The sequence below is a fragment of the Streptomyces sp. P9-2 genome, assembly GCF_051903975.1.
Taxonomy (GTDB): Bacteria; Actinomycetota; Actinomycetes; order Streptomycetales; family Streptomycetaceae; genus Streptomyces; species Streptomyces cellulosae.
In genome coordinates this window covers 3,570,496-3,627,307 of sequence record NZ_CP192633.1, presented here as the reverse complement: position 1 = coordinate 3,627,307, position 56,812 = coordinate 3,570,496, and the positions used below count along the sequence as shown (strand labels likewise).

At 71.1% G+C, this 56,812-nt stretch carries 48 protein-coding genes, 3 rRNA genes and 1 pseudogene (2 of these 52 running past the window's edge); 26 read left to right on the top strand and 26 right to left on the bottom strand.

Going from position 1 to position 56,812, the window contains the following annotated elements; translation table 11 throughout:
- The 4 genes in view from ACQY0Z_RS16585 to ACQY0Z_RS16570 are tightly spaced (at most 55 nt apart) and all read right to left on the bottom strand, a layout consistent with a single transcriptional unit that may run on beyond the window.
- On the bottom strand, positions 1-318 hold the beginning of the coding sequence (locus ACQY0Z_RS16585; RefSeq protein ID WP_189902424.1) for an ATP-binding cassette domain-containing protein. Its footprint begins 534 nt before the window's first position; only the first 318 of its 852 coding nucleotides appear in the window; its start codon is at positions 316-318; its stop codon lies beyond the left edge, outside the window.
- A complete protein-coding gene (locus tag ACQY0Z_RS16580; RefSeq protein ID WP_254586484.1) occupies positions 315-1,352 on the bottom strand; it encodes a FecCD family ABC transporter permease in 1,038 nt (345 codons plus the stop codon). The genes ACQY0Z_RS16585 and ACQY0Z_RS16580 overlap by 4 nt, the downstream gene beginning before the upstream one ends.
- On the bottom strand, positions 1,349-2,392 hold the full coding sequence (locus ACQY0Z_RS16575) for a FecCD family ABC transporter permease (protein ID WP_439812464.1): 1,044 nt from the start codon (positions 2,390-2,392) through the stop codon (positions 1,349-1,351). Before ACQY0Z_RS16575 ends, ACQY0Z_RS16580 begins: the two co-directional genes overlap by 4 nt.
- A gap of 55 nt (positions 2,393-2,447) precedes the next feature.
- Positions 2,448-3,476: an HAD hydrolase-like protein gene (locus ACQY0Z_RS16570; protein WP_189902418.1), complete on the bottom strand. Its 1,029-nt coding sequence runs from the start codon at positions 3,474-3,476 to the stop codon at positions 2,448-2,450.
- Positions 3,477-3,548: 72 nt separating this feature from the next.
- Here ACQY0Z_RS16570 and ACQY0Z_RS16565 point away from each other — a divergent pair, with 72 nt between their 5' ends.
- Positions 3,549-4,841, top strand: a complete 1,293-nt coding sequence (locus tag ACQY0Z_RS16565) for a DUF1015 domain-containing protein (RefSeq protein ID WP_189902416.1) — start codon at positions 3,549-3,551, stop codon at positions 4,839-4,841.
- A gap of 88 nt (positions 4,842-4,929) precedes the next feature.
- Here the strand turns inward: ACQY0Z_RS16565 and ACQY0Z_RS16560 are convergent, their stop codons facing one another.
- The 5 genes from ACQY0Z_RS16560 to ACQY0Z_RS16540 form a co-directional block, all read right to left on the bottom strand.
- Positions 4,930-6,753 (bottom strand): tetratricopeptide repeat protein, encoded by a 1,824-nt coding sequence (locus ACQY0Z_RS16560; RefSeq protein WP_439812463.1) that lies wholly within the window; start codon positions 6,751-6,753, stop codon positions 4,930-4,932.
- Between the two features lie 93 nt (positions 6,754-6,846).
- Positions 6,847-6,963 (bottom strand): 5S ribosomal RNA (gene rrf / locus ACQY0Z_RS16555).
- A 104-nt stretch (positions 6,964-7,067) separates the two neighbouring features.
- Positions 7,068-10,191, bottom strand: a 23S ribosomal RNA gene (locus ACQY0Z_RS16550).
- 308 nt (positions 10,192-10,499) lie between these two features.
- Positions 10,500-12,027, bottom strand: a 16S ribosomal RNA gene (locus ACQY0Z_RS16545).
- The 16S, 23S and 5S rRNA genes sit together here, the layout of an rRNA operon.
- A 519-nt stretch (positions 12,028-12,546) precedes the next feature.
- Complete coding sequence (locus tag ACQY0Z_RS16540) at positions 12,547-13,188, bottom strand: DNA-3-methyladenine glycosylase (protein ID WP_189899719.1); 642 nt, start codon at positions 13,186-13,188, stop codon at positions 12,547-12,549.
- A 187-nt stretch (positions 13,189-13,375) separates the two neighbouring features.
- Between ACQY0Z_RS16540 and ACQY0Z_RS16535 the strand changes: the two genes are divergently transcribed.
- The 3 genes from ACQY0Z_RS16535 to ACQY0Z_RS16525 all read left to right on the top strand — a co-directional run bounded on the left by ACQY0Z_RS16535 (position 13,376) and on the right by ACQY0Z_RS16525 (position 15,453).
- Positions 13,376-14,158 carry a sporulation protein gene (locus tag ACQY0Z_RS16535; protein ID WP_189899717.1) on the top strand — a complete coding sequence of 261 codons (783 nt, stop codon included), beginning with the start codon at positions 13,376-13,378 and terminating at the stop codon, positions 14,156-14,158.
- Positions 14,159-14,199: 41 nt separating this feature from the next.
- Positions 14,200-14,739: a YbhB/YbcL family Raf kinase inhibitor-like protein gene (locus ACQY0Z_RS16530; protein WP_189899715.1), complete on the top strand. Its 540-nt coding sequence runs from the start codon at positions 14,200-14,202 to the stop codon at positions 14,737-14,739.
- A gap of 207 nt (positions 14,740-14,946) precedes the next feature.
- The gene (locus ACQY0Z_RS16525; RefSeq protein ID WP_189899713.1) at positions 14,947-15,453 is read left to right on the top strand and encodes an HNH endonuclease; all 507 of its coding nucleotides are present in this window, start codon (positions 14,947-14,949) and stop codon (positions 15,451-15,453) included.
- A gap of 139 nt (positions 15,454-15,592) precedes the next feature.
- On the opposite strand, the gene ACQY0Z_RS16520 is transcribed toward ACQY0Z_RS16525, so the two are convergent.
- The 3 genes and pseudogenes from ACQY0Z_RS16520 to ACQY0Z_RS16510 all read right to left on the bottom strand — a co-directional run.
- Positions 15,593-16,546 carry an SPFH domain-containing protein gene (locus tag ACQY0Z_RS16520; protein WP_189899712.1) on the bottom strand — a complete coding sequence of 318 codons (954 nt, stop codon included), beginning with the start codon at positions 16,544-16,546 and terminating at the stop codon, positions 15,593-15,595.
- Positions 16,547-16,705: 159 nt separating this feature from the next.
- On the bottom strand, positions 16,706-17,137 hold the full coding sequence (locus ACQY0Z_RS16515; RefSeq protein ID WP_439812462.1) for an NfeD family protein: 432 nt from the start codon (positions 17,135-17,137) through the stop codon (positions 16,706-16,708).
- 374 nt (positions 17,138-17,511) lie between these two features.
- Positions 17,512-18,042, bottom strand: a pseudogene (locus tag ACQY0Z_RS16510) (ABC transporter ATP-binding protein); the annotation flags it as partial.
- A 164-nt stretch (positions 18,043-18,206) separates the two neighbouring features.
- Here ACQY0Z_RS16510 and ACQY0Z_RS16505 point away from each other — a divergent pair.
- On the top strand, positions 18,207-18,995 hold the full coding sequence (locus ACQY0Z_RS16505; RefSeq protein ID WP_189899708.1) for a hypothetical protein: 789 nt from the start codon (positions 18,207-18,209) through the stop codon (positions 18,993-18,995).
- Between the two features lie 87 nt (positions 18,996-19,082).
- On the opposite strand, the gene ACQY0Z_RS16500 is transcribed toward ACQY0Z_RS16505, so the two are convergent.
- From ACQY0Z_RS16500 to ACQY0Z_RS16490, 3 genes are all read right to left on the bottom strand, one after another.
- Positions 19,083-19,328: a chaplin gene (locus tag ACQY0Z_RS16500; protein ID WP_019522087.1), complete on the bottom strand. Its 246-nt coding sequence runs from the start codon at positions 19,326-19,328 to the stop codon at positions 19,083-19,085.
- 155 nt (positions 19,329-19,483) lie between these two features.
- On the bottom strand, positions 19,484-20,125 hold the full coding sequence (locus ACQY0Z_RS16495) for a response regulator (protein ID WP_189899706.1): 642 nt from the start codon (positions 20,123-20,125) through the stop codon (positions 19,484-19,486).
- The gene (locus ACQY0Z_RS16490) at positions 20,118-21,263 is read right to left on the bottom strand and encodes a GAF domain-containing sensor histidine kinase (RefSeq protein ID WP_254588285.1); all 1,146 of its coding nucleotides are present in this window, start codon (positions 21,261-21,263) and stop codon (positions 20,118-20,120) included. Before ACQY0Z_RS16490 ends, ACQY0Z_RS16495 begins: the two co-directional genes overlap by 8 nt.
- Positions 21,264-21,515: 252 nt before the next feature.
- On the opposite strand from ACQY0Z_RS16490, the gene ACQY0Z_RS16485 reads away from it, so the two are divergent.
- The 3 genes from ACQY0Z_RS16485 to ACQY0Z_RS16475 all read left to right on the top strand — a co-directional run bounded on the left by ACQY0Z_RS16485 (position 21,516) and on the right by ACQY0Z_RS16475 (position 24,330).
- Positions 21,516-22,214, top strand: coding sequence for an SDR family NAD(P)-dependent oxidoreductase (locus tag ACQY0Z_RS16485; RefSeq protein WP_254588286.1), 699 nt, complete (start codon positions 21,516-21,518; stop codon positions 22,212-22,214).
- Complete coding sequence (locus ACQY0Z_RS16480; RefSeq protein WP_439812461.1) at positions 22,211-23,254, top strand: S-adenosylmethionine:tRNA ribosyltransferase-isomerase; 1,044 nt, start codon at positions 22,211-22,213, stop codon at positions 23,252-23,254. The genes ACQY0Z_RS16485 and ACQY0Z_RS16480 overlap by 4 nt, the downstream gene beginning before the upstream one ends.
- A 353-nt stretch (positions 23,255-23,607) precedes the next feature.
- The gene (locus ACQY0Z_RS16475; protein WP_189899698.1) at positions 23,608-24,330 is read left to right on the top strand and encodes a transglycosylase SLT domain-containing protein; all 723 of its coding nucleotides are present in this window, start codon (positions 23,608-23,610) and stop codon (positions 24,328-24,330) included.
- A 91-nt stretch (positions 24,331-24,421) separates the two neighbouring features.
- On the opposite strand, the gene ACQY0Z_RS16470 is transcribed toward ACQY0Z_RS16475, so the two are convergent.
- Positions 24,422-26,941: an FHA domain-containing protein gene (locus ACQY0Z_RS16470; protein ID WP_439812460.1), complete on the bottom strand. Its 2,520-nt coding sequence runs from the start codon at positions 26,939-26,941 to the stop codon at positions 24,422-24,424.
- Between the two features lie 244 nt (positions 26,942-27,185).
- On the opposite strand from ACQY0Z_RS16470, the gene ACQY0Z_RS16465 reads away from it, so the two are divergent.
- On the top strand, positions 27,186-29,159 hold the full coding sequence (locus ACQY0Z_RS16465; RefSeq protein ID WP_439812459.1) for a streptophobe family protein: 1,974 nt from the start codon (positions 27,186-27,188) through the stop codon (positions 29,157-29,159).
- Positions 29,160-29,238: 79 nt separating this feature from the next.
- Positions 29,239-30,447 (top strand): phosphoserine phosphatase SerB, encoded by a 1,209-nt coding sequence (serB, locus tag ACQY0Z_RS16460; protein ID WP_225627415.1) that lies wholly within the window; start codon positions 29,239-29,241, stop codon positions 30,445-30,447.
- Between the two features lie 90 nt (positions 30,448-30,537).
- Here the strand turns inward: serB and ACQY0Z_RS16455 are convergent, their stop codons facing one another.
- The 4 genes from ACQY0Z_RS16455 to ACQY0Z_RS16440 all read right to left on the bottom strand — a co-directional run bounded on the left by ACQY0Z_RS16455 (position 30,538) and on the right by ACQY0Z_RS16440 (position 33,025).
- The gene (locus ACQY0Z_RS16455; RefSeq protein WP_254587333.1) at positions 30,538-31,056 is read right to left on the bottom strand and encodes a SixA phosphatase family protein; all 519 of its coding nucleotides are present in this window, start codon (positions 31,054-31,056) and stop codon (positions 30,538-30,540) included.
- Positions 31,057-31,119: 63 nt separating this feature from the next.
- Positions 31,120-31,326, bottom strand: a complete 207-nt coding sequence (locus tag ACQY0Z_RS16450) for a hypothetical protein (RefSeq protein WP_254587334.1) — start codon at positions 31,324-31,326, stop codon at positions 31,120-31,122.
- Between the two features lie 194 nt (positions 31,327-31,520).
- Complete coding sequence (locus ACQY0Z_RS16445; RefSeq protein ID WP_019522097.1) at positions 31,521-31,637, bottom strand: SGM_5486 family transporter-associated protein; 117 nt, start codon at positions 31,635-31,637, stop codon at positions 31,521-31,523.
- A gap of 35 nt (positions 31,638-31,672) precedes the next feature.
- A complete protein-coding gene (locus ACQY0Z_RS16440) occupies positions 31,673-33,025 on the bottom strand; it encodes a CynX/NimT family MFS transporter (protein ID WP_347225514.1) in 1,353 nt (450 codons plus the stop codon).
- 82 nt (positions 33,026-33,107) lie between these two features.
- Between ACQY0Z_RS16440 and ACQY0Z_RS16435 the strand changes: the two genes are divergently transcribed.
- Positions 33,108-33,800 (top strand): FadR/GntR family transcriptional regulator, encoded by a 693-nt coding sequence (locus ACQY0Z_RS16435; protein WP_189899691.1) that lies wholly within the window; start codon positions 33,108-33,110, stop codon positions 33,798-33,800.
- 72 nt (positions 33,801-33,872) lie between these two features.
- Here ACQY0Z_RS16435 and fabI read toward each other — a convergent pair whose 3' ends face one another.
- The gene (gene fabI / locus ACQY0Z_RS16430; RefSeq protein WP_189899689.1) at positions 33,873-34,640 is read right to left on the bottom strand and encodes an enoyl-ACP reductase FabI; all 768 of its coding nucleotides are present in this window, start codon (positions 34,638-34,640) and stop codon (positions 33,873-33,875) included.
- Between the two features lie 5 nt (positions 34,641-34,645).
- Positions 34,646-35,350 carry a 3-oxoacyl-[acyl-carrier-protein] reductase gene (fabG, locus tag ACQY0Z_RS16425; protein WP_019522101.1) on the bottom strand — a complete coding sequence of 235 codons (705 nt, stop codon included), beginning with the start codon at positions 35,348-35,350 and terminating at the stop codon, positions 34,646-34,648.
- Between the two features lie 313 nt (positions 35,351-35,663).
- Between fabG and ACQY0Z_RS16420 the strand changes: the two genes are divergently transcribed.
- The 3 genes from ACQY0Z_RS16420 to tyrS all read left to right on the top strand — a co-directional run bounded on the left by ACQY0Z_RS16420 (position 35,664) and on the right by tyrS (position 39,913).
- On the top strand, positions 35,664-37,187 hold the full coding sequence (locus ACQY0Z_RS16420) for a TldD/PmbA family protein (RefSeq protein WP_254587336.1): 1,524 nt from the start codon (positions 35,664-35,666) through the stop codon (positions 37,185-37,187).
- Complete coding sequence (locus tag ACQY0Z_RS16415) at positions 37,184-38,578, top strand: metallopeptidase TldD-related protein (protein ID WP_439812458.1); 1,395 nt, start codon at positions 37,184-37,186, stop codon at positions 38,576-38,578. Before ACQY0Z_RS16420 ends, ACQY0Z_RS16415 begins: the two co-directional genes overlap by 4 nt.
- A gap of 66 nt (positions 38,579-38,644) precedes the next feature.
- Positions 38,645-39,913: a tyrosine--tRNA ligase gene (gene tyrS, locus ACQY0Z_RS16410; RefSeq protein WP_189899683.1), complete on the top strand. Its 1,269-nt coding sequence runs from the start codon at positions 38,645-38,647 to the stop codon at positions 39,911-39,913.
- Between the two features lie 67 nt (positions 39,914-39,980).
- On the opposite strand, the gene ACQY0Z_RS16405 is transcribed toward tyrS, so the two are convergent.
- The gene (locus tag ACQY0Z_RS16405) at positions 39,981-40,265 is read right to left on the bottom strand and encodes a GlsB/YeaQ/YmgE family stress response membrane protein (RefSeq protein WP_102640648.1); all 285 of its coding nucleotides are present in this window, start codon (positions 40,263-40,265) and stop codon (positions 39,981-39,983) included.
- Between the two features lie 202 nt (positions 40,266-40,467).
- Between ACQY0Z_RS16405 and ACQY0Z_RS16400 the strand changes: the two genes are divergently transcribed.
- The gene (locus ACQY0Z_RS16400; protein WP_189899682.1) at positions 40,468-40,863 is read left to right on the top strand and encodes a DUF3099 domain-containing protein; all 396 of its coding nucleotides are present in this window, start codon (positions 40,468-40,470) and stop codon (positions 40,861-40,863) included.
- Between the two features lie 242 nt (positions 40,864-41,105).
- The gene (locus ACQY0Z_RS16395) at positions 41,106-41,333 is read left to right on the top strand and encodes a hypothetical protein (RefSeq protein ID WP_189899680.1); all 228 of its coding nucleotides are present in this window, start codon (positions 41,106-41,108) and stop codon (positions 41,331-41,333) included.
- Between the two features lie 17 nt (positions 41,334-41,350).
- Here ACQY0Z_RS16395 and moaA read toward each other — a convergent pair whose 3' ends face one another.
- From moaA to ACQY0Z_RS16380, 3 genes are all read right to left on the bottom strand, one after another.
- The gene (gene moaA / locus ACQY0Z_RS16390; protein WP_347225518.1) at positions 41,351-42,340 is read right to left on the bottom strand and encodes a GTP 3',8-cyclase MoaA; all 990 of its coding nucleotides are present in this window, start codon (positions 42,338-42,340) and stop codon (positions 41,351-41,353) included.
- Between the two features lie 159 nt (positions 42,341-42,499).
- Positions 42,500-44,128: a solute symporter family protein gene (locus ACQY0Z_RS16385; protein WP_347225519.1), complete on the bottom strand. Its 1,629-nt coding sequence runs from the start codon at positions 44,126-44,128 to the stop codon at positions 42,500-42,502.
- Complete coding sequence (locus ACQY0Z_RS16380; protein WP_189899676.1) at positions 44,125-44,481, bottom strand: DUF485 domain-containing protein; 357 nt, start codon at positions 44,479-44,481, stop codon at positions 44,125-44,127. The genes ACQY0Z_RS16385 and ACQY0Z_RS16380 overlap by 4 nt, the downstream gene beginning before the upstream one ends.
- A gap of 266 nt (positions 44,482-44,747) precedes the next feature.
- Here ACQY0Z_RS16380 and ACQY0Z_RS16375 point away from each other — a divergent pair, with 266 nt between their 5' ends.
- The 10 genes from ACQY0Z_RS16375 to ACQY0Z_RS16330 all read left to right on the top strand — a co-directional run.
- Positions 44,748-46,277: a S8 family peptidase gene (locus ACQY0Z_RS16375; protein WP_189899675.1), complete on the top strand. Its 1,530-nt coding sequence runs from the start codon at positions 44,748-44,750 to the stop codon at positions 46,275-46,277.
- 61 nt (positions 46,278-46,338) lie between these two features.
- A complete protein-coding gene (locus ACQY0Z_RS16370) occupies positions 46,339-47,865 on the top strand; it encodes a S8 family peptidase (RefSeq protein ID WP_347225520.1) in 1,527 nt (508 codons plus the stop codon).
- Between the two features lie 79 nt (positions 47,866-47,944).
- Entirely contained in the window at positions 47,945-49,309 is a 1,365-nt protein-coding gene (locus ACQY0Z_RS16365) for a CoA transferase (protein ID WP_347225521.1), read from the top strand.
- Positions 49,310-49,461: 152 nt separating this feature from the next.
- A complete protein-coding gene (locus ACQY0Z_RS16360; RefSeq protein ID WP_430541742.1) occupies positions 49,462-50,394 on the top strand; it encodes a CopD family protein in 933 nt (310 codons plus the stop codon).
- Positions 50,395-50,504: 110 nt separating this feature from the next.
- Positions 50,505-51,488 (top strand): DEDDh family exonuclease, encoded by a 984-nt coding sequence (locus tag ACQY0Z_RS16355; RefSeq protein ID WP_189899670.1) that lies wholly within the window; start codon positions 50,505-50,507, stop codon positions 51,486-51,488.
- A gap of 86 nt (positions 51,489-51,574) precedes the next feature.
- Positions 51,575-52,387 carry an SURF1 family cytochrome oxidase biogenesis protein gene (locus tag ACQY0Z_RS16350; protein WP_189899668.1) on the top strand — a complete coding sequence of 271 codons (813 nt, stop codon included), beginning with the start codon at positions 51,575-51,577 and terminating at the stop codon, positions 52,385-52,387.
- A 167-nt stretch (positions 52,388-52,554) separates the two neighbouring features.
- Entirely contained in the window at positions 52,555-54,111 is a 1,557-nt protein-coding gene (locus ACQY0Z_RS16345; RefSeq protein ID WP_189899666.1) for a sodium:solute symporter family protein, read from the top strand.
- Positions 54,108-54,719, top strand: a complete 612-nt coding sequence (locus ACQY0Z_RS16340) for a sigma-70 family RNA polymerase sigma factor (protein ID WP_381731076.1) — start codon at positions 54,108-54,110, stop codon at positions 54,717-54,719. Before ACQY0Z_RS16345 ends, ACQY0Z_RS16340 begins: the two co-directional genes overlap by 4 nt.
- The gene (locus ACQY0Z_RS16335) at positions 54,716-55,081 is read left to right on the top strand and encodes a hypothetical protein (protein WP_254588308.1); all 366 of its coding nucleotides are present in this window, start codon (positions 54,716-54,718) and stop codon (positions 55,079-55,081) included. The genes ACQY0Z_RS16340 and ACQY0Z_RS16335 overlap by 4 nt, the downstream gene beginning before the upstream one ends.
- 33 nt (positions 55,082-55,114) lie before the next feature.
- A protein-coding gene (locus tag ACQY0Z_RS16330; protein ID WP_347225523.1) for a glycoside hydrolase family 15 protein crosses the window boundary here: on the top strand, positions 55,115-56,812 show its 5' portion. Its footprint extends 84 nt past the window's final position; the window shows 1,698 of its 1,782 coding nt (coding positions 1-1,698); it begins with the start codon at positions 55,115-55,117; its stop codon lies off the right edge, out of view.

Sequence of the window (56,812 nt, the reverse complement as noted above, 5' to 3'; positions counted from 1 at the left end):
GGTGATGCCGTCGGGCGCGATGGACGACTGGGGCAGCAGGCCGAGGGTGCGGGCGACCTTCTTGGCGGGCAGGGAGTGGATGGCCTGCCCGTCGAGCAGCACGCGGCCCGCGCTCGGCTTGAGCATGCGGGACAGGGCGCGCAGCAGGGTGGACTTGCCGCAGGCGTTGGGGCCGACGACGACGGTGAAGGAGTGGTCCGGGATCTCCACCGACAGCTGTTCGGCGATGACCCGCTGGTCGTAGGCCAGGGTGACGTTCTCGGCGGAGAGACGGTTCACGGTGCTCCTTCGGGTGTTCGTGTTCTCGGCGCCGCTCATATCCGGCCCGCCCTGCGCTCGGTGACCAGCAGCCACAGCAGGTAGACGCCGCCGAGGACGCCGGTGACCACGCCCACGGGGAGCTGCTCGGCGCCGAACGCCCGCTGGGAGAGGACGTCGGCGAGGACCAGCAGGGCCGCGCCCATGCACATCGAGGCGACCAGGTTCGGTCCGGGCGACCGGGTGAGGCGCCGGGCGAGCTGCGGCGCGGTGAGCGCGACGAAGCTGACGGGTCCGGCGGCGGCGGTCGCGGACGCGGTGAGCAGCACGGCGGACAGCATCAGCACCAGCCGCAGCCGCTCGACGCGCACGCCGAGGGCGTTGGACACGTCGTCGCCCATCTCCGTCATGCGCAGGGCGCGGGAGTTGGCGAGGACGACGGGGACGAGGACGGCGCACAGCGCGAGCAGCGGCCACACCTGGTCCCAGTCGCGCCCGTCGAGGGACCCGGTCATCCACACGACCGCGCGGGCGGCGTCGACGATGTCGGACTTGGTGAGCAGATAGCCGTTGACGGCGGTGACGACGGCGGAGACGCCGATGCCGACCAGCACCAGCCGGTAGCCGTGCACGCCCCGTTTCCAGGCGAGGACGTAGATGGCGGTGCCGGTGAGCAGACCGCCGGCGAGCGCGCCGAGGGCGACCTGGTTGGCGGTGCCGGAGAACAGCACGATGACGGTGAGCGCGCCGGCGGTGGCGCCCTGGCCGAGGCCCAGGATGTCGGGGCTGCCGAGCGGGTTGCGGGAGATCGTCTGGAAGAGGGCGCCGCCGATTCCGAGGGAGGCGCCGACCAGGAGGCCGACCAGTACCCGCGGGAGCCGCAGCTCGGTGACGATGAACTCCTGCCCCTCGTTGCCCTGCCCGACGAGGGTGGTCAGCACGTCGGAGGCGGACATCGGGAAGTCGCCGGTGCCGATGAGCAGGACGCTCGCGCCGAGCGCCAGCAGCATCAGCAGCAGGACGACGGTGAGGGCGCGCACGTCCAGCCGGACCGAGAGGCCGCCCGGGATGCGCACCGCACGGTTGGTCTTCACAGCTGGGCCGTCCTCCGCCGTCGTACGAGAAGAATGAACACCGGGCCGCCGATGATCGCGGTGACGATGCCCACCTGGAGTTCGGCGGGCCGGGCAACGACGCGGCCGAGCACGTCCGCGCCGAGCAGCAGCACCGGCGACAGGACCGCCGCGTACGGCAGGATCCAGCGCTGGTCGGGCCCGGTGAAGGACCGCACCACGTGCGGCACCATCAGGCCGACGAAGACGATCGGACCGCACGCGGCGGTGGCGGCGCCGCTGAGCATCGTCGCGACGAGCATGGACAGCGCGCGGGTGCGGTTGAGGTCGGCGCCGAGCGCCTTGGCGGTGTCGTCGCCCATGGCCATGGCGTTCAGCGGCCGGGCGAGCAGCAGCGCCAGCACGCTGCCGACGACCAGGAACGGCACCACCTGCATGACGGCCTCGTCGCTGCCGGAGCCGAGCGAGCCGACCGTCCAGAAGCGCATCCGGCCGAGGGCGGCGTCGTCGAGGATCATCACGGCCTGGAGGTAGCCGTACAGCGCGGCGCTGATGGCCGTGCCGGCGAGCACCAGCCGTACGGGGGTGGCGCCCCGGCGTCCGCCGAGGAACCACACGATCGCGCCGACGGCCGCTGCCCCGAAGAACGCGAACCACACATATCCGGACAGGGAGGTGACGCCGAAGAAGGTGATGGCGGTGACGACCGCGGCGGAGGCGCCCGCGTTCAGGCCGAGGAGCCCCGGGTCGGCCAGCGGGTTGCGGGTGAGCGCCTGCAGCACGGCCCCGGCGAGACCGAGGGCGGCGCCGGCGAGCAGACCGAGCAGGGTGCGGGACAGCCGGTCGGACACCACGGTGTCGGCGTAGGTGCCCGACGCGTCGAACAGCCCGTGCCACACCTGCCCCAGGGACAGCTCCTTCGCGCCGACCGCGACGCTCGCCAGCGCGACGAGCACCAGGACCGCGAGGGACGCGAGCAGGCCGGCCGCGCGCAGCGCCCGGCGGCCGGGGAGCGCGGAGGCGGTCTCCGCGCGCTGTTCGGGGGGACTCTCGACCAACACCCGGTTAGGTTAGCCTATCCTCCAAATCGATCAAGATCCGGTTCCCGGCGGACCGTCAGACTCCCAGCCTGGCCAGCGCCTTCTCCGCGTCCAGCCCGCACGCCTCCTCGCCGGCCGCCGTCCAGGCCGCCGCGCACAGCGCCCGCAGCCCGTCCACCGGCGCGCCGTCCCCGTCCAGCTCCAGCCGCCCGGCGCCGGCCGCAGCCGTCCACCCGCCGCACCGGAAGGCTCCGCCGCCCTCGACGACCTCGGGCTGCCCGGTGAGCAGCCCCCGCAGATCGGCGTCCACGTACGTCGGCCGGTGGTGCGGCGGCGCCGCCACCAGCTGCGCGCCGTCGGTCACCCCGGTGAGCACCAGCAGCGAGTCCACCCCGCCGTTGAACGCGCCCTCGATGTCCGTGTCCAGCCGGTCCCCCACCACCAGCGGCCGCTCGGCGCCCGTACGCAGGATCGTCTCGCGGTGCATCGGCGGCAGCGGCTTGCCCGCCACCTGCGGCTCGGCGCCGGTGGCGATCCGCACGACCTCCACGGCCGCGCCGTTGCCGGGCGCGATGCCCCGGCCGCTGGGGATCGTCAGGTCGGTGTTGGACGCGAACCACGGCACCCCGCGCGCGACCGCGTAGGACGCCTCGGCGAAGCGGCCCCACGTCAGCTCCGGACCGCCGTACCCCTGCACGACCGCCGCCGGGTCGTCGTCCGCCGACTCCACCGGCACCAGACCGCGCTCGCGCAGCGCCACCCGCAGGCCCTCGCCGCCCACCACGAGCACCCGGGAGCCCTGCGGCACCTGGTCGGCGATGAGCCGCGCCACCGCCTGCGCGGAGGTGATGACGTCACCGGCCTCGGCCGGTATGCCCAGCTCGGTCAGATGCGCGGCGACGGCGTCGGGCGTGCGCAGCGCGTTGTTGGTGACGTACGCGAGACGCATCCCGCCGTCGCGCGCCGCGGCAAGGGACGGCACCGCGTGGTCGATGGCCTCACCGCCCGCGTACACCACTCCGTCGAGGTCGAGCAGCGCCGTGTCGTACGCCTCGCTCAGGGCCTGCCCACTGCCCTCGGGCCTCGTCCTGACGCTCCGGCTCATTCCGCATCGCTCCTCGTTCGACGGCTTTCCCCCGATCATCCCCCATGGGGCCGACACCCGTACGATGCCGGGATGAACTCTGCAGGTCACTCGACGGCGACGGCGCCCCGAGGGCTGGAACTCACCCCGTTCCGAGGCCTTCGGTACGACCCGGACCGGGTCGGCAGCCTGGCCGCCGTGACATCCCCGCCCTACGACGTCGTGGTCCGCCCCGACGGCCTGCACCATCTCCAGTCCGCCGACCCGTACAACATCGTCCGGCTGATCCTGCCCGAGGCCGGCACGCCCGCCGAGCGCAACGCCCAGGCCGCCGAGACGCTCCGCCGCTGGCGCGCCGAGGGCGTCCTCACCCCCGACCCCGAACCCGGCCTGTACGTCTACGAGCAGCGCGACGGCGACGGCCTGGTGCAGCGCGGCGTGATCGGCGCACTGCGCGTCTCCGAACCGGAGGAGCGGCTGGTGCTCCCGCACGAGGACGTCATGCCGCACGTCGTCGCGGACCGCGCGGACCTCATGCGCGCGACCAGCGCCAACCTGGAACCACTGCTCCTCACCTACCGGGGCGACGGCACGACGGCGGGCACGGCCGGCCTGATCGAGCGCACGGCCGAACAGCCGCCGCTCCTGGCGACCACCACGGAGGACGGCGTCCACCACCGCCTGTGGTCGGTCACCGACCCATCCGATCTGGCCGTGGTCCGCGACGAGCTCTCCGCCCACCAGGCCCTGATCGCCGACGGTCACCACCGCTGGGCGACCTACCGCCGGCTGCGCGCGGAGCACCCCTCCCCCAGCCCCTGGGACCACGGCCTGGTCCTCCTGGTCGACACGACCCGTTATCCGCTGCGGGTCCGCGCCATCCACCGATTCCTGCACGACCTGCCGGTCGCCAAGGCCCTGAAGGCGCTGGACGGCTCCTTCCGCGTCCGCCGCCTGGACGTGCCGCCGCAGCGGGCGATGGACGCACTGGCCGAGGCGGCGGAGGACGGCAACGCGTTCCTCCTCACGGGGGACGACGGCGCCTTCCACCTGGTCGACCGGCCCGACCCCGCGCTCCTGGACCGCACGGTGCCGGCGGACCGCCCGGAGGCCTGGCGCACCCTGGACGCGACCGTCCTGCACGCCACGCTCCTCGACCACGTCTGGCGCGTCCCCGACGACTCCGCCCACATCGCGTACATCCACGACACGGCGGCGACGGTGGACAAGGCCCGACGTGACGGCGGTACGGCGGTGCTGATGCACCCGGTGCACGAGGACGTGGTGCGCGATCTCGCCCGCCAGGGGGTGACGATGCCCCGCAAGTCGACGTCGTTCGGCCCGAAGCCGGCGTCGGGCCTGGTGCTGCGCGCGCTGGATCTCTGAGCGTCCGGACATACGAGAAGGGGGCGGGCCCCGGCTTGATCGCCGGGGCCCGCCCCCTCTCTGTCATGTGCGTGGTACGGCGAGGACGTCAGTCCTTGTCCTCGTCCTGCGCGCCCTGCTCGTCACGGGCGGCGGCGTCCTGGTCCTCGTCCTCGACGAGGGCGTCCATGAACTCCACGCCGTCCAGTTCGGCGAGCCGGTCGGAGGCGTCGGTGCTGCCGTCCCGGTCGGCCTCGACGGCCTTGGCGAACCACTCGCGCGCCTCGCCCTCACGGCCGGCGGCGAGCAGCGCGTCGGCGTACGCGTACCGCAGACGCGCGGTCCACGGCTGCACGGAGTTCGACGCCAGCTCGGGGCTCTGCAGGGTGACGATGGCCGCGTCCAGCTGGCCCATGTCACGCCGGGCGCCGGCCGCGACGAGCCGCATCTCGACCTGACCGGCCTTGTCCAGCTTCTGCACCTCGGGGGCGCCGGCCATGTCCAGCGCCTTCTCCGGCCGGCCGAGCCCGCGCTCGCAGTCCGCCATCAGCGGCCACAGTTCCACGGTCCCGGTCATCCGCCGCGCGGCACGGAACTCGGCGAGGGCCTCCGCGTACTTCTGCGTCGCGTACGCGGCGAACCCGGCGGCCTCCCGCACGGCGGCCACGCGCGAGGCGAGCCGCAGGGCGATACGGGAGTAGGCGTAGGCGCGCTCGGGGTCCTCGTCGATGAGGCGGGCGACCATCACCAGGTTCTTGGCGACGTCCTCGGCGAGCGTCTTGGGCAGGCTCTGCAACTCCTGCCGGACGTCCTTGTCGATCTCCTCGCCGGTGACGTCCTCGGGGATCGGCAGCCGCTTGATGGGCTCGCGGTCACGGTCCCGCTCGTCCCGGAACCGGCCGCCGCCCTGGCGGTCGTCGCGCCCACGGTACCCACCGGGACGGCCACCACGGTCGTCACGACGCGGCCCGCGCCCACGGTCACGGTCGTCGCGGCCACGGAAGCCACCACGGTCGCCCCGGTCGCGATCGTCACGCCGGAAGCCGCCACCGCGGGAGTCGCGGTCGCCACCACGGGTCTCGGTACGGCTGTCGCCGCCGCGCCGGAAGCCACCGCGGTCGCGGTCGCCGCGCTCGGGACGGTCGTCGCGGCCACGGAAGCCGCCGCGGTCGCCACGGTTGTCGTCACGGCGGAAGCCACCGCGGTCACCGCGGTCGTCGGAACGGCCGCGGTAACCGCCACGGTCCCGGTCGTCGCGCCGATCGTCACGGCGGTCATCCCGCCGGTCGTCACGCCGGTCATCCCTGCGGTCGTCGCGGCGGCCGTACCCGCGGTCGTCGTCGCGACGGAAGCCGCCACGGTCGCCACGGTTGTCGTCACGGCGGAAGCCACCGCGGTCGCCACGGTTGTCGTCACGGCGGAAGCCACCGCGGTCACCACGGTTGTCGTCACGGCGGAAGCCACCGCGGTCACCGCGGTTGTCGTCACGGCGGAAGCCACCACGGTCACCACGGTCGTCGTCACGGCCGCGGTAACCGCCACGGTCCCGGTCGTCGCGCCGATCGTCACGGCGGTCATCCCGCCGGTCGTCACGCCGGTCATCCCTGCGGTCGTCGCGGCCGCGGTACCCGCCGCGGTCGCCCCCGCGGTTGTCGCGGTTGTCGTCGCGTCCCCGGAAACCGCCGCGCTCGGGCCGGCCGCCGCTGCGGTCACGGTCGCTGGAGCGATCGCGATCACGGTCGCGGTCGCGGTCGCGGTCGTCGCGGCGGAAGGGAGGACGGTCACCGTCCCTGCGGAAGCTGCCACGGTCCCGGTCGTTGCCGCGACGGGGGCCGCCGCGCTGGCCGCCACGGTCCCCGCGGTCCGAGCGGTCACCACTGTCCCGTCGGCGCTGGTCGCGCTCCGGTCGGTCGTCGGGAGAGTTGGTGGACATCGGTGACTCCTGTCTCGGGTACTGCAAGCATAAATACAAAAAGGACCCCTGGCCCCAGCTGAACGCTGGCGACCAGGGGTCCTTCCAAAGATTGTTCGGCGGCGTCCTACTCTCCCACAGGGTCCCCCCTGCAGTACCATCGGCGCTGTAAGGCTTAGCTTCCGGGTTCGGAATGTAACCGGGCGTTTCCCCTACGCTATGACCACCGAAACCCTAATGGTTTCGAGCGAACAAGCACACTCTTCTGTTATGCGTTCTACTCAAAGCCGACAACGGTCGTTGTCTCAGAACTAACACAGTGGACGCGAGCAACTGAGGACAAGCCCTCGGCCTATTAGTACCGGTCAACTCCACACGTTACCGTGCTTCCATATCCGGCCTATCAACCCAGTCGTCTACTGGGAGCCTTACCCTCTCATGGAGGTGGGAGTCCTCATCTCGAAGCAGGCTTCCCGCTTAGATGCTTTCAGCGGTTATCCCTCCCGAACGTAGCCAACCAGCCATGCCCTTGGCAGAACAACTGGCACACCAGAGGTTCGTCCGTCCCGGTCCTCTCGTACTAGGGACAGCCCTTCTCAAGACTCCTACGCGCACAGCGGATAGGGACCGAACTGTCTCACGACGTTCTAAACCCAGCTCGCGTACCGCTTTAATGGGCGAACAGCCCAACCCTTGGGACCGACTCCAGCCCCAGGATGCGACGAGCCGACATCGAGGTGCCAAACCATCCCGTCGATATGGACTCTTGGGGAAGATCAGCCTGTTATCCCCGGGGTACCTTTTATCCGTTGAGCGACGGCGCTTCCACAAGCCACCGCCGGATCACTAGTCCCGACTTTCGTCCCTGCTCGACCCGTCGGTCTCACAGTCAAGCTCCCTTGTGCACTTACACTCAACACCTGATTGCCAACCAGGCTGAGGGAACCTTTGGGCGCCTCCGTTACTCTTTAGGAGGCAACCGCCCCAGTTAAACTACCCATCAGACACTGTCCCTGATCCGGATCACGGACCCAGGTTAGACATCCAGCACGACCAGACTGGTATTTCAACGACGACTCCACCCGAACTGGCGTCCGAGCTTCACAGTCTCCCAGCTATCCTACACAAGCCGAACCGAACACCAATATCAAACTGTAGTAAAGGTCCCGGGGTCTTTCCGTCCTGCTGCGCGAAACGAGCATCTTTACTCGTAGTGCAATTTCACCGGGCCTATGGTTGAGACAGTCGAGAAGTCGTTACGCCATTCGTGCAGGTCGGAACTTACCCGACAAGGAATTTCGCTACCTTAGGATGGTTATAGTTACCACCGCCGTTTACTGGCGCTTAAGTTCTCAGCTTCGCCCACCCGAAGGTGAGCTAACCGGTCCCCTTAACGTTCCAGCACCGGGCAGGCGTCAGTCCGTATACATCGCCTTACGGCTTCGCACGGACCTGTGTTTTTAGTAAACAGTCGCTTCTCGCTGGTCTCTGCGGCCACCCCCAGCTCGAGCAGCACGTGCTCTCACCAGGAATGGCCCCCCTTCTCCCGAAGTTACGGGGGCATTTTGCCGAGTTCCTTAACCATAGTTCACCCGAACGCCTCGGTATTCTCTACCTGACCACCTGAGTCGGTTTAGGGTACGGGCCGCCATGAAACTCGCTAGAGGCTTTTCTCGACAGCATAGGATCATCCACTTCACCACAATCGGCTCGGCATCAGGTCTCACCCTTATACGAGTGGCGGATTTGCCTACCACTCGGGCTACACCCTTACCCCGGGACAACCACCGCCCGGGATGGACTACCTTCCTGCGTCACCCCATCACTCACCTACTACCAGCTCGGGTCACCGGCTCCACCACTCCGACCTCGTCCGAAGACTCAGCCGGCGGCTTCACGGGCTTAGCATCACTGGATTCGATGTTTGACGCTTCACAGCGGGTACCGGAATATCAACCGGTTATCCATCGACTACGCCTGTCGGCCTCGCCTTAGGTCCCGACTTACCCTGGGCAGATCAGCTTGACCCAGGAACCCTTAGTCAATCGGCGCAAACGTTTCTCACGTTTGTATCGCTACTCATGCCTGCATTCTCACTCGTGAACCGTCCACAACTACCTTCCGGTGCTGCTTCACCCGGCACACGACGCTCCCCTACCCATCCACACAGGCGTTGGCCCTATTGTGTGAATGACACGACTTCGGCGGTACGCTTGAGCCCCGCTACATTGTCGGCGCGGAATCACTAGACCAGTGAGCTATTACGCACTCTTTCAAGGGTGGCTGCTTCTAAGCCAACCTCCTGGTTGTCTGTGCGACTCCACATCCTTTCCCACTTAGCGTACGCTTAGGGGCCTTAGTCGATGCTCTGGGCTGTTTCCCTCTCGACCATGGAGCTTATCCCCCACAGTCTCACTGCCGCGCTCTCACTTACCGGCATTCGGAGTTTGGCTAAGGTCAGTAACCCGGTAGGGCCCATCGCCTATCCAGTGCTCTACCTCCGGCAAGAAACACACGACGCTGCACCTAAATGCATTTCGGGGAGAACCAGCTATCACGGAGTTTGATTGGCCTTTCACCCCTAACCACAGGTCATCCCCCAGGTTTTCAACCCTGGTGGGTTCGGTCCTCCACGAAGTCTTACCTCCGCTTCAACCTGCCCATGGCTAGATCACTCCGCTTCGGGTCTTGAGCGTGCTACTGAAACGCCCTGTTCGGACTCGCTTTCGCTACGGCTTCCCCACCCGGGTTAACCTCGCAACACACCGCAAACTCGCAGGCTCATTCTTCAAAAGGCACGCAGTCACGACGCAAGGACAAGTCCTTGCGCGACGCTCCCACGGCTTGTAGGCACACGGTTTCAGGTACTATTTCACTCCGCTCCCGCGGTACTTTTCACCATTCCCTCACGGTACTATCCGCTATCGGTCACCAGGGAATATTTAGGCTTAGCGGGTGGTCCCGCCAGATTCACACGGGATTTCTCGGGCCCCGTGCTACTTGGGTGTCTCTCAAACGAGCCGCTGACGTTTCGACTACGGGGGTCTTACCCTCTACGCCGGACCTTTCGCATGTCCTTCGCCTACATCAACGGTTTCTGACTCGTCTCATGGCCGGCAGACCATGAAAGAGAGATCCCACAACCCCCACGACGCAACCCCTGCCGGGTCTCACACGTCGTAGGTTTGGCCTCATCCGGTTTCGCTCGCCACTACTCCCGGAATCACGGTTGTTTTCTCTTCCTGCGGGTACTGAGATGTTTCACTTCCCCGCGTTCCCTCCACACTGCCTATGTGTTCAGCAGCGGGTGACAGCCCATGACGACTGCCGGGTTTCCCCATTCGGACACCCCCGGATCAAAGCCTGGTTGACGACTCCCCGGGGCCTATCGTGGCCTCCCACGTCCTTCATCGGTTCCTGGTGCCAAGGCATCCACCGTGCGCCCTTAAAAACTTGGCCACAGATGCTCGCGTCCACTGTGCAGTTCTCAAACAACGACCAACCACCCATCACCCCCGGAAAAACCCGGAGTTCACTGGGGCCGGCACTGAAGGCAGCCACACGGCCGTACCCTCAGACACCCAACAGCGTGCCCGACACAGTCAGTTGACCAGATAAGCGTTCCACGCCCCGAAGAGCAGTACTAGCGCCTGGTCCATCCTGGACCGTGCCGAGTAGTCAACGTTCCACCCATGAGCAACCAGCATCAGACGTTCGCTGATGAACTGGCCTCTGACCAACCGAAGTTGGTGAGAAGTGCTCCTTAGAAAGGAGGTGATCCAGCCGCACCTTCCGGTACGGCTACCTTGTTACGACTTCGTCCCAATCGCCAGTCCCACCTTCGACAGCTCCCTCCCCACAAGGGGGTTGGGCCACCGGCTTCGGGTGTTACCGACTTTCGTGACGTGACGGGCGGTGTGTACAAGGCCCGGGAACGTATTCACCGCAGCAATGCTGATCTGCGATTACTAGCGACTCCGACTTCATGGGGTCGAGTTGCAGACCCCAATCCGAACTGAGACCGGCTTTTTGAGATTCGCTCCACCTCGCGGTATCGCAGCTCATTGTACCGGCCATTGTAGCACGTGTGCAGCCCAAGACATAAGGGGCATGATGACTTGACGTCGTCCCCACCTTCCTCCGAGTTGACCCCGGCGGTCTCCCGTGAGTCCCCAGCACCACAAGGGCCTGCTGGCAACACGGGACAAGGGTTGCGCTCGTTGCGGGACTTAACCCAACATCTCACGACACGAGCTGACGACAGCCATGCACCACCTGTACACCGACCACAAGGGGGACCCTGTCTCCAGGGTTTTCCGGTGTATGTCAAGCCTTGGTAAGGTTCTTCGCGTTGCGTCGAATTAAGCCACATGCTCCGCCGCTTGTGCGGGCCCCCGTCAATTCCTTTGAGTTTTAGCCTTGCGGCCGTACTCCCCAGGCGGGGCACTTAATGCGTTAGCTGCGGCACGGACGACGTGGAATGTCGCCCACACCTAGTGCCCACCGTTTACGGCGTGGACTACCAGGGTATCTAATCCTGTTCGCTCCCCACGCTTTCGCTCCTCAGCGTCAGTATCGGCCCAGAGATCCGCCTTCGCCACCGGTGTTCCTCCTGATATCTGCGCATTTCACCGCTACACCAGGAATTCCGATCTCCCCTACCGAACTCTAGCCTGCCCGTATCGACTGCAGACCCGGGGTTAAGCCCCGGGCTTTCACAACCGACGCGACAAGCCGCCTACGAGCTCTTTACGCCCAATAATTCCGGACAACGCTCGCGCCCTACGTATTACCGCGGCTGCTGGCACGTAGTTAGCCGGCGCTTCTTCTGCAGGTACCGTCACTTTCGCTTCTTCCCTGCTGAAAGAGGTTTACAACCCGAAGGCCGTCATCCCTCACGCGGCGTCGCTGCATCAGGCTTTCGCCCATTGTGCAATATTCCCCACTGCTGCCTCCCGTAGGAGTCTGGGCCGTGTCTCAGTCCCAGTGTGGCCGGTCGCCCTCTCAGGCCGGCTACCCGTCGTCGCCTTGGTGAGCCATTACCTCACCAACAAGCTGATAGGCCGCGGGCTCATCCTGCACCGCCGGAGCTTTCGATCACCAAGGATGCCCAAGGCGATCAGTATCCGGTATTAGACCCCGTTTCCAGGGCTTGTCCCAGAGTGCAGGGCAGATTGCCCACGTGTTACTCACCCGTTCGCCACTAATCCACCCCGAAGGGCTTCATCGTTCGACTTGCATGTGTTAAGCACGCCGCCAGCGTTCGTCCTGAGCCAGGATCAAACTCTCCGTGAATGTTTACCCGTGATCGGGTGCACACATCACGAGAGCGGAACATCGGGAGGAATAATCCCGACGTTCACAGCGTCCTCGCTGTGTATTTCTTCAAAGGAACCTCGCCTCAGAGAGACGGGGTATCAACATATCTGGCGTTGACTTTTGGCACGCTGTTGAGTTCTCAAGGAACGGACGCTTCCTTTGTACTCACCCTCTCGGGCTTTCCTCCGGGCGCTTCCCTTCGGTCTTGCGTTTCCGACTCTATCAGACCCTTTCGGCTCCGATTCCCGGTCGGCGGGACGTCGTTGGGTTTTGGGCTTTCGCCCGTCGGCCTTTCGACATTCACTACGTTAACCGATCTCCCCGCCCGATTCATAATCGGGGCCGGCGGCTTCGAATTCGGGCATGCGGACACGCAGAATTCGACCCCGCTGAAGGGGTGGTCGTAGGTAGTGGGTTGGCCGCTTGCGGATGCAGGACGAATGCCCTGCCCGGCTCAAGCGGCTCGGGCTACCTTACGCATCTTCCCGGGGCGAGTCAACTTCGGCGTCGACGAGGCACGTGGGCGCGGTACGGGCTGACCGTCGGGTCGTCCGCTACCCAGTACCGCCAGGGGTGCACGGCCCCGTCCCCGGAGACGCCGGTGCGGGGGCCGCTGCGTACCTGTGCGGGGTCGACCTGCGTGCCGTGGAGGATGCGCAGGGGGGTGTCGCCGGTGGCGCAGGCGTCCGTGCCGTTGAGGGAGCGGTCGACGTCCAGGGCCGTGGCGAGGCGGGCCGGACCCTTGGCGAGTTCCTTGTCGTTGCGGGCGGACAGCCGGCGGACGCGGGCCAGCTCCGCGCCCTCCACGATCTCCCCCGCGCGCAGCAGAACCGCGCTCGCCCGTCCCTCGGGTCCGCACACCAGGTTCATGCAGAACCACATGCCGTAGGTGAAGTAGACGTACACATGGCCGGGCGCACCGAACATCACCTCGTTGCGGGCCGTGCGTCCGCGATAGGCGTGCGAGCCGGGGTCGTTCTGTCCGTCGTAGGCCTCGACCTCGGTCAGGCGGAGGGCGATCGGGCCGTCGGGGGTGTCGCGGACGAGGAGGCGGCCGAGCAGATCGGGGGCGACCTCGAGGACGGGCCGGTCGAAGAACTCCCTCGGCAGGGGCGTACGGTCGGGGCTCGCGATCATGCCGTCCGAGGGTACTGGAGGCGGGTGGGCCGCGGGCTGGTCAAGCCGCCGCCGCGGTTGCCAGGGTGTGGTCACACGGAACCGGCCGCGGTCGGATCGCGTTGTTAGGGATCGAGTCCGGCGTACGACGTGCTGCGGGCCGGTGGATCAGGTGTGGCCCGCTGGGGTCGCCTGGAGAGGGAGAGACATGGCGTTCAAGAAGCTGCTGGCGAGTCTGGGGGCCGGCGGGGCCTCGGTCGAGACGGTGCTGCACGAGGTCAACGTCGTTCCTGGGGGTGTCGTCCAGGGCGAGGTGCGGATCCAGGGCGGGTCCGTGAACCAGCAGATCGAGGGGCTGTCGGTCGGTCTTCAGGCCAAGGTCGAGGTCGAGAGCGGCGACGAGGAGTACAAGCAGAACATCGAGTTCACCAAGCAGCAGCTGGGCGGCGCCTTCGAGCTGCAGGCGGGTGCGGTGCACGCGGTGCAGTTCGGGCTCGAGATCCCGTGGGAGACGCCGATCACGATGATCGACGGGCAGCCGCTACGCGGGATGGACATCGGTGTGACGACGGAACTGGCGATCGCGCGGGCCGTGGACTCCGGTGACCTGGACCCGGTGAACGTGCACCCGCTGCCGGCGCAGAAGGCGATCCTGGACGCGTTCATCCAGCTCGGGTTCCGGTTCAAGAACGCGGACATGGAGCGCGGCCACATCCGGGGCACGCGGCAGAAGCTGCCGTTCTACCAGGAGATCGAGTTCTATCCGCCGTCGCAGTACCGCGGGCTGAACCAGGTGGAGCTGAGCTTCGTCGCCGACGCGCAGGCGATGGACGTGGTGCTGGAGATGGACAAAAGGCCGGGTCTGTTCAGCGAGGGCAGCGACACGTTCCGGTCCTTCCAGGTGGGTCTCAACGACTACCAGGGGACCGACTGGGCGGCGTACCTGAACCAGTGGCTGTCGGAGGTCGGCTCCAAGCGGAACTGGTTCTAGGCTCGTTCGGGACTGAACGTCATCGATCAGGAGGTACCGAGGTGACCGAGCTCAAGCGGCGGCCGCTCCCCCATGACTTCCATCCGCCCGTGCCGTCGTTCACGGTGACGAGCGACGATGTGAAGGAGGGTGCGACGCTCAAGGACGCTCAGGTCCACGCGGCGGGCAACACGTCGCCGCATCTGCGCTGGGAGGGTTTCCCGCCGGAGACCAAGAGCTTCGCAGTGACCTGCTACGACCCGGACGCCCCGACGGGCAGCGGGTTCTGGCACTGGGTGGTGTTCGACATCCCGGCCTCGGTGACCGAGCTGCCGGCGGGTGCGGGCAACCCCCCGTTCGAGGGGCTGCCCGAAGGCGCCGTCCACGCGCGGAACGACTACGGCACCAAGGAGTTCGGCGGTGCCGCGCCGCCGCCCGGGGACGGTCCGCACCGGTACGTGTTCACGGTGTACGCGGTGGACCAGGAGAAGCTGGGTCCGGACGAGAACGCCTCGCCCGCCGTGGTCGGTTTCAACCTGCGGTTCCACACGCTGGCGCGTGCGCAGCTGATCGGTGAGTACGAGGTGCCCGCGGAGTCCTGAGTCCCCCGCGCGACACCGGACGTTCCCGGAACGTTTGCCCGCCCCTGGTCTTGGAATTGATCAGGGGCGGGCATTTTTTCCGCCGGGGTCCCCGGGAGGCGTCTTCCGTGGGAGCAGCGGATATTGCGTTGTCCATCCCGGCGCGCCCGGCCAGAGTTGTTCCAGCCCGCCGAGGGGCGGGCCGGTGCGCACGGGAGGTGGGCTGGTATGCGGGACACGCTGGTGCTGAACGCGAGCTTCGAGCCGTTGTCGACGGTGACGCTGAACCGAGCCGTCGTTCTGGTGCTGCAGGACAAGGCCGTCGTCGAGCAGGCCCACCCCGAACTGCGGATGCGGGGAGCCGCGGTCGACATACCGGCGCCCCGGGTGATCAGGCTCTGCCAGTACGTGCGGGTGCCGTTCCGAAGACGTGCGCCGTGGTCGAGGCGGGGTGTGCTGGTGAGGGACCGGCACCGGTGCGCGTACTGCGGCCGGAGGGCGACGACCGTCGACCACGTGGTGCCGCGGTCGCTCGGCGGGCAGGACACCTGGCTGAACACGGTGGCCTCGTGCGCCGAGGACAATCACCGCAAGGCGAATCGGACGCCGGAGCAGGCGGGGATGCCGTTGCTGCGTCAGCCGTACGAGCCTACGCCGGCGGACGCGATGCTCTTGGCGCTGGGCGCGGAGGAGTACGACGCGTTGCCGGAGTGGCTGGCGTCGGCCGCGGCGTGACGGCTTCGCCGTAGGGGTTGAGCTGGCAGTCCGGGTGCGGGTTCGTCGTGGTTGATCGCGCGGTTCCCCGCGCCCCGGAAACACGAGTTCCCCGCGCCCCCTTGAGGGGGGGAGCGGGGAACTCGTGTTTTTGGGGCTCTCAGTCGATCGAGGGCTTCTCGCGGCGTTCCTGGGCGGGGACGTTGGCGGTGCCTCCGCCGGGGTTGCCGCCGGTCAGGTTGGAGCCGAAGTTGCCCACGGCGCCGGAGAGGCCCTTGAGGGCGTCGCCGATCTCGCTGGGGACGATCCAGAGCTTGTTGGCGTCGCCCTCGGCGATCTTCGGGAGCATCTGGAGGTACTGGTAGGAGAGCAGCTTCTGGTCCGGGTCGCCGGCGTGGATGGCCTCGAAGACCGTGCGCACGGCCTGGGCCTCGCCCTCGGCGCGCAGAGCCGCCGCCTTGGCCTCACCCTCGGCGCGCAGGATCTGGGACTGCTTCTCGCCCTCGGCGCGCAGGATCTCGGACTGGCGGACACCCTCGGCCTGGAGGATCGCGGCGCGCTTGTCACGGTCGGCGCGCATCTGCTTCTCCATCGAGTCCTGGATGGAGGTCGGCGGCTCGATGGCCTTGAGCTCGACGCGGTTGACGCGGATGCCCCACTTGCCGGTGGCCTCGTCGAGGACGCCGCGCAGGGCCGCGTTGATCTCCTCGCGGGAGGTCAGGGTCCGCTCCAGGTCCATGCCGCCGATGATGTTGCGCAGGGTGGTGACGGTGAGCTGCTCGATCGCCTGGATGTAGCTGGCGACCTCGTAGGTGGCGGCCCGGGCGTCGGTCACCTGGTAGTAGATGACGGTGTCGATGTTGACGACCAGGTTGTCCTGGGTGATCACCGGCTGCGGCGGGAAGGGGACGACCTGCTCGCGGAGGTCGATGCGGTTGCGGATGGTGTCGATGAACGGGACGACGATGTTGAGGCCCGCGTTGAGCGTCCGCGTGTAGCGGCCGAAGCGCTCGACGATGGCGGCGCTGGCCTGTGGGATGACTTGGATCGTCTTGATCAGGGCGATGAAGACCAACACCACCAGGATGATCAGGACGATGATGACCGGTTCCATCGTCGGTTCCCCGAACCCTTCTTAGCCTCGGCGCCTACGGCAGGTCGTGTGTGCCTGTGCACGGTCGTGCGGTTGTAGATCTTGCTGGTCGAGTCTGTCAGACCGCGGGCCCAACCGGGGGCGTGTTCGCGCCGGTTGTGTCGCACGGGCGGTGCGGGATCACATGACGATCGCGGTGGCCCCCTCGATGTCCACGACGTCGACCTCCTGGCCGACCTCGTAGGAGCGGCCGGTGTCGAGGGCGCGGGCGGACCAGACCTCGCCCCCCAGTTTGATGCGCCCGCCGCTGCCGTCGACGCGTTCGAGGACGACAGCCTGTTTCCCCTTCAGCGCGTCGACGCCGGTGGCCAGTTCGGGTCGCTGGGAGCGGTGTCTGCGGGCAATGGGACGGATGACGGCGATCAGCGCGGTCGAGACGACGGCGAAGACCGCGACCTGGGCGACGGCTCCGCCGCCGAAGATGCCGGAGACCACTGCCGCGGCGACGGCGCCCACCGCGAGCATGCCGAGTTCGGGCATCGCGGTGATCACCAGGGCGATGCCGAGTGCCGCCGCGCCGATCAGCCACCACAGCCATGCGTCGATGTCCACATGGTCATGGTAGAACCGCGCACCCGGTCACGGACAGGGCGCCGGTCGGTCGAACGTGCCTTGTCGTGCCGGGTGTTGTGCGCGTCTTGTGCACGGGGGGCGCCGTGTCAGCTCATCGGGAGGCCCTGGGCGGTCCAGCGGTCGCCGACCTGCTCGACGACGAGCGGCAGGCCGAAGCACAGGGACAGGTTGCGGCTGGTGAGCTCGAGCTCGAGCGGGCCCGCGGCGAGGACCTTGCCCTGACGGATCATCAGGACGTGGGTGAAGCCGGGGGCGATCTCCTCCACGTGGTGGGTGACCATGATCATGGAGGGGGCGATCGGGTCGCGGGCGAGGCGGCCGAGGCGGCGCACCAGGTCCTCGCGGCCGCCGAGGTCGAGGCCGGCGGCGGGCTCGTCGAGGAGGAGCAGCTCGGGGTCGGTCATCAGGGCGCGGGCGATGAGGGTGCGCTTGCGCTCTCCCTCGGAGAGGGTGCCGAACTTGCGGTCCAGGTACTCCGACATGCCGAGGCGGTCGAGGAAGGCGCGGGCGCGCTGCTCGTCGATGTCCTCGTACTCCTCCTGCCAGCCGGCGGTCATGCCGTAGGCGGCGGTGAGGACGGTCTGGAGGACGGTCTGCTTCTTGGGCAGCTTGTCGGCGAGGGCGATGCCGGCCACGCCGATGCGGGGGCGCAGCTCGAAGACGTCGGTGCCGGGGCGGCCGAGGGTCTCGCCGAGGATGGTGGCGGTGCCCTTGCTGGGGTAGAGGTAGCTGGACGCGATGTTCAGCAGGGTGGTCTTGCCGGCGCCGTTGGGGCCGAGGATGACCCAGCGTTCACCCTCCTTGACCGACCAGGAGACCTGCTCCACCAGAGCCCGGCCCTCACGGACCACGGATACGTCCTGAAGTTCCAGAACATCGCTCATGAGCGCCTTGTCTCCCCTTGCAGTGTGGCCGGTCTCGGCTGTCGCGTACGCCTTGTGGGTCGGTCCGCCGCACCCGTGGGCGGGAGCCCATCATGAAATCTACGCCACCGGCCGACCCGGACATTCCATCGGTCCTGTTTCCGGGCGCTGTCTAGGGTGTACGCATGCTTTCGGAACCACGCTCTGGTCGTCTCGCCGCTTGGGGCAATGCCCTGCTTGCCGGACTTGTCTCCCCCGACGAGGCGGCGCTCGCCGTCGTCGGGGAGGACGTGGTGCACCGGGTGGAGGGGGTGCCCGGGGAGTCCGAGCCGGTGGGGCTGACGCTGGCCCTGGGGCGGCTGCGCGGGCTCGGGGTGTCGGGGCTGCGGGTGGCGCTGCCGGCGCCGGGGCATCCGCTGGGGCTGAGCGGGCCGCCGGAGTTCAACGCGCGGGCGCTGGAGGCCGAGGAGGCCGTGGTGTGTCAGGGGGCGGCGCTGGGGCTGGTGCCGGAGATGTCGGAGGCCGGGCCCGAGGGCGATGTGCATGTGGAGGTCCTCTGGCGGTGTCTGCCGGTGCGGGAGGCTCCGCCGGCTGACGTGCCGTCGCTGGGTGAGGCGGAGCGGGAGCTGGCGGAGGCGCTGCGGGAGGCGACGGAGGCTCTGACGCGGCTGGACGTGGCCGGGTCGGGTCCGGTCGCGGAGGCGGCGATCGACGCGTACCGGGCGCGGGCCACGGCGTCGCGCGGGCAGGACGTGCTGGCGCCGGGGTATCCGCCGCGTGCGGTGCGGGTGCTGGAGCTGGCGCAGCGGGTGGGCGCGCTGGTGACGCTGGCGACGGAGCATGGGCACGGCGGCGCGGTGAGCGCGTCGGAGATGTCGGCGCGGGCGCTGGCGCTGCGGCCGGTGGAGCGGACGGCGCGGCGGGCGCAGGTGGCCGCTTACAACGCGTTCGTGGAGGAGCGCGGGGCGCGCTGAACGCGGGCACGGGCCCCTGGACAGGGACGAGCCCCGGCGCCGGGTGGGGGCGGGCGGCCGGGGCTTGTCGTCTGGTGGCGTCGGTCGTCAGTGGTTGACGGCGACGTTGCCGAAGGCCGGGTTCAGCACGCCGATGACGTTGATGCTGTTGCCCGACACGTTGACCGGGACGTCGACCGGGACCTGGACGAGGTTGCCGGAGACGACGCCCGGGGAGCCCACGGCCTTACCGTGCGCGTGGCTGCCCTCGGTGGCGGAGGCCATGCCCGCACCGGCGGCGAGCAGACCGCCGGCCACCATCGTCACGGCCGCTGCCTTCTTCAGGTTCTTCACTTTCCGAGCCCTCCTTGCGACGACCGCGGCGATCGCCGCGGTCCGCACTGGGCAACGCGTGGCACGGGCCGGGGACACGGAGCCCGGGTGCCATTCCCCCTACGGTATGAATCTCTCACCGGAGGGGAACCTTCCGGTGACTTCGGGGGCGGCGGTCAGCCGCTGAGCCCGTGCCGTACGGCCCACAGGGCGGCCTGGGTGCGGTCCGCCAGGTCGAGCTTCATCAGGATGTTCGACACGTGCGTCTTCACCGTCTTCTCCGAGAGGACGAGGGCGCGGGCTATCTCCCGGTTGGCGCGGCCGTCCGCGATCAGCCCGAGCACCTCGCGCTCCCGCTCGGTGAGGGAGCCCGCGCGTCCCGCCCCGGTGCCGCCCTCCTCCTGGGACAGGAGCGCGCCCGCCACCTCCGGCTGGAGCAGCACGTGCCCGGCGTGCACGGAACGGATGGCGCCGGCCAGCGCGTCAGGGTCGATGTCCTTGTAGACGTACCCGGCGGCGCCCGCGCGGAGGGCGGGGATCACCGTGCGCTGCTCGGTGAAACTGGTGACGACCAGCACACGGGCGCGGTGGTCCAGCTCGCGCAGCTTGCGCAGCGCCTCCACGCCGTCCATGCCGGGCATCTTGACGTCCATGAGGATGACGTCGGGCTGGAGCTCGTCGGCCAGGGCGACCCCCTCGGCGCCGTCCGCGGCCTCGCCGACGACCTCGATGTCGTCCTGCACCTCCAGGAAGGTCCGCAGGCCGCGCCGGACCACCTGGTGGTCGTCGACCAGCAGCACCTTGATCGTGTCAGCCACCGGGGACCTCCATCTCGATGGTGGTGCCCTTGCCGGGCGCCGATTCCACGGTCAGCCTGCCGCCGACCCCGCTCGCCCGGTCCCGCATGGAGACCAGGCCCAGATGGCGGCCCGCGCGGCGCACGGTGTGCGGGTCGAAGCCGCCGCCGTCGTCGCAGACCCGCAGGACCGCGCCGTTGCCGCGCCGCTCCAGGGTCACGTCGACGTGGGTGCCGCCGGAGTGGCGCAGGGCGTTGTGCAGCGCCTCCTGGGCGACCCGCAGCAGGGCCTCCTCCTGGGCGGCGGGCAGGGCGCGCACGCCGTGGCCGGTGAAGGTGACGCGCGCGCTGTGGGCGCGGTCGAGGACCTGCACCTGGGTGCGCAGGGTGGCCACGAGCCCGTCCTCGTCCAGGGCGGCGGGGCGCAGTTCGACGACCGCGGCGCGCAGTTCGTCGGCGGCCTCGGCGGCCAGCTCCGCCACCTGCTGCAGCTCGCCCTTGGCGCGGGCCGGGTCGCGGTCCACGAGGCGGGCGGCGGCCTGGGCGGTGAGGCGCAGGGAGAACAGCTTCTGGCTGACGGCGTCGTGCAGCTCGTGGGCCAGGCGGGAGCGCTCCTCGGCGATGGTCAGCTCGCGGCTGCGCTCGTAGAGGCGGGCGTTGGTGAGGGCGATGGCGGCGTGCTGGGCGAGGATGCCGAGCAGTTCCTCGTCGTCCTCGGTGAAGCCGCAGGCGCCGTCGGGCTTGGGGCAGTTCTTGTTCGCGAGGAACAGGGCGCCGAGCACCTCGTCGCCGTCACGGATCGGCAGGCCCAGGAAGTCGACGAGGTCGGGGTGGGCGCTGGGCCAGCCCTCGAAGCGGGGGTCGCGGCGCACGTCGGCGAGGCGCTGCGGGGCGGCGTCGTCGAGCATCGCGGCGAGGATGCCGTGCCGGCGCGGCAGGGGGCCGATGGCCTTCCACTGCGCGTCGCTGACGCCGTCCACCACGAACTGGGCGAAGCCGCCGTGGTCGTCGGGCACGCCGAGGGCGGCGTACTGGGCGTCGAGGAGTTCGCGGGCCGAGGCGACGATCGTCTTGAGGACGTCGCGCACCTCGAGATGCCTGCTCATGGCCAGCAACGCGGAACTCACCGCGGCGAGGCCGGACCGGGGGCCGTGGCTCATGTCCTCACGGTACCGGCGGGGCGCGGGCCGGCGGATCGGACCGCCGCACGCCCCTCTCCCCCGCCGCTGGTCCTAGGTCCGGGGTCCCGGGACGCCGGCGCGTCCTAGGTCGCGGGGCGGGGGCGTCCCGGCGTAGGGCGAAGGGACCCGGGCGGCTGCGTCCCGCGCCCGAGGCGGCCGCACGTCCCCGGTTCCTACGTTGATCACACGCCGAGAGGGCGGGACGACACCACGGACGAGGGGACGGCTGTCATGCCGGTTGCGATCATCACGGGAGCCTCGAAGGGGCTCGGACGGGCGCTGGCCGTAGGGCTGGCGGAGCGGGGCTGGGACCTCGTGCTGGACGCGCGGGGCGAGGACCGCCTGGCGGAGACGGTGGTGCTGGCCTCGGCGCACGGCACGCGGGTGACGGCGGTGCCGGGCGATGTGACGGACGCCGGGCACCGGGCGGAGCTGGTGGCGACGGCCTGGCGGCTGGGCGGGGTGGACCTGCTGGTGCACAACGCGAGCGCGCTGGGCGCCGAGCCGCTGGTACGGCTGGCGGAGCTGCCGCTGGAGGGGCTGCGGCAGGCCCTGGAGGTGAACCTGGTGGCCGCGCTGGGCCTGGTGCAGGAGGCGCTGCCGCTGCTGCGGGCCGCCGAGGCGGGCGCGGTGCTGGTGGTGAGCTCCGACGCCGCCGCGGAGGCGTACCCCACGTGGGGAGGGTACGGCGCGTCGAAGGCGGGTCTCGACCAGCTGGCGGCGGTGCTGGCGGAGGAGGAGCCAGGGCTGCGGGTGTGGTCGGTCGATCCGGGGGACATGGCGACGGACCTGTACGCGGCGGCCGTGCCGGACGACGACGACCCGCGGCCGGAGCCGGAGTCGGTCGTGCCGGGGTTCCTGCGGCTGCTGGAGGAGCGGCCGACCAGTGGCCGCTACGGCGCCCCGGCGCTGCTGGAGGGACGGCGGTGACCGTCACGTTCCGGGTCCCCGAGGAGCTGTCGGCGCGGGTGCCCGTAGAGCTGCGCGCGCCCGGCCGGGACCGGGACGCGGTGCGGCTGCTGGTGTCGCGAGGCACGGAGGTGTCCCACCACGCGTTCGCGGAGCTGCCGCGGCTGCTGCGCGCGGGCGACCTGCTGGTGGTGAACACCTCGCCGACGCTGGCGGCGGCCGTGGACGGCCGGACCGGCGACGCGCGCGTGGTGGTGCACTTCTCCACCCGGGGCGACGACGGACGCTGGGCCGTCGAACTGCGGGATCCGGACGGGCGCGGCACCACGCGCGTGCGCGCGGGCACGCGTGCGGGTACAGGGGTGCGGCTGGCCGGGGGTGCGCGGCTGTGGGTGGAGGAGCCGCTGAGCGCGGGGGCGCCTCGGCTGTGGTGGGCGCGGGTGTCCAGGGGCGTGCCGGGGCTGCTGCGGGAGCACGGGCGGCCGATCCGGTACGCGTACACGGAGCGGGACCAGCCGCTGTCGGCGTATCAGACGGTGTTCGCGCTGCCGTCGCGGGACGGCTCGGGGAGCGCGGAGATGCCGAGCGCGGGACGTCCGTTCACCGCGCGGACGGTGACGGAGCTGGTGAGCCGCGGGGTGCTGGTCGCGCCGGTGCGGCTGAACACGGGGGTGGCGTCGGCGGAGGCGCACGAGCCGCCGTACCCGGAGCGGTTCGCGGTGCCGGAGGCGTCGGCGCGGCTGATCGGGGCGGTGCGGGCGGGCGGCGGGCGGGTGGTCGCGGTGGGGACGACCGCCGTGCGGGCGCTGGAGTCGGCGGCCGGTCCGGACGGGGTGGTGCGGGCCCGGTCGGGGTGGACGGACCTGGTGGTGACGCCGGAGCGGGGGGTGCGGGTGGTGGACGGGCTGCTGACCGGGCTGCACGAACCGGAGGCGTCGCACCTGCTGATGCTGGAGGCGGTCGCGGGGCGGGAGGCGGTGGCACGGGGCTACGAGGAGGCGCTGGACGGGCGGTACCTGTGGCACGAGTTCGGGGACGTGCACCTGCTGCTGCGGTCCTGACCGAGGGCCGCGGAACTCCTCACACAGCGCGTTGCGTCAGCAACACGCGGTAAGGAGGGAGGGGGGTCGGTGTGAGGCCGGGCATAGGGCGCACATCACGTACGAAGCGGATTAGGAGAGTCAAACCACCCTTACATGCCGGACGAACAGTCCCATCTGCCCGGTTTCGCACCCCCCTGATCCACTACCCGGCTTCGTAGGTCACATCTTTGCCCAGCGATTTTGCGGCCGCTAACAATGGCTGCGTCGCTCAGCGCCGTGGGCTTCCCGCCCGCGGCGTTCGTGTGCCGAAGAAGCACCAGTCCCACCGGACATCGAGCGACCTCCGCGCTACACGAAGAGGTCCGTTCCGCATGCCCAAGCACATCCTCACCCGTGGTCATAGTCGAGCCCTGACCCGTCACCACAAGATCGCCGCCGCGGGCGTCGCCGCTCTCGGTGCCGCCGCCATCGGCTTCTCGGCGGTCCCGAGCAACGCCTCGACGACGACCACGGCCGAGGCCCCCGCCCAGACGGCGAAGGTGGCCTACAGCACCCAGCAGATCCAGGGCGTCAAGGCCGACGTCAACAGCCAGCTCGCCGGCGCCAGCGTCAAGGTCGAGGAGATCGCGGCCAAGAAGCAGGCCGCCGCCGAGGCCGCCGCGAAGAAGAAGGCGGCCGCCGAGGCCAAGGCCGCGAAGGCCCGCCAGGCCGCGGAGTCCGCGAGCCGGTCCACCGAGCGCGCCGAGGTGAAGAAGGCCGCTCCGAAGAAGTACGGCGACAACCTCGACGGCTGGATCCGCGAGGCCATGTCCATCATGAAGAAGCACGGCATCCCGGGCTCCTACGACGGGATCAAGCGCAACATCCTGCGTGAGTCCTCCGGCAACCCGAAGGCGATCAACCTCTGGGACATCAACGCCCAGAAGGGCATCCCCTCCAAGGGCCTGCTCCAGGTGATCCCGCCGACCTTCGAGGCGTACCACGTCAAGGGCACCCCGAAGGACATCTACGACCCGGTCGCCAACATCGTCGCCGCCTGCAACTACGCGGCCGACAAGTACGGCACCATGGACAACGTCGACAGCGCGTACTGAGAGGTCGGCGCGGACCTCTCCCTCCGCACACAGACGCCGAAGGGCGGCACCCTCCTGACGGGGTGCCGCCCTTCGGGGTCGTTCGGCGGGACTACTTGCGCATGACCTCCGGCTCGTGGCGGCGCAGGAAGCGCGCCACGAAGAAGCCGCAGACCACGCCGAGCGCGATCAGGGCGCCCATGTCCGTCGCCCAGGCGGCGGCGGTGTGCTCCCACAGCGGGTCGTCGCTGTCGCCCTTGGCCGGCGGGCTGATGTTGTTGAAGTCCAGCGTCGTGCCCGCGGCGGCGACCGCCCAGCGCGACGGCATCAGGTACGACAGCTCGTTCACGCCGACCGAGTTGGCCAGCGGGAACAGGCAGCCGGTGAAGACGACCTGGACGATCGCGAACATCACCAGCAGCGGCATCGTCTTCTCGGCGGTCTTCACCAGGGCCGAGATGATCAGGCCGAACATCATCGCGGTGAAGCCCAGTGCCATGATCGGGATGCACAGCTCCAGCAGGATCTGGCCGCCGAGGACGAGACCCTCGTCCGGCACGGTGCGGCTGGAGAAGCCGATGACGCCGATCATCAGGCCCTGGATCATGGTGATCAGGCCCAGCACGAAGACCTTCGACATCAGGTACGCCGAGCGGGACAGGCCGGTGGCGCGCTCCCGCTCGTAGATCACGCGTTCCTTGATCAGCTCACGCACGGAGTTGGCGGCGCCGGCGAAGCACGCGCCCACCGCGAGGATCAGCAGCACCGTGAGCGCCGTGCCGTTGGCGACGGGCCTGCCCGTCCTCGGGTTGATCTCCGTGTTGACCAGCAGGTCCTTGCCCTGGTCGATGAGCAGGCTGACCGAGCCGAGGACCAGCGGCAGGATGATCGACAGGGCGAGGAAGCCCTTGTCGGAGGCGATGACCGACACGTAGCGGCGCACCAGGGTGGAGAACTGCGACGCCCAGCCCTGCGGCTTCGGCGGCTTCATCGCCTGCATCGCCGGGACCTGTACGGACTGCGGGGCGACCGCGTCGACGTCCGCGGCGTACATCTGGTAGTGCTGCGAGCCCTTCCAGCGGCCCGCCCAGTCGTAGTCGCGGTAGTTCTCGAAGGCGGAGAAGACGTCGGCCCAGGTGTCGTAGCCGAAGAAGTTCAGCGCCTCCTCGGGCGGGCCGAAGTAGGCGACCGAACCGCCCGGCGCCATCACCAGCAGCTTGTCGCAGATCGCCAGCTCGGCCACCGAGTGGGTCACCACGAGCACCGTGCGGCCGTCGTCGGCGAGGCCGCGCAGCAGCTGCATGACATCACGGTCCATGCCCGGGTCGAGGCCGGAGGTCGGCTCGTCCAGAAAGATCAGCGACGGCTTGGTGAGCAGCTCCAGCGCCACCGAGACGCGCTTGCGCTGGCCGCCGGACAGGGACGTGACCTTCTTGTCCTTGTGGATGTCCAGCTTCAGCTCGCGCAGCACCTCGTCGATACGGGCCTCGCGCTCGGCCGCCGTGGTGTCGGCGGGGAAGCGCAGCTTGGCCGCGTACTTCAGGGCGCGCTTGACGGTCAGCTCCTTGTGCAGGATGTCGTCCTGCGGGACCAGACCGATGCGCTGGCGCAGCTCGGCGAACTGCTTGTACAGGTTGCGGTTGTCGTACAGCACCTCGCCCTGGTTGGCGGGCCGGTAGCCGGTGAGCGCCTTGAGCAGCGTCGACTTGCCGGAGCCGGACGGGCCGATGACCGCGATCAGGGACTTCTCCGGGACGCCGAAGGAGACGTCCTTCAGGATCTGCTTGCCGCCGTCGACCGTGACGGTGAGGTGGCGGGCGGAGAAGGACACCTCACCGGTGTCGACGAACTCCTCGAGCCGGTCGCCGACGATCCGGAACGTCGAGTGACCGACACCCACGATGTCGGTGGGGCCGAGGAGTTGGGAGCCGCCCTTGGGGATCGGCTGACCGTTGACGTAGGTGCCGTTGTGCGAGCCCAGGTCGCGGATCTCCATGCGCCCGTCGGGCGTCGAGTGGAACTCCGCGTGGTTGCGGGAGACCTGGAGGTCGGAGACGACCAGGTCGTTCTCCAGGGCACGGCCGATGCGCATCACGCGGCCGAGCGAGAACTGGTGGAACGTCGTGGGACTGCGGTCGCCGTAGACCGGCGGCGCCCCCGCGCCACCACCGGGGCCCTGCTGCTGCGGGATGTGCGGCGCCTTCTGCTGCGGCTGCTGCTGCCAGCCCTGCTGGCCGGGCTGCTGGGCCGGCTGCTGCTGGGCGGGCGGCTGCTGCCCCCAGCCGGCGCCCGCGCCCTGGGCGGCGTACGGCTGCTGCGGCTGACCCTGCGGCACGGCGGCGACTCCGGACAGCGTCACGCGCGGCCCGTCGTTGGCGTTGCCCAGGTTCAGTACCGTGTCGGCGGTGAACTCCAGGTGATGGATCCGCTGCCCCTGCACGAAGGTGCCGTTGGTGCTGCCGTGGTCCTCGATCACCCAACTGCGGCCGCTGAAGCTGATCGTGGCGTGACGCCAGGACACCCTGGCGTCGTCGAGGACGACGTCGCCCTGCGGGTCACGTCCCAGGGTGTAGGACCTGGACGGATCGAGCGTCCAGGTGCGTCCGTTTGATTCCAGTACGAGTTCCGGCACTCCATGCCCCACTGAGTTGTTCCCCCGAATTTCCCCCGTCGCAGGGAGTCTAGGGATGTCGAACATCGGGGGGAACTATTTCAGGCCCGGCCCTCCGACCGAAAGTCGGCCCTGTCACGACCCCGCGACAAGGCGTCGACGGCCCTGTCCGGACGGGGGTTGAAATCGCCCCGGAGAGTGGTAAACCACGCGAGGGGGACAAGTGCGGCCTGCCGGGCCGCTCCGCGGATCGGGGGGTCTGCCCATGAGTACTGCCACAGGCGCCGGGCCGGGCCGCGACAGCGGAGTGCCGTGGGCGGACGTGGTGACGTCCGCGGTCGCCGCGGTGAGCTGGGCGCTGATCGGCATGGCGGGGACGGCCGCGCTGGGACTGCACCTCCTGGACACGGACACGGCGGGGGCGTTGGGGCCGATGGCGGCCGCGGTGGTGGCACTCGCGGTGGGCGGTTCGGTCACGCCGACGGGGGACGTGTCGGCGTTCGGGCTGTCCGGTGCCGAGGCGGACACGGCGAGCGACGTGATGCCGCTCGGCGTGGGGCTGGTGGGGGCGCTGTTGCTGTCCCTCGTCTTCCTGAGGTCCTTACGGGCGGCGGGAGTCGCGGTGTCCGGCCGTGAACTCGCCGCGCGGGCGGGGGCGGTGGTCGCGCTGGCCGTCGCGACGGCGGGCGGGCTGGCGTGGGCGGGGCACGACGTGATCACCGTCGACGTGGCCGCCCTCGGTGTGGACGGCCTGCCCGGCTCGGACGGCGGCGGGGGGCTGGAGGTCCCCGGCCTCGGCGACATCGGGGAGCTGCTGCCGGACCGGGTGGGGGACCTGGTCGACGCAGAGGTGACGGTGGGGTTCACCGTCGACACGGCGCCGACGCTGCTGGCCGGGCTCGGCTGGTCGGCGGGCGTGCTGCTGGTCGCGCTGCTGGCGTCCCGGCGTACTCCGCTGCCGCGCGGGTGGGAGGCGCTGCACCGGGTGGTGCGGCCGGCGGTCTCGTCGGTCGTCGCGGTGCTGCTGGTCGCGGTGGCGGCGGGGATCGCGGCCGCGGCGTATGCGGCGATCGGCGACGACCATCCCCGGCGGATCGCCGGGGCGGCTCTGCTCGGGGCGCCGAACGGGGTGTGGCTGGGGTGGTCGGTCGGGCTGTCCGTCCCGTACGACGCCGAGGGGACCGGGGCGCTGCTGGGGGCGCTGCCCCACCCCCTGGACGATCTGCTGCGGACGGGGAGGGAGGAACCGGTCACCCTGGGCGCGCTGGCCGAGCTGGACGGGCGGGTGTGGCTCCTGGGGATCGGCGCGGCGACGGCGATGCTGCTGGCGGGCGTGCTGACAGCGGTGCGGACGCCGGTGGCGGGGAGCGCGCCGGGGGCGGGGAGCGCGCCGGGGGCGGCGCGGACGCCGGCGGTGGGGAGTGCACCGGGGACGGGGAGTGCGCCGGGGGCGGTGCGGACGCCGGCGGCGGGGAGCGCACCGGGGGCGGGGAGCGCGCCAGGGCCGGGGAGCGCGCCAGGGCCGGGGAGCGCGCCGGGGGCGGGTGGTTTCGCGGGGCGGTGCGCGCTGCGGCTGGGCGCCGTCACGGCGGTGACGCTGCCGGTGCTGGTGTGGCTCACGGAGGTGTCCGTGGGCGCCTCGCTGTCGGTGCTGGGGTACGACGCGTTCGACGCGGGGCTGGAACTGAGCGGGCGGCTGGGCCTGGCGGTGCCGCTCGGGGCGGTGTGGGGCGCGGGGGCGGGCGCTGCGGGGGCGCTGCTGGCGTGGGCGTGCGGGGTGGCGGGGACGCGGGTGGCGGTACTGGCACGGGGTGCCGAGGGCTCGCCCGCTTCGGTGCCCTCGGGTCCCTACCGGCCGGGGACGCCGTACCGGCCGCCCAACCCGGACACCAATCCGTATCTACGGCTGCCGGGGACGCGGAGGGAACGGGGTGTTCCTCAGGACGCGGTGCCGGGTCGGGGCACGACCGACGCGGTGCGAGGCCGGGGCACGCCCGGGGACGCGGGCGTACGGAAACGGAGTGCGCCAGGGAGCGCGGGCGGCGGTGCGGACGACGTGGCCGCGGCTCCCACCGTCGCCGGCCCCACCCCGCCCCCACGCCCGCCGCGCCCGGACCGCCGCCGTCTGTGGCCGGACAGGGTGCCGCCCCCTCCCCCGCCACCGCCGGCGCCACGGCCTCCGGGTCCGGGCGAACCGGATGAAGGAGACCGGGACGGCCGGGGGCCTCGGGGACGGTAGGGGACGGCCCCCGACGGGGTGTCCGGAGGGCGGACCGGGCGGGCGCGGGGCACTGGGTGCCGGATACGGTGGGAGCACCATGAGCGCATCGCAGACCTCCGACGTTCCCACCCTCCTGGTCAAGATCTTCGGGAAGGACCGGCCGGGCATCACGGCCGGCCTCTTCGACACCCTCGCCGCCTACTCCGTCGACGTGGTCGACATCGAGCAGGTCGTCACCCGGGGCCGCATCGTGCTGTGCGCGCTCGTGACCCAGCCCCCGGCGGGAATGGAGGGTGACCTGCGGGCGACCGTCCACAGCTGGGCGGACTCGATCAAGATGCAGGCGGAGATCATCTCGGGCAAGGGCGACAACCGCCCCCGCGGTCTCGGCCGGTCCCTGGTGACCGTGCTGGGCCACCCCCTCACCTCGGAGGCGACGGCCGCGGTCGCCGCGCGGATCACCAAGGCCGGCGGCAACATCGACCGTATCTTCCGGCTCGCCAAGTACCCGGTGACCGCCGTGGAGTTCGCGGTGTCCGGTGTGGAGACGGAGGCGCTGCGCACCGCGCTGGTGACGGACGCGGCCCGGTTCCGGGTCGACATCGCGGTGGTCGCGGCGGGCCTGTACCGCAGAGCGCAGCGCCTGGTGGTGATGGACGTGGACTCCACGCTCATCCAGGACGAGGTGATCGAGCTCTTCGCGGCGCACGCCGGCTGTGAGGACCAGGTCGCCGAGGTGACGGCGGCGGCGATGCGCGGGGAGCTGGACTTCGAGCAGTCGCTGCACGCGCGCGTGGCGCTGCTGGAGGGGCTGGACGCCTCCGTGATCGACAAGGTGCGCAGCGAGGTGCGGCTGACGCCGGGCGCCCGCACCCTGATCCGTACGCTCAAGCGGCTCGGCTACCAGGTGGGCGTGGTGTCGGGCGGCTTCACCCAGGTCACCGACGACCTGAAGGAGCGTCTCGGTCTGGACTTCGCCCAGGCGAACACGCTGGAGATCGTCGACGGCAGGCTCACCGGACGGGTGACCGGCGAGATCGTCGACCGGGCGGGCAAGGCGCGGCTGCTGCGCCGGTTCGCGGCGGAGGCGGGTGTGCCGCTGTCGCAGACCGTGGCGATCGGTGACGGCGCGAACGACCTGGACATGCTGAACGCGGCGGGTCTCGGTGTCGCCTTCAACGCCAAGCCGGTGGTGCGCGAGGCGGCCCACACGGCGGTGAACGTCCCCTTCCTGGACACGGTCCTCTATCTGCTGGGCATCACGCGGGAAGAGGTCGAGGCCGCGGACACGCTCGCGGGCGACTGAGCGGCGCGCACCGGCCGTGACGACGACAGGGGCCCGGCGCCGACGAGGTCGGTGCCGGGCCCCTGTCGTGCCGGGCGGGTCAGCCGGGGGTCACTCCGTGGGCGCCCAGTAGTCGACCAGCGTGGCCGTGCCGGGCTCCAGGGACTTCCAGGGGCCGGTGAAGGTCAGGACCGCGAAGGCGGCGGCCGGGAAGCCGCGCCGCGTCATGCGCTCGCGCGCGTCGCCCTCGGACGCGCCGGCCAGGATGTCGGCCAGCCCCTGCACGCCCGGGTTGTGTCCGATCAGCAGGACGTTCTGCGCGTCGTCGGGGGTCTCGTTGAGCAGGGCGATCAGCTCGCCGGGCGAGGCCTCGTAGATCCGCTCCTCGTAGACGGTTTTCGGCCGCTTCGGGAACTCGTGGACCGCGAGCTTCCAGGTCTCCCGGGTGCGGACCGCCGTGGAGCACAGGGCCAGGTCGAAGGCGACGCCGGTGTCGGCCAGCTTGCGGCCGGCGGCCGCGGCGTCCAGTCGCCCTCGCTCGGCGAGGGGCCGCTCGTGGTCGGACACCGGAGGCCAGTCGGCTTTCGCATGCCGGAAAAGGACAATCCTGCGGGGTTCTGCGACGCTCATGGCACCCAGCTTCGCATGAAACAGGCCACGGGGCGCAGGGAGTTGACCGGCGCCTCGGCGCGTTCAGCGGGCCATGAGCTGCTGCGCCCGCTCGACGAGGAGGGTGAGCGCGGGCTCACCGGCGCTCGCGTGCGCGTCGGAGGGGTCGAGGACGAGGGCGAGCAGGGCCACGAAGGCGAGGGCGGGGAGGGCCAGGGCCCACCACGGCAGCCGAGTGGCGGCACCGGCCCGGGGTGCCGGAACGGGCCGGGAGTGCGTGCGCGCCGACATGGGTGCCTCCGCTCTTCGAGTGTTCCCTGGCCGCCTGTCGCGGCCACATCTCGAAGGTACATATCGGCGGGGCGTCAACCCATCCGGTGATCCACCCACTTGACCCTGAGCCTGGCCCCCTAGGGGACGGGGGTGCCGGCACCACCCTCAGGGCGCGGAACCGGTCACCGCGCCGGGTGTCGACCGGGCCGCGTTCAGGGCGCGAGCACCGTCGCGATGACGCCGATGACGATGAAGATCGCGAAGAACGCGCCGAAGACGAGCAGCATCTTCTTCTGGCCGTTCTGCGGGTTCGGCTCGAGGACTGGCATGGGGAAAGTGTCGCATCCTCCCCGCCCGGCACCGGTCAGGGGGTGCTCCGGGCGGCGTCTCGGCGTGCCGCCTCGTCCTCCACCGTGCGGTCCCGTCCGGCCATCACCCCGAAGACCATCTGCGGGACCATCAGAGCCGCCATGAGCGCGATCGGCAGCCCCCAGCCCCCGCTGTGCTGGTACAGCACGCCCACCAGCAGCGGCCCGGGGATGGAGATCAGATAGCCGGTGCTCTGCGCGAAGGCCGACAGCTGGGCCACGCCCGCGCCGGTCCGCGCCCGCATGCCGACCATGGTGAGCGCGAGCGGGAAGGCGCAGTTGGCGATGCCCAGCAGCACCGCCCAGGCCCATGCGCCCGCGGCCGGTGCGAACCAGAGACCCGCGTACCCGAGCAGGCCGCTGACGCCCAGCCCGACCACGATGGGACCCTGCCGGGGCAGCCGGGCGGCGATCCGCGGGATGACGAACGCCAGGGGGACCCCCATCACCATGGTGACGGCGACCAGCATTCCCGCCCGGCCCGCGGAGACGCCCGCGTCCCGGAAGATCTGCGCCATCCAGCCCATGGTGATGTAGGCGCCGGTGGCCTGGAGCCCGAAGAACACGGCCAGCGCCCACGCCGTACGGCTGCGGGTGATACGCAGCGCCGGCGTCTGCCCGGCGGGCCGCTCCTCGGGACGCCCGTCCCCCTGCGACGGCTCCGGCGCCCCGGAGGCTCCCGAGGCGCCGCCCCGGTCCCGTACGAAGGCGAGCCAGGGCAGGGCGGCGGCCGCCGCGAGGGCCGCCCAGACGGCGAGGCCCGCCTGCCAGTCGCCGCCGAGCGCGTCGGTCACCGGGACGGTCACGGCCGCCGCCGAGGCGGTGCCGAGGGCGAGGGCCATCGAGTACAGGCCGGTCATGGAGCCGACCCGGTCGGGGAACCAGCGCTTGACGATGACCGGCATCAGCACGTTGCTCACGGCTATGCCGCCGAGCGCGAGACCGCTGGCGAGCAGGAAGGCGGCCGTGCTGCCGACGTAGGGCCTCACGAGCAGGCCGGTGGCGATGGCGGCCATGCCGGCGCACACCACGGCGGCGGGGCCGAAGCGGCGGGCCAGGCGGGGCGCGGTGACGCCGAAGACGGCGAAACACAGCGCGGGCAGGGAGGTGAGCAGGCCGGCGACGCTGCCGCTCATGCCGAGCCCGGCGCGCACCTCTTCGAGGAGGGCGCCGAAGCTGGTGATGGCGGGGCGCAGGTTGAGGGCGGCCAGCACGATGCCGGCGACGAGCAGCCGTTTCCGCCACGCGCGCAGGGGGGCGCCGGGCTGTTCCGGGAGCGCGGTCGTGGCGGGCGTACGGGCGGTGGCGGACGCTGTCGTCCGGGTTCCGCCACCAGTCACACGAGTCATGACACCCATCATAGAATCATGGGATGATTGGTTGTCCATGTCGCGGACGTCGTACGCGGCCTACGCCGTGCGAAGGTGAAGCATGCCTCTGAGCCATCCGCGCCGATCCGCGCTGTCCGAGCAGGTCATCGCCGCCCTGCGGGCCCAGATCACGTCGGGCGAGTGGCCGGTCGGCTCACGCGTCCCCACCGAGCCGGAGCTGGTCGAACAGCTGGGGGTCGCCCGCAACACCGTCCGTGAGGCGGTGCGCGCGCTGGCGCACAACGGCCTGCTCGACATCCGCCAGGGCTCCGGCACCTATGTGCTCGCCACGAGCGAGCTGGCGGGTGTGATGCACCGCCGCTTCGCCGAGGCCGACCCCCGGCACATCGCCGAGCTGCGTTCCTCCCTGGAGTCGTCGGCGGCGCGGCTGGCGGCGCAGCGGCGTACGGAGAAGGACCTGAAGCAGCTCGACGCGCTCCTGCGGCGCCGTGAGGAGGCGTGGGAGTCGGGCGACGCGGAGACGTTCGTGACGGCGGACGCGACGTTCCACATGGCCGTCGTGGCCGCCTCGCACAACGACGTGATGACCGCGCTGTACGCGGACCTGGGCGAGGTGCTGCGGGACTGGCTGCGCGACGACGTGGGCGGGGACATGTCGCCGGAGACGCACATGGACCACAGCCGGCTGGTGGACGCGATCCGCGCGGGCGACGAGGCGACGGCGGCCGAGGAGGCCGCCTCCTACCCGATGGCGTGCAAGCCGGGGCGGTTCACCTCCCGCGCGAGCGGCTGAGCGAGCCCTTCCGGACACACGTGAGGGCCCGCGCCCCCTCGGGGGACGCGGGCCCTCAGGCTGTACTCGCCGTCAGGCGCCGATGGCGTGCAGACCGCCGTCCACGTGGACGATCTCGCCCGTGGTCTTCGGGAACCAGTCGCTCAGCAGGGCGACGACGCCGCGGCCGGCGGGCTCCGGGTCCTTCAGGTCCCACTCCAGCGGGGCGCGGGTGTCCCACACGGAGGCCAGCTCGGCGAAGCCGGGGATGGACTTGGCGGCCATCGAGCCGAGCGGACCGGCCGAGATGAGGTTGCAGCGGATGTCCTGCTTGCCCAGGTCGCGCGCCATGTAGCGGTTGGTGGCTTCCAGAGCGGCCTTCGCCGGGCCCATCCAGTCGTACTGCGGCCAGGCGTACTGCGCGTCGAAGGTGAGGCCGACGACGGAGCCGCCGTTCTGCATCAGCGGCAGGCAGGCCATCGTGAGCGACTTCAGGGAGAACGCCGAGACGTGCATGGCCGTGGCGACCGACTCGAACGGCGTGTTGAGGAAGTTGCCGCCGAGGGCGTCCTGCGGCGCGAAGCCGATGGAGTGCACGACGCCGTCCAGGCCGCCGAGCTCCTCGCCGACGACGTCGGCCAGGCGGCCCAGGTGCTCGTCGTTGGTGACGTCGAGCTCGATGACCTTGGCGGGCTTGGGCAGCTTCTTGGCGATGCGCTCGGTCAGGGTGGGCCGCGGGAACGCGGTCAGGATGATCTCGGCGCCCTGCTCCTGGGCCAGCTTCGCGGTGTGGAAGGCGATCGACGCCTCCGTCAGCACACCGGTGATCAGGACGCGCTTGCCCTCGAGAATTCCGCTCATGTGTGTCAGTGACCCATTCCCAAACCGCCGTCAACGGGAATGACGGCTCCAGTGATGTACGAGGCGTCGTCCGAGGCGAGGAAGCGCACCGCGGCGGCGATCTCCTCGGTCTTCGCGTACCGGGCGAGCGGCACCTGGGCGAGGATCTTCGCCTGCTGCTCCTCGGTGAGCTCCCGGGTCATGTCGGTGTCGACGAAACCGGGCGCGACGACGTTGAAGGTGATGTTGCGCGAGCCCAGCTCACGGGCGAGGGACCGGGCGAAGCCCACCAGGCCGGCCTTGGAGGCGGCGTAGTTGGCCTGCCCCGCGGAGCCCAGCAGCCCGACGACCGAGGAGATCAGCACGACGCGGCCCTTACGGGCACGCAGCATGCCGCGGTTGGCGCGCTTGACGACGCGGAAGGTGCCGGTGAGGTTGGTCTCGAGGACGGACGTGAAGTCCTCCTCGGTCATGCGCATCAGGAGCTGGTCCCGGGTGATCCCGGCGTTGGCCACGAGCACCTCGACGGGGCCGTGCGCCTCCTCGATCTCCTTGTAGGCCTGCTCCACCTGCTCGGCGTCGGTGATGTCGCACCGGACGGCGAGGAAGCCGGCCGGGGGCTCACCCGAGCGGTACGTGATGGCGACCTTGTCGCCGGCGTCGGCGAACGCGCGGGCGATGGCGAGGCCGATGCCCCGGTTGCCTCCGGTGACGAGAACCGAGCGGCTCAACGGATCACCCCTTCGATAGCGGTCTGTTCCATCCGCCCGGACACCGTGACGACAGGCGGCTGCACCGAAAACCTATCGGTCCCGGTGCGCCCCGGGACATCGGGGCACCGACAGTGGCATGGGAGCGGCTCTGTCGGGTCCCTACAGAAAGGACCCGGCCGGGCGACGGCGGTCACCCGCCCGGTGACACGAACACGGCGGGGCGCGCCGCAAAGGTGTGGTCCCGGTCCGGCCCGGCGCGACATGATGCGCCGCAGCGCCGACTCGACGCAGCGACAACCGACCGATTCGAACCCGACAGGAAGAGACGTAGGTGTCTCATAGCATTGACGAAGCCTTCACAGCCCTGCCGCTACGCGCCCTCGCCGACGCCGCGCTCGCCCGGGCGCGGGCGCTCGGGGCGGAGCACGCGGACTTCCGTCTGGAGCGGGTGCGCAGCGCCTCCTGGCGGCTGAGGGACGCCAAGCCCGCCGGTTCGTCGGACACCACCGACCTCGGGTACGCGGTGCGGGTGGTGCACGGCGGCACCTGGGGCTTCGCGTCCGGGGTGGACCTCACCCTCGACGCCGCCGCGAAGGTCGCCTCCCAGGCGGTGGCCATGGCGAAGCTGTCCGCGCAGGTGATCAGGGCGGCCGGGAGCGACGAGCGCGTGGAGCTGGCCGACGAGCCGGTGCACGCCGACAAGACCTGGGTGTCGTCCTACGAGATCGACCCCTTCACCGTGCCCGACGAGGAGAAGGCCGGGCTGCTGGCCGAGTGGAGCCGGCGGCTGCTCGCCGCGAACGGCGTCGACCACGTGGACGCCTCGCTGCTCACCGTGCACGAGAACAAGTTCTACGCGGACACCGCCGGCACCGTGACCACACAGCAGCGCGTGCGGCTGCACCCGGTGCTGACGGCGGTGTCCGTCGACGAGTCCAGCGGCGAGTTCGACTCCATGCGCACCCTCGCGCCGCCGGCCGGACGCGGCTGGGAGTACCTGACGGGCACCGGCTGGGACTGGGACGACGAGCTGGCGCGGATCCCCGAGCTGCTCGCCGAGAAGATGCGCGCGCCGAGCGTGGAGCCAGGGCTGTACGACCTGGTGGTGGACCCGTCCAACCTGTGGCTCACCATCCACGAGTCGATCGGGCACGCCACCGAGCTGGACCGCGCCCTCGGCTACGAGGCCGCCTACGCGGGCACCTCGTTCGCCACCTTCGACCAGCTCGGCAAGCTCAAGTACGGCTCCGAGCTGATGAACGTCACCGGCGACCGCACCGCCGAGCACGGCCTGGCGACCGTCGGCTACGACGACGAGGGCGTCGAGGCGCAGTCCTGGGACCTGGTGAGGGACGGCACGCTGGTCGGCTACCAGCTGGACCGGCGGATCGCGAAGCTCACCGGCTTCGAGCGGTCCAACGGGTGCGCGTTCGCCGACTCCCCCGGCCATGTGCCGGTGCAGCGCATGGCCAACGTGTCGCTGCGTCCCGACCCGGCCGGGATGTCGACGGAGGACCTGATCGGGTCGGTCGACCGCGGCATCTACGTGGTCGGCGACCGGTCGTGGTCCATCGACATGCAGCGCTACAACTTCCAGTTCACCGGGCAGCGCTTCTACCGCATCGAGAACGGCCGGCTGGCCGGCCAGCTGAAGGACGTCGCCTACCAGGCCACGACCACCGACTTCTGGGGCTCCATGGCCGCCGTCGGCGGTCCGCAGACGTACGTCCTGGGCGGCGCCTTCAACTGCGGCAAGGCCCAGCCGGGCCAGGTCGCGGCGGTCTCGCACGGCTGCCCGTCCGCCCTGTTCAAGGGAGTCAACATCCTCAACACCACGCAGGAGGCCGGGCGATGAGCGCGCGCACCACCAAGCCGCACGAGATCGTCGAGCGTGCCCTGGAGCTGTCCCGGTCCGACGGCTGTGTCGTGATCGCCGACGAGCACTCGTCCGCCAACCTCCGCTGGGCGGGCAACGCGCTCACCACGAACGGGGTGACCCGCGGGCGCACCCTCACCGTGATCGCCACGGTGGACGGCGCCCAGGGAACGGCCTCCGGGGTGGTGTCACGGTCCGCCGTGACCGTGGACGAGCTGGAGCCGCTGGTGCGGGCCGCCGAGGCCGCCGCCCGCGGCGCCGGTCCGGCCGAGGACGCGCAGCCGCTGGTGACGGGTGTGGAGCCGTCGCCCGAGTTCACCGAGGCGCCCGCGGAGACGACCTCCGCGGTGTTCGCCGACTTCGCGCCGGCGCTGGGCGAGTCGTTCGCGCGGGCGCGGGCGGGCGGCCGGGAGCTGTACGGCTTCGCCAACCACGAGATGGTCTCCACCTACCTGGGCACGTCGACGGGGCTGCGGCTGCGGCACGACCAGCCGAACGGCACCCTGGAGATCAACGCCAAGTCCCCGGACCGCACCCGGTCGGCGTGGGCGGGCCGCTCCACCCGCGACTTCAAGGACGTCGACCCGGCCGCGCTGGACGCCGAGCTGGCCGTACGGCTCGGCTGGGCGGAGCGGCGTCTCGAGCTGCCGGCGGGCCGGTACGAGACGCTGCTGCCGCCGACGGCGGTGGCGGACCTGCTGATCTACCAGTTCTGGTCGGCGTCCGGGCGGGACGCGGCGGAGGGCCGCACGGTGTTCTCCAAGCCGGGCGGCGGCACCCGCGTCGGCGAGCGGCTGACCGAGCTGCCGCTGACGCTGCGCAGCGACCCGAACGAGCCGGGGCTCGAGTCGGCGCCGTTCGTGATCGCGCACTCCTCCGGTGGCGACCAGTCGGTGTTCGACAACGGGCTGCCGCTGTCGGCGACGGACTGGGTGCGCGAGGGTGAACTGCACCGGCTGACCACCAGCCGGCACAGCGCGGGCCTGACCGGCCTGCCGACCGCGCCTGCCGTGGACAACCTGATCCTGGACGGCGGCGAGGACCGCTCGCTGGAGGAGATGGTCGCGGCCACCGAGCGGGGGCTGCTGCTGACCTGCCTGTGGTACATCCGCGAGGTGGATCCGGCGACGCTGCTGCTCACCGGGCTGACCAGGGACGGCGTATACCTGGTGGAGAATGGCGAGGTCACCGGTGAGGTGAACAACTTCCGGTTCAACGAGTCGCCGGTGGACCTGCTGGGCCGGGCGGCGGAGGCGGGCCGTACGGAGAAGACGCTGCCCCGGGAGTGGAGCGACTGGTTCACCCGGGCCGCGATGCCCGCGCTGCGCATCCCCGATTTCAATATGAGCTCGGTCAGCCGGGGCGTATAACCTCGTAGGCGTTCGCAGCAGGCCGTCACCCGTACGGCCGCAGATCACCGAGGAGACACGAGAACCGTGACGGACATCGTCGACGAGCTGAAGTGGCGCGGGCTGTTCGCCCAGTCCACTGACGAGGACGCTTTGCGCAAGGCGCTCGCGGACGGTCCCGTCACGTTCTATTGCGGCTTCGACCCGACCGCGCCGTCGCTGCACGTGGGGCATCTGGTGCAGGTGCTCACCGTGCGCCGGCTCCAGCAGGCCGGCCACCGGCCGCTGGCGCTGGTCGGCGGCGCGACCGGGCAGATCGGCGACCCGCGGCCGACGGCCGAGCGCACGCTGAACTCGCCGGAGACCGTCGCGGGCTGGGTGGAGCGGCTGCGCAGCCAGATCGAGCCGTTCCTGTCCTTCGAGGGCGAGAACGCGGCCGTGATGGTCAACAACCTCGACTGGACGGCGAACCTGTCCGCGATCGAGTTCCTGCGGGACATCGGCAAGCACTTCCGCGTCAACAAGATGCTGACGAAGGACTCCGTCGCCCGGCGGCTGGAGTCCTCCGAGGGCATCAGCTACACGGAGTTCAGCTACCAGCTGCTGCAGGCGATGGACTTCCTCCAGCTGTACCGCCGCTACGGCTGCACCCTGCAGCAGGGCGGCAGCGACCAGTGGGGCAACCTCACGGCCGGGCTCGACCTGATCCACCGCCTGGAGCCGGACGCCACGGTCCACGCCTTCGCGACGCCGCTGATGACCAAGGCGGACGGCACCAAGTTCGGCAAGACCGAGGGCGGCGCCGTCTGGCTGGACCCGGAGATGACCACGCCGTACGCGTTCTACCAGTTCTGGCTGAACGTGGACGACCGGGACATCTCGGGCTACCTGCGGATCCTGTCCTTCAAGTCCCGTGAGGAGCTGCAGGAGCTGGAGCGGCAGACGGCGGAGCGTCCGCAGGCGCGTGCCGCGCAGCGCGCGCTGGCGGAGGAGCTGACGACGCTGGTGCACGGCGCCGACCAGACGGCCGCCGTGATCGCCGCCTCGAAGGCCCTGTTCGGCCAGGGCGAGCTGGATGAGCTGGACGAGCGCACGCTCGCCGCGGCGCTCTCCGAGGTGCCGCACGTGAAGGTGGCCGAGCTGGGCCCGGTGGTGGACCTCTTCGCCGAGGTCGGCCTGGTGCCCAGCAAGTCCGCCGCGCGGCGCACGGTGAAGGAGGGCGGCGCCTACGTGAACAACGTCAAGGTGACCGCCGAGGACGCCGTTCCCGCCCGGGAGGACCTGCTGCACGGGCGCTGGCTGGTGCTGCGCCGCGGCAAGAAGAACCTGGCGGCCGTGGAGGTCGCGGCCGGCTGACCCGGTGGTGTGCGTGAGGGGCGGGTCCCGTGCGGGGCCCGCCCCTCCGCCGTGTCCGGCGGCTCTGTCAGGCCCGCTGACGCTCGTGCTTCCTGCGCTGCATGGAGTTGTAGATCATCTCCGCGAGCAGCACGACGACGATGGCCGCGCCGAGCTGGAAGATGTGCCGTCCCCAGTCGATGCCGCGGGTCTCCTCGATGCCGAAGCCCCGGGCGATGGCGTTGCCGACGACCGCGCCGATCATGCCGCAGATGGTGGCGAGCCACAGCGGGATGTGCTGCTTGCCGGGGATCACCGCCTTGGCCAGCAGGCCGAGCACGAATCCCACGATGATCGCCCACAACCAGCCCATGGCTGCCTCCTCGTACGACTTGACGCGAGCATTACGGCAAGTGTCGACCCAGTCGCGGTACGCCGCATGTCGGACATGCCGTACGCGGGACGGCGCAGCCGGGCCGGTGCGGGCGGGGTGACCCGCTCTCGTGACCGGCCGGGGCGCGGCGTACCGTTGGTCTTGTCCGGAAGGGTCCGATGCGGGCGGATGGTGGAATGTGATGCGGAAGCAGCGTGGCGGCGGCGCTCAGGTGTTCCGGATCACGGGCGCCCGGGCGGGCCTGCAGGAGGACGTGCGGGGGCGGCAGCGCCGGTACGTGATCTCGATGACCGTTCGCACGATCTCGGTCATCCTGGCGGCCACCCTGTGGAACGTGGAGCGGCACGTCGCGATCGTGGCGCTGGTGCTCGGGGCGGTCCTGCCCTACATCGCCGTGGTGATCGCCAACGCGGGGCGGGAGAACACGCCGTCCCTGCCGTCGACCTTCGTGACGGCCCCGATGAAGCAGATGATCGCACCGCCCCGGACGAATGACGGTGCGACGGAACCCGATGCGGAAGAAGTGTCGTCACGGACGGCGCCGGGCGCACGATCCGAGGAACCGGGACGCTCCTGAGCAGCGAGGTGTGAGCGCCGGACGCCGGGAGCGGAAGTAACTTCCCGGTCAAGCTCAAAGAAACCTCAGATCAATCATGTTCTTTCGGTGCCGGGGGCGGGGTGACCCATGACATACTTCGTACGCGCTCCGCATCCCCCGTCGGAGCGACAGACCGACGCCGGGCAGCTCCCCCCGTGGCTGCTCGGCGTCGCCTTTTCCCGGGGCGGTTCCTCCCCCGGCGCACGGGTTAGGGTCGGACGGTGATCAACCCTGACCCCGAGACGCCCGTCTGCTCCGCGAAGGGCTGCCGTGCCCCCGCCGAGTGGGTGCTGGCCTGGAACAACCCGAAGATCCACACGCCGGAGCGGCGCAAGACCTGGCTGGCCTGCGAGGAGCACCGGGAACACCTGGCGCAGTTCCTCGGGGTGCGCGGCTTCCTGAAGGACGTGGTGCGCTTCGAGGAGTGGGAGGCCCCGGAAGGGGCCTGAGCGACGTCCCGGCCCACTCAGCCGCCGATGGCGGACATCGGGCGGTCCGGCTGCACGAAGGACGGGTCGTCGAGGCCCGCGCCCGCCTTCTTGCCCCACATGGCGAGCTTCCAGATGCGGGCGATCTCCTCGTCGTCCGCGCCGGAGCGCAGCGCCGCCCGCAGGTCGGTCTCCTCGGTGGCGAAGAGACACGTGCGGACCTGGCCGTCGGCGGTGAGGCGGGTGCGGTCGCAGGCGGAGCAGAACGGCCGGGTGACGGAGGCGATGACGCCCACGCGGTGCGGGCCGCCGTCGACCAGCCAGCGCTCGGCGGGGGCGGAGCCGCGCTTCTCCTGCCCCTCGGGGGTCAGTTCGAAGCGGGTGCGCAGGGAGGCGAGGATGTCGCCCGCGGTGATCATGCCGTCGCGCTTCCAGCCGTGCTGGGCGTCGAGCGGCATCTGCTCGATGAACCGGAGTTCGTAGTCGTGCTCCACGGCCCAGGCGAGCAGGTCGGGGGCCTCGTCGTCGTTGAGCCCCGGCATGAGGACCGAGTTGACCTTCACGGGCGTCAGACCGGCCTCGCGGGCCGCGTACAGGCCGTCCAGGACGTCCTGGTGGCGGTCGCGGCGGGTGAGGGTCTTGAAGACGTCGGGGCGGAGCGTGTCCAGGGAGACGTTGACCCGGTCCAGGCCGGCCGCCTTCAGGGCGGCCGCCGTGCGGCGCAGCCCGATGCCGTTGGTGGTGAGGGACATCTGCGGGCGGGGCTCCAGGGCGGCGACGCGCTCCACGATGCCGACCAGGCCGGGGCGGAGCAGGGGCTCGCCGCCGGTGAAGCGCACCTCCTCGATGCCGAGGGAGGTGACCGCGACGTCGATGAGCCGGACGATCTCGTCGTCGGTCAGCAGATCGGGCTTGGCGAGCCACTGCAGGCCCTCCTCGGGCATGCAGTACGTGCAGCGCAGGTTGCACCGGTCGGTCAGCGAGACCCGCAGATCGGTCGCCACCCGGCCGTAGGTGTCGATGAGCACGTGGGGCCCTCCCTGTACGCCGATCACTGATGTCCGGTACCTGCGAGCGTACGTGACGCCGCCGACAACACCCAGCGACGGGATGTGACGAGATGCCGACGGCCGCGTCGTAGGGACCTACGAGGGTCCCCGCGGCGCGGCCGTCGAACGGGGCGGGCGTCAGTGGGCGCCGGTGCCGGTCAGCGACCGGACCTCCAGCTCCGCGTACTTCTTGGCGTCGGGCTCCTCCTTGGACAGGACGGTGCCCAGCCAGCCCATCAGGAAGCCGAACGGGATGGAGATGATGCCCGGGTTCTTCAGCGGGAACCAGGCGAAGTCGACGTCCGGGAACATCGCCTTCGGGTCGCCGGAGACGACCGGCGAGAACAGCACCAGGCCGACGGCGACGATCAGACCGCCGTAGATCGACCACAGCGCGCCCTGGGTGGTGAACCGCTTCCAGAACAGGCTGTACAGGATGGTCGGCAGGTTGGCCGAGGCGGCGACAGCGAAGGCCAGGGCGACGAGGCCGGCGACGTTCAGGTCGCGGGCGAGGGCGCCGAGCGCGATGGAGACGATGCCGATGAGGACGGTCGCCCAGCGGGCCGCCCTCATCTCCTCCTTGTCGGTGGCCTTCCCCTTGCGGATGACGTTGGCGTAGATGTCGTGCGCGAAGGACGACGACGAGGCCAGGGTGAGTCCGGCGACCACGGCGAGGATGGTGGCGAACGCGACCGCCGAGATGGTGGCGAGCAGGATCGCGCCCCAGGCCGAGTCGACGCCGCCGATGTGCAGGGCGAGCAGCGGCGCGGCCGTGTTGCCCGACGGGTTGGACGCGATGATCTCGTCCTGCGAGATGAGCGCCGCCGCGCCGAAGCCCAGCGCGATGGTCATCAGGTAGAAGCCGCCGATGATGCCGATGGCCCAGTTCACGGACTTACGGGCGGCCTTGGCGTTCGGCACCGTGTAGAAGCGGATCAGGATGTGCGGCAGGCCGGCGGTGCCGAGCACCAGGGCGATGCCGAGCGAGATGAAGTCCAGCTTGGTGATGTTGTCGGCGCCGTACTGGAGGCCGGGCTCCAGGAAGGCGTCGCCCTTGCCGCTGTTCTCGGCGGCCTTGCCCAGCAGGTCGGAGATGTTGAAGTTGAACTTCAGCAGCACCAGGAAGGTGATGAGGATCGTGCCGCCGATGAGCAGCACGGCCTTGACCATCTGCACCCAGGTGGTGCCCTTCATGCCGCCGATGGAGACGTACACGATCATCAGGACGCCGACGAGGGCGACGATGAGGATCTTGCCGGCGTCGGAGGTGATGCCGAGCAGCAGGGAGACGAGCACGCCCGCGCCCGCCATCTGGGCCAGGAGGTAGAAGATCGACACGACGATCGTGGAGGTGCCGGCCGCGGTGCGGACCGGGCGCTGGCGCATGCGGTAGGCGAGGACGTCGCCCATCGTGTAGCGGCCGGAGTTGCGCAGCGGCTCGGCGACGAGCAGCAGGGCGACGAGCCAGGCGACCAGGAAGCCGATGGAGTAGAGGAAGCCGTCGTAACCGAAGAGGGCGATCGCGCCGGCGATGCCGAGGAAGGACGCGGCGGACATGTAGTCGCCGGAGACGGCGAGTCCGTTCTGGAAGGCGCTGAACTGCCGCCCGCCCGCGTAGAAGTCGGCGGCGTCCTTGGTCTGCCGGCCGGCCCACACGGTGATGCCGAGGGTGGCGAGCACGAACAGGGCGAACAGGGTGATGATCAGCGGCCGGTGCTCGCTGGCCTCGTTCGCGGCGAGGGTGACGTGGGTGATCGCGGGGCTCATGCGCCGCCCTCCATACGGGTCTTGATGGCCTCGGCCTTGGGGTCGAGCTTGGCGGCGGCGTGCTTGGAGTACCACCAGGCGATGAGGAAGGTGCTGACGAACTGCAGCACGCCGAAGACGAAGGCCACGTTGATGTGGCCGACGAGCTTGGCGCCCATGAAGCCGCCCGCGTAGTTGGACAGCAGCACGTACAGCAGGTACCAGACGATGAAGCCGATGGTCAGCGGGAAGGCGAACGAACGGTAGGAGCGGCGTAGTTCACCGAACTCAGCGCTCTCCTGAACCTCGGTGAACTCCTCCGGTGAGGGGAGTGCGGCTTTCTCTGTCGAGGGGGGCGGTGCTTCGGCGGCCACGGAGTCTCCTCGCGTTGCGGGTCGGTTCTTGCGTCGACGAAGGCGAGTGTCCTCGCGCTTCCTGCCCAAGGGCACGGCGCCACGCGAGGACCGGTTCAACTCGGTTCGGTTCTTTTCCGTGGACGTTTTCCGAAGACGTTGCACCCAAATCATTGCTGGCCAGCGGACGGGCGGGATAGCTTCACCCTGCCCCACCCGTCATGTACCTGCCCGGGCAGCCACCCCTGTCTCGGGCCGGTTTCGTTTCCGGATGATGTGGAGACCCCATGGCTCATCTGCGTTCCAGACGCCGGCTGGCCCTCGCCGTTCCGGTCGTGCTGTCGCTGACCGCCTCGCTCGGCTTCCTGCCCGCGGCGGCCTCGGCCGCCCCGGCCACGGCCACGGCGGAGCAGGCGGCGGACGCGCCCGTCCTGTCGTACGTCGTCAACACCAAGGCGGACCACCGCACGGTCGCCAGGGTGAAGAAGGCGGTCGCGGCGGCGGACGGCGAGGTCGTCATCGCGTACGAGAAGATCGGCGTCATCGTCGTGCGTTCCGCGAACGCCGACTTCGCGAAGACCCTCCGTACGGTGCCCGGCGTGCAGTCGGCCGGCGCCACCCGCACCGCCCCGCTGTCCCCGGCCGGGACGACGGACGCCGGCTCCGCCGAGTACCTGACGGCCGCCGACGCCGCGAAGCTGACGGCCGCCTCGGCGAAGACGCCGGACAGCGAGCCGCTCGAGGCCGACCAGTGGGACCTGCGCGTCATCGGCGCCGACAAGGCGGCGAAGATCAACCCGGGCAGCAGGAACGTCACGGTCGCCGTCATCGACACCGGCGTCGACGACACCCACCCGGACCTCGCCCCGAACTTCTCGGCGGCCCAGTCCGCCAACTGCTTCGGCGGCGCCCCGGACACCTCCCCGGGCGCCTGGCGGCCGTACACCGCGGACGACTACCACGGCACGCACGTCGCCGGTGAGATCGCCGCCGCCCGCAACGGCGTCGGCGTGGCCGGTGTCGCGCCCGGCGTGAAGGTCTCGGCGATCAACGTCACCGACCCCGCCAACGGGCTGTTCTACGCGGAGGCCGTCGTCTGCGCGTTCGTGTTCGCCGCCGACCACGGCGTGGAGATCACGAACAACAGCTACTACGTCGACCCGTGGATGTACAACTGCATGGACGACCCCGACCAGCGGGCCATCGTCGACGCGGTCAACCGCGCCCAGCTGTACGCCCAGCGCAAGGGCACCCTGCACTTCGCCTCGGCGGGCAACTCCAACCACGACCTGGCCTCGGACGCGATCGACGACGCGTCCAGCCCCAACGACACCACCCCGGTGCCGCGCACCATCGACCCGAGCGAGTGCTTCGACCTGCCGACGCAGCTCCCGGGCGTCGTCACGATCAGCGCGACGGGCTCCGAGAACCGTAAGTCGTACTACTCCTCGTACGGCAACCGCGTCGTCGACGTGGCCGCGCCGGGCGGCGACAGCCGCTACCAGCTGCCGGACACCCCGTCGAAGAACGGCCGCATCCTGTCCACGATGCCGAACGGCCAGTACGCGTGGCTGCAGGGCACCTCGATGGCCTCGCCGCACGCGGCCGGCGTCGCGGCGCTGCTGAAGTCCAAGCACCCGTGGCTGCCCCCGGCGGCCCTGCAGGCGCTGCTCAAGGCGCAGGCGAACAACCCGGGCTGCCCCGCGTCGTACGACCAGGACGGTGACGGCACGCAGGACGCGACATGCGAGGGCGGCCGGCAGGTCAACGGCTTCTATGGTCACGGCATCGTCGACGCGCTCCGCGCCGTCAAGTGAACCTGGGACCCGCACACCCGCCGTACCGTCCGCACGTCAAAGTGAACGAACTGGAGACTTCATGACAGCGTCTCACCCGCGCCACCGCCGGGCGCTGGTCGTCCCGGCCGGCATGGCCCTGGCGACCGCGCTCGCGTTCCTGCCGAACACGGCCGCCACGGCCGCCCCGGCCCATCAGGGGGCGGCCTCCGCGGACGCGGCCTCGCTGAGCTACGTGGTCAACGTGCGGGGCGGGCACGGCGCGCCGGCGCATGTGAAGAAGGCGATCGCCAAGGCCGGCGGGACGATCGTGACGTCGTACGACGAGATCGGCGTGATCGTCGTCCACGCGGCGAACGCCGACTTCGCGAAGACGATCCGCCAGGTGCCGGGGGTGCAGTCCGCCGGCGCCACCCGCAACGCGCCGCTGCCGTCGGCGGCCACCACCGACCTGGGCTCCCCCAAGGTGCTCAGCGCCGCCGAGGTCGCCGAGGCGACTGAGGAGGCCGCGGACGGCCAGGACCCGCTGCAGAACCTGCAGTGGGACCTGCCCGCCATCAAGGCGGACAAGGCGCACGAGAAGTCGCTGGGCTCCTCGAAGGTGACCGTCGCCGTCATCGACACGGGCGTCGACGACACGCACCCCGACATCGCGCCCAACTTCGACCGGGCCGCGTCGGTGAACTGTGTGGCGGGCAAGCCCGACACCAGCGAGGGCGCCTGGCGTCCGGGCGCGGCCGAGAGCCCGCACGGCACGCACGTCGCCGGTGAGATCGCCGCCGCGAAGAACGGCGTCGGCATGACCGGTGTCGCCCCCGGGGTGAAGGTCTCCGGCATCAAGGTGTCCAACCCGGACGGCTACTTCTACGCCGAGGCCGTGGTGTGCGGCTTCATGTGGGCGGCCGAGCACGGGGTCGACGTCACCAACAACAGCTATTACACCGACCCCTGGTACTTCAACTGCACGGACGACCCGGACCAGAAGGCGCTCGTCGAGGCCGTCTCCCGGGCCACGCGGTACGCGGAGCGCAAGGGCGCGGTGAACGTCGCGGCGGCGGGCAACGAGAACTACGACCTCGCGTCCGACGAGATCACCGACCCGTCCTCGCCCAACGACGGCACCCCGTCGGACCGGGTGATCGACCCCTCGGAGTGCCTCGACATCCCCACGCAGCTCCCGGGCGTGGTGACGGTCGCGTCGACCGGCGCGAAGGGCCTGAAGTCGTCGTTCTCCAACTACGGCCTGGGGATCGTCGACATCGCCGCCCCCGGCGGTGACTCGACGGCCCTGCAGACGCCCGAGCCGCCCGCCACCAGCGGTCTGATCCTCGGCACCCTGCCGGGTGGCCGCTGGGGCTACATGGCCGGTACGTCGATGGCGTCCCCGCACGTCGCGGGCGTCGCCGCGCTGATCAAGTCGCGGCACCCGTACGCGCCGCCGGCGCTGGTGAAGGCTCTGCTGTACGCGCAGGCCGACGCCACCGCCTGCACCAAGCCGTACGACATCGACAACGACGGCAAGGCCGACGCGGTGTGCGAGGGCCCGAAGAACCTCAACGGCTTCTACGGCTGGGGCATGGCCGACGCGCTGGACGCGGTGACGCGGTAGTCGTCGTCGCTTCGTAGGGCGTTTCAGGGAGGGGCCGGGCGGATGCGCCCGGCCCCTCCCGGTGTTGCAGAGTAGGGCCATGACTCGTCTCGCGTCCTTCTGGTCCGGTCTGGGCGGCGATCCCGCCCTGGTGTCGCGGGTGTCCGCCGTCGAGCGGTCCGGTGTGCTGCCCTCGCGGCTGCCGGTACGGGAGTTCGCGGGGGCGTGCGTCGGCGTGTGCGCGCTGGCCGCCGCCGAGCTCGCGGCCCGGCGCACGGGCGGCGGTGAGGTTCCCGCGGTGCGGGTGGACGACGGGGCGGTAGCCACGGCGTTCGTGAGTGAACGTCACCTGCGCGTCGACGGGCGGGCCGCGGAGAGCTTCGCCCCGCTGTCGCGGTTCTGGCGCACGGCGGACGGGTGGGTGCGCACCCACGCCAACTATCCGCACCATCGCGCGCGCCTGCTCTCCGCGCTGGGCGCGCCGGAGGATCCGGACGCGGTGGCCGCGGTGCTCGCGGGCAGGTCCGCTCAGGAGGTGGAGGAGACGGTCACCGCGGCGGGCGGGCTGGCCGTCGCCCTGCGGACGCCCGGGGAGTGGGCGGCGCACGGGCAGGCGGCGGCGGTGGCACGGCTGCCGCTGGTGGAGCGGGTACGGCTGGACTCCGCGCCCGCGCGGGAGTTCGCGCCGGTGGGTGTCGGCGATCCGCTGCTGCCGGCGGCGGGGCTGCGGGTGCTGGACCTCACCCGGGTCATCGCCGGGCCGGTCGCCACGCGCACGCTCGCGCTGCTGGGCGCGGACGTGCTGCGGCTCGACCCGCCCGGGATGCCCGAACTGCCCGACCAGCACACCGACACGGGTTTCGGGAAGCGCTCGGCGCTGCTGGAGCTGGCCTCCGGGCGGGAGGTGTTCGAGAAGTTGCTGGCGTCGGCCGACGTGGTCGTCACCGGGTACCGGCCCGGCTCGCTGGACCGCTTCGGGCTGAGCGCGGAGGCGCCGGCCGAGCGGCGGCCGGGGGTGGTCGTGGCCCAGCTGTCGGCGTGGGGCGCGACCGGGCCGTGGGCGGGACGCCGTGGCTTCGACAGCCTGGTCCAGGTGGCGACGGGCGTCGCCCGCATCGAGGGCGAGAAGGACCGCCCCGGTGCGCTGCCGGCCCAGGCGCTGGACCACGGCACGGGGTATCTGCTCGCGGCGGGGGTGCTGCGGGCCTTGTCGGACCAGGCGGACGAGGGCGGCAGCCGGTTGGTGCGGGTGGCGCTGGCGCGGACGGCGGCGGAACTTCTGGCGGGCGGTGCGGGTGACGCCGTACCCGGCGGCGAGGTGTCTGCCACACCGTGGCTCGCGGAACGGGACAGCCCCCTGGGACGGCTGCGGTACGCGCTGCCCCCGGTGGAGTTCGAGGGCGGGCCGCGTGACTGGGCGCGGGGGCCGGGGGTGTGGGGAGCGGATGCGGCGCGGTGGCTGTGAGTGGCACGCCTCCCCCGACGGAGAGACAAAGTCCGCATGTCTCCCGCCACTTGCCCCGCTCTGTGTGATCTTGTGAAGATCCTGGGGTGACTCTCACGAAATCCAGGTCCCGGTCCCGGGCGTCCGAGGCCTCCGGTGGCCGGTGGCGGTCCGTGGCCGTGCTCGTCCTGGTGGTGCTCGGCGCGCTGATCCCCCTGTTCGGGCCGTCGCCCGCGCTGCACGGCACCGGGGAGGCGGAGGCGCCCGGGACCGGGGGCATCGCCCTGCTGCGTACCGTGCTGTTCGCCGCGCTCGCCGTGCCCCTGGGCGAACTGTTCGCCGTACGGCTGGCGCGTACGCTTCCCGGCGCGCCGCCCGCCCTGCCCCGGAGTTGGTCGACCGTCGCCGACTCCGTCGGTTTCGTGGCCGCCCTGGGACTCGCGTCCGTGGTGGCGACCGGCAACCTCGTGCCGAGCAGCCCCGCCGACATCGACGTGGGCGGGCTCTACGAGACGCGGGACGGCAAGCTCGCCCTGCTGGAGGTCAACGGCTTCCTCGCGGCAGCCCTGTGCTCCGCGTCCCGCCGTCCCGTCACGCAGGCCTTGCCGCTGGCGGCGGTCGTCGTCGCCGAGGCGCTGCGCGCGCATCCGACGACCGAGTACAGCCCGCTCGTCGGGTCGGGGCTGACGCTGGTGCATCTGACGTGCGCTTCGCTGTGGGCGGGCGGCCTGCCGCACGTCCTGCGCACCCTGCGGTTGTGGGGGCACGTGGAGGCGGGCGCGGCGCTGCTGGGCCGCTACGCGCGCGTGGCGCTCGTCCTGCTCGCCGCCATCACCGCGACGGGGGTGTGCAGTTCACTGCGCCGGATGCCGCCAGGGACCATCCTGGAGCAGCTGACGGACACCGCGTACGGGCGCGTGCTGCTCGCCAAGCTGGTCCTGATGGCCGGCGTGTCCGCTCTGGCCCTGTGGGCGCGGGTGCGGCTGTCGCGCGCGGCCGACCCGCTGACCGCGCGTTCACCCGCGCGGGCGGAGGTGTGCGTACTCGCCCTGGTGGTCGCGGTGTCGGGATTGCTGACCGCGCTGCCGGTGCCGATCCGCTGGTGACCGCCCCGCGCGCCGTCGTACGCGCCGTCACGCGCGCGTCGTGAACGGACGCGCCGCACGGGGCACCTGACGGACAGGCCTGTCGGTAGCGGGCCGTATCCTCATGAACCATGCTCGAAGATCTCACCGCCGCAGCCGCCTCCCCCACCGCGTGGCCGGCCGCGTATCCGCAGGGATACGCGGTCGTCGACGTGGAGACGACGGGGCTGGCCCGGGACGACCGCATCATCTCCGCGGCCGTCTACCGGCTGGACGCGCGCGGCGAGGTCGAGGACCACTGGTACACGGTGGTCAACCCGGAGCGCGACCCGGGCCCGGTGTGGATACACGGGCTGACGAGCGACGTGCTCGAGGGCGCGCCCCTCTTCCAGGACATCGCGGCGGAGTTCGCGGCGCGTCTGGAGGGCCGCGTCCTGGTGGCGCACAACGCGGTGTTCGACTGGCAGATGATCGCCCGCGAGTACGCCCGCGCGCGCAGCGAGGCCCCGGTGAGACAACGGCTGTGCACCATCGCCCTGTCGAAGGAGCTGAGGCTGCCGCTGCCCAACCACAAGCTGGAGTCGCTCGCGGCGCACTTCGGCGTGGTGCAGCGCCGGGCACACCACGCGCTGGACGACGCGCGCGTGCTGGCGGAGGCGTTCCGGCCGAGCCTGCGGGCCGCGGCGGCGGGCGGCGTACGGCTGCCGCTGCACGAGTGCCGGCCGCTCACCGAGTGGTCGGACCGTCCCCGTATCGGGCAGCAGGCGTCCTACGGCGGGCGGGCGCCCTCCAGTTGGCGCCCCTCCCGCAAAAGACCCGCATGCCCCTATCCCAACCCGGGACGGTATGAACCGGGCAAGCGTCTCAAGCAGGGCATGCGGGTGGCGTTCTCCGGGGACACGTCCACCGAGCGCGACCTCCTGGAGGACCGGGCGACCGAGGCGGGGCTGCACGTGGCGACGAGCCTGTCGCGGCTCACGAGCCTCCTGGTGACCAACGACCCGGACTCGGGCACGTCGAAGACGGTCAAGGCCCGCCAGTTCGGCACGCCGGTGGTCGACGAGGCCGCCTTCGGCCAGCTCCTCGCGGACGTCGAGCCCGCCTCGGAGACCTGACCGGCCCGCCGCCCGCGGGAAGGCGCGCGGGGCGTGGGGCCGTACCCGGCTCGGATCGTCGCGCGCCCGGGTTGTACCTTCATGGGGTGTACCGCTTCCTGCTGTCCCGGCAATGGGTGACCCTCACACTGGTCGCCCTGCTTCTCGTCCCCACGATGATCGCGCTGGGCATCTGGCAGATGAACCGCTCCGAGGAGCGCTCCGCGCGCAACCAGCTGGTGACCGACGCGCTGGCCGCCGACCCGGTGCCGGTGGAGCGGCTCGCGGCCCCGGGCCACGCGGTGACCCGGGCCGAGCGGTACCGCACGGTGACCGCCACGGGCCGGTTCGACACGGACGCCGAGGTCGTGGTGCGCCGCCGCGTCAACGCCGACGAGGAGATCGGCTTCCACGTCCTGACGCCGTTCGTCCTCGACGACGGCAAGGTGCTGCTGGTCAACCGCGGCTGGATCCCCGCCGACGGCCCCAGCCAGACCGCCTTCCCGAAGGTGCCCGCGCCGCCGGCCGGGGAGACCACGATCACCGGCCGGCTGATGCCGGACGAGACGACCGAGGCCAGCGGCATCAAGGACCTCGAGGGCCTGCCCGACCGGCAGATCATGCTGATCGACAGCGAGCGGGAGGCGGAGCGGCTGGACGCCGACGTGCTCGGCGGCTACGTGGCGCAGACCGGGCCCGAGCCGAAGGGCGGCCTCCCTCAGCAGCTGGGTGACCCCGGCAAGGAGAACGCGGCGCTGAACTACGCGTACGCGGTCCAGTGGTGGCTGTTCGCCGCGGCCGTCCCGGTCGGCTGGGTCGTGCTGGCCCGCCGTGAGGCGCGCGAGCGGACCGCGAAGACGGGCCAGGACACCGACTCCGGGGCGTCCGACACCGCCCCCGCCGAGTCCGCGGCCGTCTGACCGCGCTCCCCCGCTTCTCCCCGTTCGCCGGGTTCTGTGCGAGAGTGGCGCACCGTCGGGCGTGTCACCGATGGGTTCCGGACACGGAACCGGCCGGTTTCCGTCATCCGGACGGGCCGTCCGCGCAACTCTCTCCCGAGGGCACAGCACACCAAGGACGGTGATCCATGGCCGGCGCAGCCATGACCACGACGTTCCTCGCCGTGATCGGCGGGGCGTCGCTGCTCGCCGTCACCGCACGCCGGCTGCGCCCCGGCGACCGGCTGCCCTCGCTGGAGGGCTGGGCGCTGGCCGACCGGAGCCTCGGCGCCGGCTGGACCTGGCTGCTGCTCGGCGGGACGGTCTACACCGCGTACACCTTCACCGCCGTGCCGGGCCTCGCGTACGGCAACGGCGCGTCCGCGTTCTTCGCGGTGCCGTACACGGTGATCGTGTGCCCGCTGGCGTTCGTGCTGCTCAGCCGGCTCTGGGAAGTGGCCCGGCGGCACGGCTACGTCACGGCCGCCGACTTCGTGCGCGGCCGCTACGGCTCGGCCCCGCTGGCCCTGGTGGTCGCGCTGACCGGCATCCTCGCGACGATGCCGTACCTGGCGCTCCAGCTGCTCGGCATCCGCGCGGTGCTCACGGCGGGCGGTCTCTACCCGCCGGGCGTCGTCGGGGACCTGGCGATGACGGCGGTGTTCGCCGGGCTGGCGGTGGCCACCTACCGGCACGGGCTGCGGGCGCCCACGGTGATCGCCGCGCTGAAGGCGGTGGCGGTGTTCGTGTCGCTCACCGCGGTCTGCTGGCTGGTCCTGGACCGGTCCGGCGGTCCCGGCGCGGTCTTCGACGGGGCCGCCCACGCCCTCGGCGGCACCGACCCCGCCCACTCGCCGCTGGTGCTCACGCCCGAACAGCGGCCCGCGTACGCGACGCTCGCGCTCGGGTCCGCGCTGGCGCTGCTGATGTACCCGCACGTGCTGACCGCCGGGTTCGCCGCCGACGGGACGCGCACCCTGCGCAAGGTGTCGGCGGGGCTGCCCGCCTGGACGGCGCTGCTCGCGCTGTTCGGCTTCCTCGGGATCGCGGCCCTCGCCGCCGGGGTGCGGGCTCCCGAGGGCGGCGCGGAGGCGGCGGTGCCGATGCTGGTCGACCGGCTGATGCCGGGCCCGCTCGCGGGGCTGGTGTTCGGCTCGATCGTGGTCGGCGCGCTGGTCCCGGCGGCCGTGATGTCCATCGCCGCGGCCACCAGCTTCGTGCGCAACGTGTACGTCGAGTACGTCCACCCGACGGCCACGCCGAAGCGGCAGGTGCGGGTCGCCAAGGCGGTGTCGCTGACCGCGAAGCTCGGCGCGGTGGCGTTCGTGTTCGGGCTGCGCGACCAGGACGCGATCAACCTCCAGCTCCTCGGCGGGGTGTGGATCCTCCAGGTCTTCCCGGCCGTCGCCGTCGGCCTGTACACGCGGTGGCTGCACCCGCGGGCGCTGCTCGCCGGCTGGGCCGTGGGCATGGCCGCCGGGACCTACCTGGTGGTGCGGGAGGGCTTCTCCTCGACCGTGCCGCTCGTCGCCGGCTCGCCCGAGATCTACGCCGGGGTCGCCGCGCTGGTGCTGAACCTGGCCGTCGCGGTGGCCGCCACGCCCGTCCTCGCCCGGCTCGGCGTCCCGCGCGGACCCGACTCCACCGACCTGCCGTCCCGCCCGCGCGCCGGGCGACGTCCTCCGACGGGAGCGAACAACGCGTGATACGCAGACACCGTCCCCCGGTCACCCTGCCCCCGGCCCCGGCCGCCCCGCCGCCCGAGCCGCCGGACCCGCCCGCCCCGCTCGCCGCACCGGTCTCGGACCCCGCCGACCTGGAGCGTGAGGCCGGTGTGGCCCGCCTCTTCGAGCTGCACTACTCCTCGATGCTGCGGCTCGCCGTGCTGCTCGGCGCGGACGACCCGGAGAACGTGGTCGCCGAGGCGTACTACCAGATCTACCGCCGGTGGCGGCGGCTGAAGGACGTCGCCGCGGCCGAGGCCTATCTGCGCTCCACGGTCTGCAACCTGACCCGGATGCGGATACGCCACCTCCAGGTCGCCCGCCGGCACGAGGAGCAGCCGGCCCCTCCGCCCGAGGCGACCGTGACGTCCGCCGAGAACACCGCGCTGCTGCGGGACGACCAGCGGGTGCTGATCGACGCACTGCAACAGCTCCCGGCCCGGCAGCGCGAGGCGCTGGTACTGCGCCACTGGCTCGGGCTGAAGGAGGCCGAGATCGCCGCCGCGATGGGCATCTCCCGCGGCTCCGTCAAGACGCACACCTCCCGCGGCATCGCCGCGCTGACCCAGGCCATGGAGACCCGGCGATGAAGCATCAGGATGCGACCCCGTCGCGTGACGCCGGCCAGGACCGCACCGGCCACGAACCGCCCGAGCCGACCCGGCCGCCGGACGCGGAGCACACCGAACGGCAGCTCGCCGACGCCCTGCACGCCCTGGCCGGAGGGGTGCTGCCCGACCCGGACGCCTACCGCACCGCGCGCGGCGAGTGGCTGCGCCGGGAGCGCCGCCGCCGGCTGGTGCTCACCGTGCTGGTCGCCGTCGTGTTCGCGCTGGCCACGCTGATCGGGCTGTGGGTGCTCAACCAGGCGCCCGTCGAACCCGGTGTGATCTTCTCCGGCGACGGCGCCGCCGCAGCCGACGGACCGTCACTCCCCCGGCCTCCGGGCTGATTGCGGCCCCCGGCCGCAGGGAACCCGCACCCCGTGCTGCGAATCGAGGACTACGCGCTCATCGGCGACGAGCAGACCGCTGCCCTGGTGGGCGCCGACGGCTCGATCGACTGGCTCTGCCTGCCCCGCTTCGACTCGGCGGCCTGCTTCGCCCGGCTGCTCGGCGACGAGAGCAACGGCCACTGGCGCATCGCCCCGCCGGGCCAGGAGCGGTGCGCGCGCCGCGCCTACCGCGAGGACTCGCTGGTCCTGGACACCGTGTGGGAGACACCCGACGGCGCCGTGCAGGTCACCGACCTGATGCCACAGCGGCACACGGCGCCCGACCTGGTGCGGATCGTGCAGGGCCTCAGCGGTGAGGTGACCGTGCGCAGCACGCTCAAGCTGCGGTTCGACTACGGCTCCATCGTGCCGTGGGTGCGCAGGGCCGACGGTCACCGGGTCGCGGTGGCCGGGCCCGACTCGGTGTGGCTGCGCAGCGAGCCGGAGGTGCACACCTGGGGCGAGGACTTCGGCACCCACGCGGAGTTCACGGTGAAGGAGGGCGAGCGGGTCGCCTTCGTGCTCACCTGGCACCCCTCGCACGAGCCGCGCCCGGCGCTGATCGACCCGTACGCCTCGCTGCGGCACAGCGTGAAGGACTGGCAGGCGTGGGCGTCCCGCTGCCGCTACCGGGGGCCGCACCGGGACATGGTGATGCGGTCCCTGATCACGCTGAAGGCGCTCACCTACCGCCCCACCGGCGGGATCGTCGCCGCCGCCACCACCTCCCTGCCGGAGGAGCCGGGCGGCGTACGGAACTGGGACTACCGCTTCTGCTGGCTGCGCGACTCCACGCTCACCCTGAGCGCGTTGCTCGCCGCCGGGTACATGGAGGAGGCCGAGGCCTGGCGCAACTGGCTGCTCCGCGCGGTCGCCGGCGACCCGGCGGACCTGCAGATCATGTACGGGCTCGCGGGCGAGCGGAGGCTGCCGGAGTTCGAGATCCCCTGGCTGTCCGGCTTCGGCGGCGCCACCCCGGTGCGGATCGGCAACGACGCCGTGAAACAGCTCCAGCTCGACGTGTACGGGGAGGTCGTGGACTCCCTCGCACTGGCCCGGCGCGCGGGGCTGTCCGCGCAGCCGGACGTGTGGGCGCTGCAGTCGGTGCTGCTGGACTTCCTGCGCACGGCGTGGCGGCAGCCGGACGAGGGCCTGTGGGAGGTGCGCGGCGGGCGGCGCCATTTCGTGCACTCCAAGGTGATGGTGTGGGTGGCCGCCGACCGTCTGGTGCGCGCGCTGGAGAAGTTCCCGGACCTGGACGGCGACCTCGACGGCTGGCGCGAACTGCGCGACGAGGTGCACCGGGAGGTGTGCGAGAAGGGCTACGACCCCGAGCGCAACACGTTCACGCAGTCCTACGGTTCGCGGGAGCTGGACGCGGCGCTGCTGCTGATCCCCCGCACCGGCTTCCTGCCGCCGGACGACCCCCGGGTGCTCGGCACCATCGACGCGATCCGGGCGGAGCTGGGCCAGGACGGTCTCGTACGCCGCTACACCCCGGACGCCGCCGAACTGGACGGACTGCCCGGGCAGGAGGGCGCGTTCCTGGCGTGCGCGTTCTGGCTCGTGGACGCCCTGCACATGACGGGCCGCACCGAGGAGGCCCGCGAACTCTTCGAACGGCTGCTGGGCCTGGCGAACGACGTGGGGCTCCTCGCCGAGGAGTACGACACGGTGAACGGCCGGCTG

Coding starts and splice junctions, on each gene's coding strand:
- ACQY0Z_RS16535 (WP_189899717.1), top strand. CDS start 13,376: ATGGCGTTCAAGAAGCTGCTGGCGAGTCTGGGGGCCGGCGGGGCCTCG.
- ACQY0Z_RS16375 (WP_189899675.1), top strand. CDS start 44,748: ATGGCTCATCTGCGTTCCAGACGCCGGCTGGCCCTCGCCGTTCCGGTC.
- ACQY0Z_RS16505 (WP_189899708.1), top strand. CDS start 18,207: ATGCTTTCGGAACCACGCTCTGGTCGTCTCGCCGCTTGGGGCAATGCC.
- ACQY0Z_RS16440 (WP_347225514.1), bottom strand. CDS start 33,025: ATGACTCGTGTGACTGGTGGCGGAACCCGGACGACAGCGTCCGCCACC.
- ACQY0Z_RS16475 (WP_189899698.1), top strand. CDS start 23,608: ATGCCCAAGCACATCCTCACCCGTGGTCATAGTCGAGCCCTGACCCGT.
- ACQY0Z_RS16435 (WP_189899691.1), top strand. CDS start 33,108: ATGCCTCTGAGCCATCCGCGCCGATCCGCGCTGTCCGAGCAGGTCATC.
- ACQY0Z_RS16540 (WP_189899719.1), bottom strand. CDS start 13,188: ATGATCGCGAGCCCCGACCGTACGCCCCTGCCGAGGGAGTTCTTCGAC.
- ACQY0Z_RS16485 (WP_254588286.1), top strand. CDS start 21,516: ATGCCGGTTGCGATCATCACGGGAGCCTCGAAGGGGCTCGGACGGGCG.
- ACQY0Z_RS16520 (WP_189899712.1), bottom strand. CDS start 16,546: ATGGAACCGGTCATCATCGTCCTGATCATCCTGGTGGTGTTGGTCTTC.
- ACQY0Z_RS16565 (WP_189902416.1), top strand. CDS start 3,549: ATGAACTCTGCAGGTCACTCGACGGCGACGGCGCCCCGAGGGCTGGAA.
- ACQY0Z_RS16335 (WP_254588308.1), top strand. CDS start 54,716: ATGAAGCATCAGGATGCGACCCCGTCGCGTGACGCCGGCCAGGACCGC.
- ACQY0Z_RS16405 (WP_102640648.1), bottom strand. CDS start 40,265: ATGGGCTGGTTGTGGGCGATCATCGTGGGATTCGTGCTCGGCCTGCTG.
- ACQY0Z_RS16450 (WP_254587334.1), bottom strand. CDS start 31,326: ATGTCGGCGCGCACGCACTCCCGGCCCGTTCCGGCACCCCGGGCCGGT.
- ACQY0Z_RS16355 (WP_189899670.1), top strand. CDS start 50,505: ATGCTCGAAGATCTCACCGCCGCAGCCGCCTCCCCCACCGCGTGGCCG.
- ACQY0Z_RS16415 (WP_439812458.1), top strand. CDS start 37,184: ATGAGCGCGCGCACCACCAAGCCGCACGAGATCGTCGAGCGTGCCCTG.
- ACQY0Z_RS16560 (WP_439812463.1), bottom strand. CDS start 6,753: ATGTCCACCAACTCTCCCGACGACCGACCGGAGCGCGACCAGCGCCGA.
- fabI (WP_189899689.1), bottom strand. CDS start 34,640: ATGAGCGGAATTCTCGAGGGCAAGCGCGTCCTGATCACCGGTGTGCTG.
- serB (WP_225627415.1), top strand. CDS start 29,239: ATGAGCGCATCGCAGACCTCCGACGTTCCCACCCTCCTGGTCAAGATC.
- ACQY0Z_RS16490 (WP_254588285.1), bottom strand. CDS start 21,263: ATGAGCCACGGCCCCCGGTCCGGCCTCGCCGCGGTGAGTTCCGCGTTG.
- ACQY0Z_RS16345 (WP_189899666.1), top strand. CDS start 52,555: ATGGCCGGCGCAGCCATGACCACGACGTTCCTCGCCGTGATCGGCGGG.
- ACQY0Z_RS16525 (WP_189899713.1), top strand. CDS start 14,947: ATGCGGGACACGCTGGTGCTGAACGCGAGCTTCGAGCCGTTGTCGACG.
- ACQY0Z_RS16465 (WP_439812459.1), top strand. CDS start 27,186: ATGAGTACTGCCACAGGCGCCGGGCCGGGCCGCGACAGCGGAGTGCCG.
- ACQY0Z_RS16570 (WP_189902418.1), bottom strand. CDS start 3,476: ATGAGCCGGAGCGTCAGGACGAGGCCCGAGGGCAGTGGGCAGGCCCTG.
- ACQY0Z_RS16365 (WP_347225521.1), top strand. CDS start 47,945: ATGACTCGTCTCGCGTCCTTCTGGTCCGGTCTGGGCGGCGATCCCGCC.
- ACQY0Z_RS16445 (WP_019522097.1), bottom strand. CDS start 31,637: ATGCCAGTCCTCGAGCCGAACCCGCAGAACGGCCAGAAGAAGATGCTG.
- ACQY0Z_RS16400 (WP_189899682.1), top strand. CDS start 40,468: ATGCGGAAGCAGCGTGGCGGCGGCGCTCAGGTGTTCCGGATCACGGGC.
- ACQY0Z_RS16385 (WP_347225519.1), bottom strand. CDS start 44,128: ATGAGCCCCGCGATCACCCACGTCACCCTCGCCGCGAACGAGGCCAGC.
- ACQY0Z_RS16455 (WP_254587333.1), bottom strand. CDS start 31,056: ATGAGCGTCGCAGAACCCCGCAGGATTGTCCTTTTCCGGCATGCGAAA.
- ACQY0Z_RS16370 (WP_347225520.1), top strand. CDS start 46,339: ATGACAGCGTCTCACCCGCGCCACCGCCGGGCGCTGGTCGTCCCGGCC.